We start from the raw sequence: 57,540 nt of genomic DNA, 5'->3' as shown, positions 1-57,540 counted from the left end.
GGACAGCGCGGCGCTCACCGGCCTGGCGTTCGCGCTGGTCGGCGTCAGCCTGTCCGCGCTCACCGGCGAGAGCCTGTACGACGGGCTGGGCACCATCGCCATCGGCCTGCTGCTCGTGGCCGTGGCCGCCGTCCTGGCCATCGAGACCAAGAGCCTGCTGCTCGGTGAGTCGGCGACCCCGGACGCCCAGCGGCAGATCGCGGCCGCGCTGGTCGACGGGGACTCGGTGCAGTCGGTGATCCACATGCGCACCCAGCACCTCGGCCCCGAGGAGCTGCTGGTGGCCGCCAAGATCGCCGTCCGGCACGACGACACCGCCGAGGCGGTGGCCCACGCCATCGACGCGGCCGAGCGCCGGGTGCGGGCCGCGGTGCCGATCGCCCGGGTCATCTACCTCGAGCCGGACATCCGGTGGTCGGAGACCCCCGCCGTGCGGTGAGCGTCACCCGGTCGGGCGTACCCCGGTCGATCACGGGGGTCACGAGGGGGGTGTGCGCCGGTATCGTCCCGGCTGATGTGGCAGATGACGAACGCCGTCCGGCACTACCCGTGGGGCTCCCGCACGGTGATCCCCGAGCTGCTCGGCGAGCCCTCGCCCGCTGAGCAGCCGTACGCGGAGCTGTGGATGGGGGCCCACCCCGGCCAGCCCAGCGTGCTCTCCGACGGCCGTCCGCTGGACGCCGCGATCGCCGCCGACCCCCAGGGGATGCTCGGCGACTCCGTGCGGCACCGCTTCGGCGACCGGCTGCCCTTCCTCATGAAGGTGCTCGCCGCCGACCTGCCGTTGTCGCTGCAGGCGCACCCGACCACCGCCCAGGCGCAGGTCGGCTTCGCCGCCGAGCAGGCCGCCGGCATCCCGCTGGACGACCCGACGCGCACCTTCAAGGACCCGTACCACAAGCCGGAGATCCTGCTGGCGATCACGCCGGTCGAGGCGCTGTGCGGCTTCCGGCCGATCGCGGAGTCCCTGCACTGCCTGGCGAAGCTCCAGCTGGCCGAGCTGATGCCCACCATCGCCGCGCTGGCCAACGGCGGGCTGCGGGCCGCGATCCCGCAGCTGCTGGCGCTGTCGGAGCGGCGGCGCGAGTCCCTGGTGACCGCCGTGGCGGCCAAGGCGGCCAGCTTCGTCGCCGCGCACGACCCGGAGTTCATCAACACCTACCGGTGGGCGGCCTCGCTGGCCGAGACCTACCCCGGTGACCCCGGCGTCGTCATCTCGCTGATGTGCAACCACCTCCGCCTCGCCCCGGGCGAGGCGGTGTTCCTGCCCGCCGGCAACCTGCACGCGTACCTCAGCGGTGCCGGGGTCGAGGTCATGGCCAGCTCGGACAACGTGCTGCGCGGTGGGCTCACCAACAAGCACGTCGACCTCGCGGCGCTGATCGAGGTGCTGGACTTCACCGACGGCCGGGTCCCGGTCATCCACCCGGTGCTCGGCCCCGGCGGGCTGCGCTACCCGACGCCGGTCCGCGACTTCGACCTCACCCGCGTGCAGATCGCCTTCGAGCCGGGCGTGCTGACCACCTCGGGGCCGCAGGTCCTGCTGTGCACCGAGGGCGCCGCCGTCCTCGAGGGGCCCGACGGCGAGGTCGTCCTGCAGAAGGGCGAGTCGGCCTTCGTGCCGGCCGGGCAGCTGGTGACCGCCTGCGGTCCGGCGATCCTCTACCGGGCGACCACCGCCACCACCTGGACGCCGGCCCAGCGGGACCAGCTGACCTGACCGACGGCCCTCCTGCAGCGCCCCACCACGGGCGAGCTCGCGGCGGGGCGCTGCAGGAGGGCCGGGACGGGCGGGACCGCCGGTCGCCCCACCCGGTCGGACGGGGCCGGCCGGGTGCCTCGCCTGGCTGGGAGAGGTCGGTCCCCGCCGGGCAGCGGTAGCCTGGGGGACGGCACGAGCCCCGCCGAAGCCTCGGCATGCTCGCTCAGCACCCGACTGCGCCCGCCCACCCGGGGCCGGGCCGGACACTGGAGCGACATGACCGCCAGCACTGGCACCCGCGTACTGACCTCCGACGACTTCAAGGTCGCCGACCTCTCCCTCGCCGGCTTCGGCCGCAAGGAGATCTCCCTCGCCGAGCACGAGATGCCCGGCCTGATGGCACTGCGCGCCGAGTACGGCGACGCCCAGCCCCTCGCCGGCGCCCGCATCGCCGGCTCGCTGCACATGACCATCCAGACCGCCGTGCTCATCGAGACGCTGACCGCCCTCGGCGCCGACGTCCGCTGGGTGAGCTGCAACATCTTCTCCACCCAGGACCACGCCGCCGCGGCGATCGTCGTCGGCGACGGCACCGCCGAGGAGCCCACCGGCGTCCCGGTCTTCGCCTGGAAGGGCGAGACGCTGCCGGAGTACTGGTGGTGCACCCAGCGGATGTTCGAGTTCCGCGACTCCGCCGGTGACGTCGTCGGCCCGAACATGATCCTGGACGACGGCGGCGACGCCACCCTGCTCGTGCACCTGGGCACCCGCTTCGAGGCCGACGGCGTCGTCCCCGACACCACCGAGGCCGACTCCGAGGAGTACGGCGTCATCCTCGACACGCTGCGCAGCACCATCGCCGAGGACGACTCGTACTGGACCCGCATCGGCCAGGGCATCAAGGGCGTCACCGAGGAGACCACCACCGGTGTCATGCGGCTCTACGAGCTCGCCCGCGACAACCGGCTGCTCTTCCCGGCGATCAACGTCAACGACTCGGTCACCAAGAGCAAGTTCGACAACCTCTACGGCGTCCGGCACTCCCTCATCGACGGGATCAACCGTGGCACCGACGTCATGATCGGCGGCAAGGTCGCCGTCGTCTGCGGCTACGGCGACGTCGGCAAGGGGTCCGCGGACTCCCTCCGCGGTCAGGGTGCCCGGGTCATCGTCACCGAGATCGACCCGATCAACGCCCTCCAGGCCGCGATGCACGGCTACGAGGTCACCACGCTGGACGAGGTGATCGGCAAGGCCGACATCATCATCACCACGACCGGCAACAAGGACATCATCACCGCCGAGCAGCTCGGTCAGACCAAGCACCAGGCGATCATCGGCAACATCGGCCACTTCGACAACGAGATCGACATGGCCGGTCTCGCCCGCACCCCGGGCATCACGAAGACCAACATCAAGCCGCAGGTCGACGAGTGGCGCTTCGCCGACGGCCACACGATCATCGTGCTGTCCGAGGGCCGGCTGCTGAACCTGGGCAACGCCACCGGGCACCCCAGCTTCGTGATGAGCGCGTCGTTCTCCAACCAGACGCTGGCCCAGATCGAGCTGTGGACCAACCGCGCCGCCTACGAGGGCAAGACCCCCGGCGTCACCGTGCTGCCCAAGAAGCTCGACGAGCACGTGGCCCGGCTCCACCTCGACGCGCTCGGCGTGAAGCTGACCGAGCTCACCAAGGTGCAGGCCGACTACATCGGCGTCCCGGTCGAGGGCCCCTACAAGAGCGAGCACTACCGCTACTGATGAAGGGCCCCCTTGCCCCCCACCACGAGCGAGCTCGCGGCGGGACCCTGCAAGGGGGCCGACGGGTCGGCCGGACGAGGGTGTGGTCGACGCTCGTGAGCTGACCTGGAGCCGTGCCACGGCGCGGCGCCAGGTCGGTCCGAGCGGCTCGACCCGCTCTGTCGCCGGCCGGCCGATCGGCCGCTGACCAGCAGTTCCCGCCCCGTCCGGTGAAGTCGCCGGGCGGGGCGGGGCGTTTCCCGGCGTGCGTCGCGCAGAATGGGCGCGTGCCCCCCTCTGCGCCGTCGTCCGGCACCAGCCGCGGCCGTGTCCTCGTCGTCGACGACGACGCCGCCCTCGCCGAGATGCTCGGCATCGTGCTGCGCCGGGAGGGCTACGACCCCGCGTTCGTCTCCGACGGTGCCCGGGCCGTCGCGACCTTCCAGCAGCTGCGCCCCGACCTGGTGCTGCTGGACCTGATGCTGCCCGGCCGCAACGGCCTGCAGATCTGCGCCGACATCCGCACCCAGTCGACGGTGCCGATCGTGATGCTCACCGCGAAGACCGACACGATCGACATCGTGCAGGGGCTCGAGGCCGGCGCCGACGACTACGTCACCAAGCCCTTCAAGCCCGTCGAGCTCGTGGCCCGGGTGCGCGCCCAGCTGCGCCGCGGCGACAACGGCCAGGCCGAGAGCCTGTCGATCGGCGACGTCTCGATCGACGTCCCCGCGCACCAGGTGACCCGCGACGGCGCCCCCATCGCGCTGACCCCGCTGGAGTTCGACCTGCTCGTCGCCCTGGCCCGCAAGCCCCGGCAGGTGTTCACCCGCGAGCTGCTGCTCGAGCAGGTGTGGGGCTACCGGCACGCCGCCGACACCCGGCTCGTCAACGTGCACGTGCAGCGGCTGCGCGCCAAGGTCGAGCGCGACCCGGAGAAGCCCGAGGTCGTCCTGACCGTCCGCGGCGTCGGCTACAAGGCCGGCCCGCCGTGAGCCGCGCCCGTCCCGGGGCTCCCGCGGTCCGGTGAGCACCACGACCGGGCCGCCGCTCGTCGACCGGAGCCCTCAGCCGGACGACGGGCGCAGCTCCAGACCGCCACGCCGTCGCCCCGCGCAGCTGGGCCGCGGGGTGCGCCGCCGCCTGCGTCGGGCCCGCCGTCGGGCCTACGTCCGCACCGGCCGCGGCGTCCGGCGGGTCGTGCACGCCTGGCGTTCCTCGCTGCAACTGCGGGTCGGTGCTATCACCATGCTGGTCGCCGCCGTCGTCGTGGTGATCGTCAGCATGGTGCTGTTCACCCAGATCCGTGGCCAGCTCCTCGACGTGAAGCAGCAGGCCGCCGTCGACCAGTCGCTGGCCGGGGTCGTCTACGCCCAGACCGAGGTCAGCGGCATCGCCACCGGTGACTCGGCGAGCGTGCGGTCGACCCTGTCGCGCACCGTCGAGGGACTGCAGCGCCTGGGCGGGGCGGCCGGGGACTTCGACGTGGTGATGGTCTACCGGTCCGGGGAGGACGAGCGCCCGGCGGTCAGCCGCCGGGGCGTCGAGCCCGCGCTCCCGGCCGACCTGCGCGCCCAGGTGGCTGCGGGTTCGCAGGCCTACCGCTACGCCCGGGTGCCCGACCTGGGCGGTGACCCGGTGCCCACGCTGATCGTCGGGGCACCCGTGCCCACCGACCCCGGCGGCGGCGACAGCGTGGAGGTCTACTTCGCCTTCCCGCTGGACCAGGAGCAGGCCAACCTGTCCGGCATCCGCAGCACGGTGGCCATCACCAGCGCCGTCCTCGTGCTCTTCGTCGCCGGCATCGGCGTGCTGGTGACCCGGCTGGTCGTCGACCCGGTCCGGCGCGTCGCCGGCAGCGCGCAGCGGCTGGCCGACGGGCACCTGGAGGAGCGGCTGGCGGTGCGCGGCGAGGACGACCTGGCCCGGCTGGCCACCAGCTTCAACGCCATGGCCGAGGGGCTGCAGCAGCAGATCACCCAGCTGGAGGCGCTGTCGCAGCTGCAGCAGCGGTTCACCTCCGACGTCTCCCACGAGCTGCGCACCCCGCTGACCACCGTGCAGATGGCCGCGGCGGTGCTGCACGACGCCCGCGGGGAGTTCGACCCGGCGGTCGCCCGCTCCGCCGAGCTGCTGCAGGCCGAGCTCAACCGCTTCGAGGCGCTGCTCACCGACCTGCTGGAGATCAGCCGCTACGACGCCGGCGCCGCCACGCTGGAGCCCGAGGCGCAGGAGCTGGGCCCACTGGTGCAGCGGGTGGTGACCGGGATGGCGTCGCTGGCCGAGCGGCACGACTGCGCCCTGCTGGTGAGCCTCCCGCCGCGCTCGGTCATCGCCGAGGTCGACGGCCGCCGGGTCGAGCGCGTGCTGCGCAACCTGGTCGGCAACGCCATCGAGCACGGCCGCGGGAAGCCGGTGGAGATCACCCTGGCCGCCTCGCGCTCGGCGGCGGCGATCACCGTGCGCGACCACGGCGTCGGGTTGACCGCCGAGGACGCCCAGCACGTGTTCGACCGGTTCTGGCGCGCCGACCCCTCGCGGGTGCGCACCGTCGGCGGCAGCGGCCTGGGCCTGTCGATCAGCCTGGAGGACGCCCGGCTGCACGGTGGCTGGCTGCAGGTGTGGGGCCTGCCCGGTGAGGGCGCGCAGTTCCGGCTCACCCTGCCGCTGGCCGTCGGCGCCGAGCTCACCAGCTCGCCGCTGCCGCTGCGCCCGCCGATGCTGAGCCGGGGGCAGGCGTGAGCGGCCACGGCGTCCGCGCGGCGCTGGCCGGGCTGGCCGCGGTCCTCCTGGCCGGCTGCAGCACCGTGCCCAGCAGCTCGCCGGTCACCCAGATCACCCAGGTGGCCGAGCCGCCCGCCGACGCCGTCGGCATCGAGCCGCAGGCACCCGAGCCCGGCGCGACGCCGGAGGAGGTCGTGCGCGGCTTCATCGACGCCAACGCAAGCACCGCGCGCAACCACCCGGTGGCCCGCCAGTACCTCAGCGAGTCGGCGGCGGCCAGCTGGTCCGACAGCGACGGGGTGACCGTGATCAGCGGTGACTACGCCCCGGTCCAGGCGCAGGCGGGCACGGTGCAGGTGACGGCCCAGGAGGTCGGCACCATCGACGAGCGCGGCATCCTCGCCGTCGGCTCCGAGCAGGTCTACGCCCGCACCTTCAGCCTCACCGACGAGTCGGGGGAGTGGCGGATCACCGACCCGCCGGACGGGCTGCTGCTGCTCGAGCCGGACTTCACCCGCACCTACGAGCAGATCGACGTCTACTTCCTCGACCCGACCGGCTCCCGCGTCGTCCCCGACCCGCGCTACCTGGTGGACGGCGAGGCGCAGCCCAACGCGGTGGTCGAGCGGCTGCTGTCCGGCCCGTCGCCGGCGGTCGGGGCGGGGGTGGCGAACCCGCTCAACGGCGCCGGCCTGCGCAGCACGGTGTCCGTCGCCGGGCAGACCGCGACCGTGGACCTGACCTTCCCGGCCGGCACCGGGGACGAGACGGTGTCCGCCGCCGTCGGGCAGCTGGTGTGGTCGCTGCAGCAGGACCAGCTGGGCCTGCAGACCGTGGAGGTGCTGCGCGACGGCCAGTCGCTGGGCCTGTCCGGCGTCCCCGACCGGCAGACCCGGGCCGACTGGCCGGCGCTGGACCCCGACGCCGCCCCGCCGAACGCGGTCGGGCACTACCTCGCCGACGGCGGGCTGCGCCGGGCCTCCGACGGCACGCCCTCGCCGGGGCCCGCGGGCACCCCCGGGTACGGGCTGTCGTCGGCGGCCGTCTCGGTCGACCCGCGCACCGGCCAGCTCGGGCTGACCGCCGGGGTGTCGACCATCAACTCGCCCACCGGGGCGCCGGCGGCGCTGTTCGCCGGCCCCTACGGCGGTGACCTGGCGTGGGTGCTCGACGGGGCCAGCTTCACCGCCCCGACGACGCCGGGCACCCGGTCGGAGGTCTGGACGGTGCGCAACGGCACCGAGGTCGTGCGGCTGCCCGCCGGCGGTCAGCCGCAGGCGGTGAGCGCCCCGACGCTGGCCGGGCTGGGCCGGGCGACGACCTTCCAGCTGTCCCCGGACGGCGTCCGGGCCGCGGTGGTGATCGAGGGCCCCGACGGCGGGCGGCTCTACGTCGGCACGGTGGTCCGCGCAGCCGACGCCGTCAGCGTCCGCGACCTGCGCTCGATCGCCCCGTCGGTGCGGCAGGTCGTCGACGTGGCGTGGCGCAACGCGGGCCTGCTGATGGTGCTGGCCGGTGACCCGGGCGCGCAGCGCACGGTGCCGTTCACGGTCGGGGTCGACGGCTTCGGCCTCACGCGGGTGGTCACCAACGGACTGCCCGAGCAGGCCACCGCGCTGGCCGCGGCCCCCGGCCGGCAGCCGCTGGCGGTCTCCGAGGGCGCGGTCTGGCAGCTCGCCGGCGGCACCTGGGTGACCCTTGTCCGCGGCGCCCCGCCGCTGGCCGGACAGGCGCCCTTCTACCCGATGTGAGCCCGCCGGGCCGGTCGCCGTCCCCAGCGGCCGGTCCCGTCCCCGGACCGGCCGGGGGACGCAGCGGGGCGCCCGTCCCCGGGCAGGGTGGCGGCCGTGCGACCGGCCGGGACGACGCAGGACGGCGCCCCGCCGTGGGCCGGGGTGCTGCAGGCCGGCGGGCGGGCGCTGGCGGACCTCGTGCTGCCCCGCGTCTGCGCCGGGTGCGCGCTGCCCGGGGCGGTGCTGTGCCCACCGTGCCGCGCCCGGCTGGCCCGGCCCCGGCTGGCCGAGCCGCGCCGCCACCCGCCGGGCTTTCCGCCGACGGTCGCGGCGGGGGCGTACGCAGGGCCGGTGCGCCCGGCGGTGGTGGCCTTCAAGGAGCACGGCCGGGCCGAGCTCGCGGCACCCCTCGGCGCCGCGCTGGCCCTGGCGGTGGCCACCGTGCTCACCGGGCTGCCGCCGTCCGCCGGGTCGTCCGTGGCCGCACCTGTCGTGCTGGTGCCGATGCCCAGCGCCCCCGCCGCCGTGCGGCGGCGCGGCCGCGACCACGTGCAGGAACTGGCCGACCGTGCCGTCGCCGAGCTCACCGCCGCGGGCCTCACCGTGACCACGGTGCCGCTGCTGGGCCGCGCCGGGCGCACCCGGGACTCCGCGGGCCTGGACGCCGCTGCCCGGCGGGCGAACCTCACCGGCCGGTTCCGCCGGCTGCCGGTCCCGCTGCCGCCGGGTCACCGGCTCGTGCTGGTCGACGACGTGGCCACCAGCGGCGCCACCCTCACCGAGGCGGCCCGCGCCCTGACCGCCGGGGGGCCCGAGGGCGGGGCGCCGGTGCTGGCCGCGGTCGTGGCGGCGACACCGCGGCGGGTCCGGCGACCGGACCCGCCGCGCGGCGCAGCCACTCTCACCCTGCGGAGGTGAACCGGACGACTTCGGTCACTGCCTCCGGTGTCGGGACCGGGGGAGGGGGGCTAGCGTTGGTTCGATCACACCCGCCCGATCGGGAGGTCTCATGGAGATCGTGGTCCGAGGTCGCAACGTCGAGGTGCCCGAGCACTTCCGCCAGAAGGTGGAGGACAAGGTCGGCCAGCTCGAACGATTCGACAGCAAGGTCATCCGCATCGACGTCGAGTTGCTGCACGAGAAGAACCCACGTCAGGCGGCCAACTGCCAGCGCGTGGAGATCACCCTCCGGGGCAAGGGCCCGGTGGCCCGCGCCGAGGCGTGCGCGCCGGACTTCTACGCCGCACTGGAGCTGGCGGCCGGCAAGCTGGAGAACCGGATGCGGCGGGCCAACGACCGCCGCAGGGTCCACCACGGCCGGCACACCCCACCCAGCGTGCGGGTCGGCGGAGCCCCCGTCGACGTCGTCGCGGTGGGTGCCGAGGACACCGCCGCCCCGCTCGGCGACCTCGCCGGCGCCGCTGCCGCCCCCGAGCCGTCCGCGGACATCGAGGCCGCCCTGGTCGACGGGCCGCTGGTCACCGACCTCGACGAGCACCTGCCCGGGCAGATCGTCCGCGAGAAGGTCCACCAGGCAAAGCCGATGCACGTGGACCAGGCGCTCTACGAGATGGAGCTCGTCGGGCACGACTTCTTCCTGTTCCTGTGCGCCGACACCGGCCAGCCCTCGGTCGTCTACCGGCGGCACGCCTTCGACTACGGGCTGATCCGGCTCGGTGCCTCCGTGGCGTCGCCCGACGGCGCCGCGGCCCCGGCCGCGGCCGAGCGCGAACCCGCGCACGCCTGACCGACCAGGCCCACCCGGCGAGCCGTCCTCCGTACCCGCGGAGGGCGGCTCGCCGCACGTCCGGGGCCCGTGCCGCCGGGCGCGCGAGATCCGCGTCCTCGTGGTCTCCCGGGCCGGGGTTGCCACGAGTCCGCAGATCTCGCCCGCACGGCGCCCCTGGCGGAGGTCGACTGGGGCACGGCGGCGTCCCGGCGAGACGGCGGAGCTGCGGCGAGATCTGCGTCGTCGCGGTCTCTCGGGCCGGGATGCCCCGAGTCCGCAGATCTCGCGCCCGGCTGCGGTGGGGGCGTCAGTCGCCGGGGAGGCGGGAGAACAGCGCGGCGTCGGCGCGGCGGCCGTCGCGGTAGTGCAGGTAGGAGCGCAGCACGCCCTCGCGGTGGAAGCCGGCCCGGACGGCGACGGTCTGGGAGCCCGCGTTGGCCACGTCGGCGACCAGGTAGACCCGGGGCGCGCCGAGCCCGATCGCCCAGTCGGCCAGCGCGTGCGCGGCCTCGGCGGCGTACCCGCGCCCGCGGGCCTGCGGGGTGATCCAGTAGCCGACCTCCGGGCCGATCGGGTGCTGGCCGATCCGCTGGACGCCGCTCGCGCCGACCAGCTCGCCGTCGGCCTCGATGGCCACGGTCAGCCCGGTGCCCTCCCGCCGCTGGCCCGGCGCCTCGCCGAGCACGAACGCGGCGGCGTCCTCGCGGGTGTAGGGCACGCCGACGGCGGCGATCCAGCGGGGGATCTCCGGGTCCTGGCAGGCGGCGAACACCGCGTCGACGTCGTCCGGGCGGAACGGGCGCAGCACCAGCCGGTCGGTGCGGACCGTCTCGGTGGTCAGGTCGATGCCGCTCAGGTCCATGCCGCCGGTCACGCCGTCGCCTGCGGGCCGCGGTGGCGCTCGGCGTTGCCGAGCACCCGGTCCACGGTGATCTCCAGGACCACCCGGGCCGGGTTCTCCCGCGGCTGCCGGTACCGGCTCGCGTAGCGGGCCACGGCGTCGGCGACCGCAGCGGCGTCGTCCCGCACCACCGCCGTCCCCTCCAGCGTCGTCCAGCAGGCGCCGTCGACCTGGCAGACCGCCACCCGGGCCTGCCCGTCGCGCACGTGCCGGGCCTTCATCGAGCTGCCCGAGGTGATCACCCGGGCGGTGCCGGTCGCGGCGTCCAAGGTGACCCCGACCGGGACGACGTGCGGGGTGCCGTCGGGGCGCAGCGTGGTGAGCGTGGCCAGGTGCCGTTCGGTGAAGAAGGCCACCAGCCCGGGCCCGAGGAGCGGGGTGGCGGGAGAGTCTGGGTCGGAGGACACGCCTGCCGACGGTACGGACGAGGCGCGCCCGGGTACACGCAGTGGTCGGGTGTGGACCAGGCCAGGGGTTCGCCGCCTACGCTGGTGCCGTGGTGTTCAACAAGCTCCTGCGTGCCGGTGAGGGCAAGATCCTCCGACGGTTGTCCAAGATCGCCGACGCGGTCGACGCCCACGAGGCCGACACCGCCGGCCTGACCGACGCCGAGCTGCGCGCGAAGACCGACGAGTTCAAGGCCCGGTACGCCGACGGTGAGAGCCTGGACCTGCTGCTGCCGGAGGCGTTCTCCGTCGTCCGCGAGGCGGCCGGCCGCACGCTGGGCCAGCGGCACTACCCCGTGCAGATGATGGGCGGCGCCGCGCTGCACCTGGGCAACATCGCCGAGATGAAGACCGGTGAGGGCAAGACGCTCACCGGTGTGCTGGCCGCCTACCTCAACGCGCTGCCCGGCGAGGGCGTGCACATCGTCACCACCAACGACTACCTGGCCGCCCGTGACGCCGAGACCATGGGCCGCATCCACCGCTTCCTGGGCCTCACCGTGGGCACGATCGTCTCCGGGCAGCAGCCGGCCGAGCGCCGCGAGCAGTACGCCTGCGACATCACCTACGGCACGAACAACGAGTTCGGCTTCGACTACCTGCGCGACAACATGGCCTGGGCCAAGGCCGACCTGGTGCAGCGCGGGCACGCCTACGCGATCGTCGACGAGGTCGACTCGATCCTCATCGACGAGGCCCGCACCCCGCTGATCATCAGCGGCCCGGCCGAGACCAGCGCCAAGTGGTACGGCGAGTTCGCCCGCATCGCCCCGCTGATGCGCCGCGACCGGCACTACGAGGTGGAGGAGGCCAAGCGCACGGTCGCCGTCACCGAGGAGGGCGTGGAGTTCGTCGAGGACCAGCTGGGCATCGACAACCTCTACGAGGCGGTCAACACCCCGCTGATCGGCTACCTGAACAACGCCCTGAAGGCCAAGGAGCTGTTCAAGAAGGACCAGCAGTACATCGTCACCAACGGCGAGGTCCTCATCGTCGACGAGTTCACCGGCCGCGTGCTGTCCGGGCGCCGTTACAACGAGGGCATGCACCAGGCGATCGAGGCCAAGGAGCGCGTCCAGATCAAGGACGAGAACCAGACCCTCGCCACGATCACGCTGCAGAACTACTTCCGGCTCTACGACAAGCTCTCCGGCATGACCGGCACGGCCCAGACCGAGGCCGCCGAGCTCAACCAGACCTACAAGCTGGGCGTCGTGCCGATCCCGACGAACCGGCCGATGGTCCGCGAGGACCGCGCCGACGTCATCTACAAGACGGAGAAGGCGAAGTTCACCGCCGTCGTCGACGACATCGCCGAGCGCCACGAGGCCGGTCAGCCGGTCCTCGTGGGCACCGCGAGCGTCGAGAAGTCCGAGGAGCTGGCGAAGTACCTGCTCCGGCGTGGGATCCCGCACGAGGTCCTCAACGCCAAGAACCACGCCCGTGAGGCCTCGATCATCGCCATGGCCGGCCGGCTGGGCGCGGTCACCGTGGCCACCAACATGGCCGGCCGCGGCACCGACATCCAGCTCGGCGGCAACGCCGAGTTCATCGCCGACGAGCAGCTGCGCGCCAAGGGACTGTCCCCGGCGGACACGCCGGAGGAGTACGAGGCAGCCTGGGACGACGCGGTCGCCGCGGCCAAGGCGCAGGTCAAGGCCGAGCACGACCAGGTGGCCGAGGCCGGTGGCCTGTACGTGCTGGGCACCGAGCGGCACGAGAGCCGGCGCATCGACAACCAGCTGCGCGGTCGCTCCGGCCGTCAGGGCGACCCGGGTGAGTCCCGGTTCTACCTGTCGCTGGGCGACGACCTGATGCGGCGCTTCAACGGCCCGATGCTCGAGTCGATGATGAACACCCTCCGCGTGCCGGAGGACCAGCCGATCGAGTCCAAGATGGTCAGCCGGGCGATCCGGTCGGCCCAGACCCAGGTCGAGCAGCAGAACTTCGAGGTCCGCAAGGACGTCCTGAAGTACGACGAGGTGCTCAACCGCCAGCGCACCGTCATCTACGACGAGCGCCGCAAGGTCCTGGACGGCGAGGACCTGCACGTGCAGGTGCAGACGATGGTCGACGACGTCGTGGCCGCCTACGTCAACGGCGCGACCGAGACCGGGTACGCCGAGGACTGGGACCTCGACCAGCTGTGGGCCGGCCTCAAGGCGCTGTACCCGGTGGGCCTGGACCAGCAGGAGATGCTCGACCGCGTCGCCGAGGGCGACCAGTCGGCGCTGTCGGCCGAGGACCTGAAGACCGAGTTGCTCGCCGACGTCCACCGGGCGTACGAGGCGCGCGAGGAGGCCCTGGGCTCGGAGGTCATGCGCGAGCTCGAGCGGCGGGTGCTGCTGAGCGTGCTGGACCGCAAGTGGCGCGAGCACCTCTACGAGATGGACTACCTGCGGGCCGGCATCCACCTGCGTGCGATGGCCAACCGCGACCCGGTCGTGGAGTACCAGCGCGAGGGCTTCGACATGTTCAACGCGATGCTCGACGGCATCAAGGAGGAGTCCCTCGGCTTCCTGTTCAACCTGGAGGTCAAGAGCCAGGAGCAGCAGCAGGCCGAGGCCGCGCAGCAGCAGGCAGCCGCCGAGGCCGAGGCGCTCGCCCGCGCCCAGGCCGGCACCCAGGCCGTGCTCGCCCGTCAGGCCGCGGCGCAGGCGGCTGCTGCCCAGGCCGCCGCCGTGCGGGCCGCGATGACCGCCGCGCCGACCGAGGCCCCTGCGCCGTCCCCGACCGGCAACGGGGCGGCGCCGGTGGCCCCCTCGTCCAACGGCAACGGGTCGGCCCCGGCCGTCACCGAGGTGCCTGCCGCTCCGGCGGCCGGCAACGGCGGGACGACGACGAGCTCGGCCCGGCGCACCCGCAGGCCGGCCGAGGCGGCCGCCGCCCCGGCGCCGGTCGATCCCGCCCCGGTCGCCCCAGCGCCGGCCGACTCCGCTCCGGTCGAGTCCGCCCCCGCGCCGGTCGCGGCTGCCCCGACGGCCTCGGTGACCGCCGAGCCGGGGACCTCGGGCACCGGCACGGGTCCGGACCTGGACGTCAAGGGCCTGGAGCCGCCGAAGCGGGAGCAGCTGAGCTACAGCGCGCCGAACCTCGAGGCCTCGCCCAAGGAGTCGGGTCCGGCCAAGGCCGCCAAGTCGGTGACCGTGACCGGCACCAAGGAGACCCCGCGCAACGCCCCGTGCCCGTGCGGGTCGGGGAAGAAGTTCAAGCAGTGCCACGGCGCCGCGGGCGCCTGAGGCCCTGACGCACGCCGGACGCCCCGTCGACCACCTGGTCGACGGGGCGTCCGGCTGTCCGGCCCCGTCCAGGGGCTCGCCCCGAGCTCGCGAGGGGTGAGGGGGACGGGGTCCCTCGTCAGCCGATCTGCAGGGCGGTGCAGCGCCAGCGCCCGTCGATGCCCTCGAGCCGGGCGGCGACCGCGTGGGCCCGACCGCCCCGCCGGGCGACCGCGCTGACCTCGGCCACGCCGTCGACCGGCTCGCACACCCGCACCGAGCTGATCAGCAGCGGCGCCGTCCCCTCGGTGCACCAGCGCGGGCGGCGGCCGGTGGCCAGCGAGCCGAACAGCGGCGGGCTGACCAGGCTCTGCAGCTGAGCGATCGGACGCCGGCCGGCGAAGGCCTCCAGGGTGAGCGTCACCAGCCGCCGTCCGGCCGCCTGGGCGTCGGGCAGCTCCGCGCGCTGCGACCACACCGGGCCGAAGTCCGCGGTGTCCCCGACGCGCGGCGCCGGCTGGTCGATCCGGGGTCGCGGTCCCGGGACGGGCGCCGGGCGAGCGGTGCGCCGACCGGGCACCAGCAGGCGCACCGGCGCCGCCTCGTCCTCCAGCGCGGGCCCGGGGGAGGGGACGACGACCAGTCGCAGGCGGCGGTGTGCTGGCGCGGCGGCGGGGTCCGGGGACGACGGGGCGAGGTACGGGGAAGCGGTCACGGCGGCTCTCCTCGGGGACGGTGCGGGCAGTCGACGGGGGCGGTCGGGGTCAGCCGGGCGGCCGGAGGACCTGACCGGGCAGCAGCAGGTCGGGATCGGGGCCCAGGACGGCGGCGTTGACCTGCCACCAGGCGTGCACGGCCCGCGCGACGTCGGCGTCGGTGACCGGGGCGCCGGGGTGCTGGCGGAGCAGCCACGCCTCGGCGACGTCCCAGAGGCAGTCGCCGCGCACGACGACGTGCTCGCCGGGCGCGGGCGCCGGCCAGTCGAGGTCGGGTGCGGCGGGAGGCGCTGCGGGCCAGTCCAGGCCGACGGCGGGGCTGGTCGGGCCGGCGGCGGCGACGGCGGTCGAGGGCGCCAGCACGGCCGGGAGCACCGCCGGGCCCACGGTGCTCAGGCCCACGCCGATGGCCATTGCGGCCGCCCGGCGGGCGCCGGCGGGCAGCACCCCGACGAGCAGGACGGCGGAGAGCCGGCCGGCCCATCCCGGTGCGGTGGAGGCGGCGGTGAGCAGCAGCCCCAGCGCGCCCCAGGCCCAGCACAGCCAGGCGAGCGCGCCCACTGCCACCACCACGAGTGCGTCGGCCCCGGTGCTGTCCACCAGGCCCTGCGGGTCCCCGAGGGCGCTGCGCAGCTCGGCCGGGGCGGGCCCCAGCACCGCCAGCGCCCAGGCCACCAGGCCCATGACCGCGCTCGTCGCGGCCCACCGTCGTGTCGACACGGCACCTCCTCGTCCTGCCGATGACCAAACACCATCAAAGCAAGCAAACGCAACCAAATGCACGTATCTGTGGACGAGCTAGCCTGCCGTCATGCGCTGGGAGCAGCTGTTCACCGACCTCGAGGCCCAGTTCGCCGCCCAGGAGGCCGCGGACGAGCGCCTCGGCGAGCCGTCGCGGGCGCGTGCCGAGCAGGGGAGGGTCCGGCTGGTCGACCGGCTGCGGGGTGCGGTGGGCAGCCCGGTCTCCCTGCGCTGCCCCGGGGTGGGCGAGCTCGCCGGGCGGCTGGTCGACGTGGGCGTCGACTGGGTGCTGCTGGCCGAGACCGGCGACCGCGAGCTGCTGGTGGCGACCCGGGCCGTGGCGGCCGTCGCCGGGCTCACCGCCGCGACGGCGGCAGCGGGGGAGGAGTCGGCGGTCGACCGGCACCTGGACCTGCGCCGGGCGCTGCGCGGGCTGGCCCGGGACCGGGCGGCGGTGCAGTGCCTGCTGGGTGACGGCGGCGTGCTCACCGGCACGATCGACCGGGTGGGGGCCGACTTCGTCGAGCTGGCCGAGCACCCGCTGGACTCACCGCGCCGGCGGGGTGCGGTGACCGGGGTGCGGGCGGTCGCGCTGGCGGCGGTCGTCGCCGTCCGGACCGGCTGACCCGGAGCTGCCGGGTCGGGGGTGGGTCAGCGTGCGGAGTCGGCGTCCACGCCGTCGGCGACCTGCTCCTCGGCGGCCAGGGTGCCCCCGGCCTCGGCGTACTTCTGCTGGATGAAGCGCTCCAGCTCGTCCTTCTCCACCCGCCACTGGCCGCGGCCACCGACCTGGATCGCCCGCAGCTCGCGGCGGCGCACCATCGCGTAGGCCTGCGACCACGACACGTTGAGGATCTCCGCGACGTCGTCGAGGGTGAGGAAGCGCTGCGTGGCCATGGGGTCGTCTTCTCCCGTCGAAGGTGCCCCGCCAGTGTGGCAGCCGGGTGAGTTCACCCCCCGGCGTGCACCCGAAGGTGTGGACAGCCGCTGCGCCGGGCCGCCGGACCAGGTCATGATCGCCGTCCGCGAGCCACCGCGGGTCCGTGCGACAGGCGAGGAAGACCGATCGATGAGCGTGCCCACCGCGGCGGCAGGCGCCGTCCGCACCGATGCCGTCCCGGCCGGCCCGGCGCCGCGGCGGGTCCGCCCGCCCCGGTGGCTGGACCTGCGGCTGGTGCTCGGCGTCCTGCTCGTGCTGGGCTCGGTGCTGATCGGCGCCCGGGTGGTCAGCGCCGCGGACGCGACCGTGCCGGTCTGGTCCGCGGCCGGCGACCTGGCGGCGGGCACCGTGCTGGCGGAGGACGACCTCGTCGCGGTCCCCGTCCGGCTGGACGACGCCGCGGACGCCTACCTGGCCACCAGCACCCGGCCCGGTGGGCGCGTCCTCGCCCGCGCCGTGCGCGCCGGTGAGCTGCTGCCCCGGTCGGTGCTCGAGGAGGCGACCGGTGGGGTCCAGCTGGCCCTGCCCGTGCAGGCCGGGTACGTGCCCCCCTCGCTGGCCCACGGTCAGCTGGTCGACGTCTACGCCGTCGCCGACCCCGCCGTGGGCGCCGACGCCGCCACCGGCGGGGACGTCGACCTGGTCCTGTCCGCGGCACCCGTGCAGGCGGTGACCGGCCGCGGGGAGGGCGTGCTGTCCACGTCGTCCACGACGCTGCAGGTGGTGGTGGCCGTCGAGGCCGAGGAGGTCCCGGAGGTGCTCACCGCCATCGGTGGCCGTGGGCTGGTCGTCGTCGTCCGCGGCTCCGTCGACAGCGCGACCACCGCACCGGAGGCCGCCGCCGAGGGTGCGGCGACGACGGGTCCGACCGGCTGATGGCGCTGCAGGTCTTCACCGCCGTCACCGGGGCGGCCTGGGAGTCCGAGCTGGTCGGCGCCCTCGACCGCGAGGACCACGGGGTCACCGTGGTCCGGCGCTGCGTCGACGTCGGCGACCTGCTGGCCGCCGCGACCACGGGCACCGGTCAGGCGGTGCTGCTCTCGGCCGAGCTGCGCCGGCTCGACGGCGCCGCGGTCGCCCGGCTCACCGCCGCCGGGGTCGCGGTCGTCGGGCTGGTCGAGCCCGGTGACACCCGCGCCACCGAACGACTGCGGCAGTGGGGCGTCGGCCGGGTGCTGTCGGCCGACGCGGACCCCGAGACGATCGCCCGGGCGCTGCGCGAGGCGGTCACCGGCGAGCTCCCCACCGGTCACGAGATCGGTGACCCGCGCGCCGCGCTGCCGGTGCTGGGGCTCCCGCCGGAGGAGTCCGACCGTCCGGCGGGCCGCGGCCGGGTGGTCGCGGTGTGGGGCCCGACCGGGGCGCCCGGCCGGACGACGGTCGCGGTCGGGCTCGCCGACGAGGCCGCCCGGCTGGGGGTCCCGACGCTGCTGGTCGACGCCGACGTCTACGGCGGCGTGGTCGCCCAGCTGCTCGGCCTGCTCGACGAGTCCCCGGGTGTCGTCGCCGCGGCGCGCCAGGCCTCGGCCGGCACCCTGGACCTCGCCGCGCTGGCCCGGCTGGCCTGGGCGGTGGGACCGCAGCTGCGGGTGCTCACCGGGCTCGCCCGCGCCGACCGGTGGCCGGAGCTGCGGCCGCAGGGCGTGCAGGTCGTGCTCGAGGAGGCCCGCCGCCTCGCCGCGCTCACCGTCGTCGACTGCGGCTTCGCCGTCGAGGAGGACGAGGAGCTGTCCTTCGACACCGCGGCCCCCCGCCGCAACGGCGCCACCCTCGCCGTCCTGGCCGCCGCCGACGAGGTCCTGTGCGTCAGCGGCGCCGACCCGGTCGCCCTGCAGCGCACCGTGCGGGCACTGGGCGAGCTCCGCGACGTGCTCCCCGACGTCGAGCCGGCCGTGGTGGTCAACCAGGTGCGCCGCGGGCCGGTCCCCGGTGACCCGCAGCGGGAGGTCGCCGCGGCGCTGGAGCGCTTCGCGGGCCGTCAGGTGCGGGCCTTCCTCCCGGCCGACCGCCGGGCCACCGACGCCGCCCTGGCCGGCGGGCGCACGCTGGCCGAGGTCGCGCCCGGCTCGCCGCTGCGCGCCGGGCTGCGCGCCCTGGCCGCCGAGCTCGCCGGGGTGCCGGCGTCCCCCGGTCGCCGGGGACGGCGCCGGGCCTGACCCCCGGGCGGGGACCGGTGGTCACCGCCCGTAGCGTGGGGGTCCCGACGGTGAGGAGGGTCACGGTGGTCGAGCGGCTGACCGCGCTGGATGCGTCCTTCCTGTACCTGGAGGAGCCCGGCACCCCGATGCACGTCGGCGCTGTCCTGGTGCTGGACCGGCCCGCGGAGGCGTTCGACCACGAGGCGCTCGTGGAGCTCGTACGCGCCCGGCTGCCGCTGGTGCCGCGCTACCGGCAGAAGGTGGTCGAGGTGCCCGGGCACCTGGCCAACCCGGCGTGGGTCGACGACCCGGACTTCGACCTCGGCTACCACGTGCGCCGTTCCGCGCTGCCCCGTCCGGGCACCGAGGAGCAGCTGCTGGACCTGGTCGCCCGGCTGACCGCCCGGCCGCTGGACCGCAGCCGCCCCCTGTGGGAGATGTACCTCGTCGAGGGTCTGGAGGGTGGCCGCACGGCCGTGGTCACCAAGACCCACCCGGCGCTGGTCGACGGCCTGGGCGCCATCGACATCGGCCAGGTCATCCTCGACCCCGACCCCATCGCGGGCACCGCGCCGCTTCCGGCGGCCGACCCCTGGCTGCCCCGCCGTCCACCCGGCCCGGCGGCATTGGTGTGGGAGGCGGTCGAGGACTACCTGCGGCGCCCCTCGGACGTGCTGGAGACCGCCCGCACCGCCGTGGGCGACGTCCGTGCCACGGCCTTCCGCTGGGCCGGGGTGGCCGGTGGACTGGCCGCCGCTCTCGCCCGGACCGCGGTCTCCCCGGCGCCGGCCAGCTCGCTGAACGCCCCGATCGGCCGCCAGCGCCGGGTCGCGGTCGCCCGGGCCACCCTCGACGACCTCCGGGTGGTGCGTGCCGCGCACGGCGGGACGGTCAACGACGTGCTGCTCAGCGTGGTGACCGGGGCGCTGCGGGAGTGGCTGCTGTCCCGGGGCGAGCCGGTGGTCAGCAGCACCTCGGTGCGCGCGCTGGTGCCGGTCTCGGTGCGCGGGGAGGACGACGCCGCGGCCGGGGAGGTGCGCTCGTTCCTGGTCGACCTCCCCGTCGGCGAGCCCAACCCGCGGGTGCGGCTGACCCGGATCAGCTACGCCATGCGCGGCGTCGCGCCCAGCGGGCAGTCGGTCGGGGCCGACACGCTCAGCGCGCTGTCGGGCTTCGCGCCGCCGACCCTGCACGCCCTGGGCGCCCGGGCGGCCAGCGGGCTGTCCCGCCGGCTGTTCAACCTCGTGGTGATCAACGTGCCCGGGCCGCAGGTGCCGCTGTACGCCGGCGGTGCCCGGATGGCCGAGGTCTTCCCGGTGGTCCCGCTGGTGCGCGGCCAGGGCCTGGCGATCGGGCTGACCAGCTACGACGGGACCGTCTACGTCGGCCTCAACGGCGACCGGGACACCGTCAGCGACGTCGACGTGCTCGCCGACCTCATCGAGCAGGAGGTCGCCTACCTCGTGGAGACGGCGGGCTGAGCCCCCGGCGGTCTCACAGCAGGGACAGGTCCAGTCGTTCGCTGAGCAGGTGCAGCGCCACCCGGCCGGCCCGGGAGTTGCCCGCGGTGTCCAGCGGGGGTGACCAGGCGCAGACGCCGAACCGGCCGGGCACGTCGCCCATGACCGCGCCGGCCACGCCGCTCTTGCACGGGAAGCCCACGTCGTAGGCGAACTGACCCGCGGCGTCGTAGGTGCCACAGGTCATCATCACCGCGTTGACCCGCCGGGCCAGGGGCTCGTCCAGGACGCGGTCGCCGGTGCGCGGGTCGACCCCGTCGTTGGCCAGGAAGCGAGCGGCGCGGGCCAGCTGCCGGGCCGTGACGGTGAGCGCGCACAGGTGCCCGTAGGCGTCCACCACCTCGTCCACCGGGTGGGTGAAGTTGTCGAAGGACCGCATCAGGTGGCCCATCGCCGTGTTCAACGCGGCACCCGCGCGCTCCTCGGCGACCACCTCGGGGTCGGGCTCGAGCCGCTCACCGACCAGGTCCGACAGCAGGTCGGTGACCGCGGCCCGGGCCGCCGCCGGTGAGCCGGTGGCCTCCACCAGCACGTCGGTGACGACCACCGCGCCGGCGTTGATGAACGGGTTGCGGGGCACGCCGTGCTCCCGCTCGAGCTGGACGAGGGAGTCGAAGGGGTCACCGGAGGGCTCCCGGCCCACCCGCTGGAACACGTCCTCGCCGACCAGGCGGAGCGCCGCGGTCAGCGTGAACACCTTGACCACGCTCTGGACGGGGAAGCCGACGTCGGCGTCGCCGGCGACGTGCTCGGTCCCGTCGAGCTCGCACAGCGCGAGGCCGAAGCGCTCCGGCCCGGCGCCGGGCTGGGCGACCTCGTCGTCCGCGGCGAGCGGGTGGGCCTCGGCGGCGACCCGCTCGAGGACGTCGGTGAGGTCGGCGGTCGCGTCGGGGGAGGTGGCGGGCACCCCCGCACGTTGCCACGGACTGCCGGGCGGGGCCCGGTGGACGGCGTCGCCCGCGGTGCCCGGCGCAGCGACTGGGAAGATCGCCGGGTCGGTGACGTTGGAGTCGCTGTCCCACGACTGAGGAGGCGAACCGGGGTGCGCGTGTACCTGCCGGCCACGACGACCGTGCTGCAGCGGTTGCTCGACGAGGGCCGCCTGACCGGCCCGCTCACCGTCTTCACGGTCACCCCGCAGCTGCGGGGGGCCTACGAGCTCAGCGAGGACGAGGAGGAGCTGGAGTACGCGGCCCTCATCGCCGCGGCGCGGGCCAGCCTGCGGCTGCTCGACGTCGACCCGGTCGCCGTACGCCGCCGCGTCGTGCTCGCCGCCGACGTCCCGGAGTCGACGATCACCCCGATCGTCGACGAGGGCGCGGACGCCGGGGCGGCGCGCACCACCGCCGACGTGACCACCGCCGACGTCGCCAGCGCGCACATCGACGTCGCCGAGGCCGAGGCCGACGTGCGGGCCGCGGTGGACCTGGTGCTGGAGGCCGACCTGGGCAGCACCGACGCCCAGTTCGTCGTCGACCAGGCCGAGGGTCATGAGCTGGCCTGGTACGCGACCCAGGAGATCGGCCCGGCGCTCGAGCTCCTCTGAGGTCTCACCGGGCGGGCCCGGTGCGGTGCCGGGCCACCTGCACCCGGGTGGCGCCGCGGGCGTCCACCAGCCAGCCGGAGCCGGGCCGGGACGGCAGCGGGGTGCGCGGCACCCGCAGCCCGAGCAGCTCGGCATCGCCGGGGGCCGGGCGCAGCAGCAGGGCGGTGCGGCTGCGACGCAGGCCGGCCACCGGGCCCCGGAACGAGGCGGCGAGCTCCGCGGCCGTGCCGGTGGCCAGCACCAGCAGCCGGTTCCCTGCGGCGCCCAGGACGTCGGCGACCTCGTCGGGCAGCCCGGTCAGGTCGTCGGCGAGCACGACCGCCCGCCGGCCGTCCTGCGCGGCCACCCAGGCCCGCAGCCCGGCTGCGTCGGTACGGGACAGCTCGTCCTGCGAGGACGCCGGCGGGTGGACCAGTTCGGCCACCGGGACGCCGAGCGCGCGTAAGTGCCGGCCGAGGGCGCGCAGCGTCGCGGACCGGCCGCTGCCCGGTGGCCCGACGACCAGCAGACCGCCGGTGCGGGAGACGTCGAGCTCCACGGGTGTGCCGTCGTCACCGCCGGGCCCCAGCAGCAGCGTCAGCCCGGCCGGGTCGTCGGCGGTGGCCGCCGGCAGCGGCAGCTCGGGGTCGGCGGGCAGCTGCACGACCCGCACGGCCGGGACCGGCGCGGCCGGTCCGCTGCGCGGCTGCAGCGGCAGCCGGGGCAGGGCCAGCTGGCACTCGACCGCGTCCTCGCCCAGCAGCGCCCGGCCCGGTGGACGGTGCCCGGGGACGGCCCGCGCGGCGACGCCGGCCACGGCGTAGTCGGCGCGGTCGGGCAGTGGCAGCACCAGCCGGCTGCGGACCGCCGCGGCCAGCCGGCTGCCCGGGACCGCCCGCTCGGCGGTGAGGACCACGGTCAGCCCGACCGCGGCGCCCTCGCGCACCAGGCGCAGCAGCCCGCCGGCGCCGGCCGCCGGGTCGGCCTCCTCCAACTGGGCGGTCAGGCTCTCCCAGCCGTCGACGACCAGCAGCAGGAGCGGGTCGCCGTCGCCGGTGCCGGCCCGGCGGCGGTCGACCTCGGCGACCAGCCGGGACACCAGTCGGAGGCTGCGGTGCGCGTCGTCCCGGCCGACCGTCGTGCCCGCGTGCGGCAGGCCGGCGACCAGGGCCGCCACGGCGCCACCGCCGTGGTCGAGGGCGTGCACCTGCAGGCGAGCCGGGGGCAGTTGGCGCACGCCCTCGCCGACGACGGTCCGCAGCGCGGTGCTCCGTCCGCTGCGCGGGCCGCCGACGAGCAGCCAGCCGCCCCCGGCGCCCAGGTCGAGCTCCAGCGGCGGCTGCGACTGTGCGTCGGGGGAGTCCTGCAGCCCGATGCGCAGCACGGTGGCCGAGGCCCCGGCGGTCGCGGGGTCCAGCGCGACCGCCGGCAGGTGGTCGGGCAGTGGTGGCAGCCACGGCCGGTCGGGGGAGCCGATCCCCGCCGCCCGCGCCCGGTCCCCGACCGCGCGGACCAGCCGCTGCAGGTCGGTCCGGCCGGTCACCGCGTCGGGTGACCGGTGCGGGAGGGGAGCGGCGGGCCACGGGCGCCGGGTGACCGAGACCGCGGGGGCGTCGGCGTCCGGTCCGGTCGACACCCGGGCCACCTGGAGGAGGACCGGTGCGGCGCTGCCGGTGCGCAGGTACGCCCGGCCGGGTCGGTCAGGGGACAGCGTGGCGGGCAGCGTGCTGCCCAGCACGTCGCGGGCATCGGCCTCGTCGGTGGTGCGCAGGCAGATCCGCAGCGAGCAGTTGGCCCGGATCTCCGGGCTGACCACGCCGGCCGGGCGCTGGGTGGCCAGCACCAGGTGGACGCCGAGCGAGCGGCCCCGCTGGGCGATGCTGACGAGCCCGGTGACGAAGCCGGGCAGCTCCTCGGCCAGCGTGGCGAACTCGTCGACGACGATGACCAGCCGGCCGGCGGGCACCTCGGCCGGCAGCTGGGCGAGGTCGCGGGTGCCGTGCTCGGCCAGCAGCCGCTCCCGCCGGGTCAGCTCGGCCGCCAGGGAGCGCAGTGCCCGCGCGGTCGACTGGGGGTCCAGGTCGGTCAGCACGCCGACCGTGTGCGGCAGCGCCGCTGCCTCGCCGAAGGCCGCGCCGCCCTTGTAGTCGACCAGCAGGAGGCTGCAGCGGTCGGGCGGGTGGTGCAGGGCCAGACCGGCCACCAGCGTCTGCAGCAGCTCGGACTTCCCCGACCCGGTGGTGCCGGCGACCAGGGCGTGCGGGCCGTCGGAGACCAGGTCGACGGCCAGGGGGCCCTGGTCGGTGGCGCCCAGCACCGCGGTGAGCCGGTCGCGTGCGCGGGACCAGGCACCGGTCGCGAGGTCGGTCGCCGGGTCGACCGTCAGCCCACCCGAGGGCAGGTCCAGCAGCCGGGCGGTGTCGGGCAGCCCGCCCGTCCGGGCCGGCCCGGTCAGCGTGGCGAGGTCGCGGGCGAGCCGGTCGGCGGTGTCCTCACCGAGGCCGTCCAGCGTCAGCGACCGCTCCCCGTCCGCGCCAGGGACGCGCAGCCGCCCGCTGGTGCCGGTCTCCCCGGCCACCTGCAGCCGGGCGAGGGCGGGCAGGGCGAGGCCGGCCTCGGCGTCGGCCAGGTCGACGCGCAGCACGTCGGGGGCGGCGGCCAGCGCCGACACGGTCCGCTGGTCGACCGGCCCGTCGAGGACCACGAGGGTGCGCGGCCCGCCGTCGCCCCCCGGGGTCAGCAGCTCGGCCGGCAGCGGGGCGCCGTCCGTCCCGACCGAGGCCAGGTGTGGCAACCAGCGGGCCCAGCGCCAGTCCGGGAGCTGTCGCGGTCCGCAGGCCAGCACGATCCGCAGGTCGGCGGGTGGGTACAGGACGGTGAGCTGGCAGACCAGCGCGCGGGCGGCGGCGAGGACGACCGGACGCGGCCCGACGACGCCCAGCCCGCCGGTGGTGCCCAGCGGCACGGTGACCGGCAGGTGCTCGGCGCGGGCGGGGGTGCGGGTCCCGTCGGGCTCGACCCGGGTGACGCCGGTCGGCCCGGGACCGGTGCCCAACCGGGCGGGCAGCGTCTCCGCGCCCGCCCGGGACCACAGGGGACTGGAGCGCCGACGAGCCGCGGCGGCCAGCCGGGCCGGGTCGGGTGCGGCCTCGTTCCGCGCGGCGAGGTCGGCGGCGACCGCCGCGTCCAGCTCGGCGTCGGCGCGGGCGAGCGCGGCCGCGTGCCCGGCGACGTCCCGACGGCGGGACCGGCGTCCGGACAGCCGGTCCGAGGACCAGGTGGCCACCGCGACCACCGGGCTGAGCAGGGCGAAGAAGAGGAAGTGCGGCGCCGACAGCAGCCAGGCCATGAGGACGCCGCCCACCGCGGGCAGCAGCACCGCCACCCACCCCAGCCGGCGACGCGGCGCCTCCGCTGGCGGAGCCGGCCGCCGCACCGAGCCGGTGCCGGGCGCGACGGGGGTCGCCCGCAGCGGGCGGACCAGGACCCGGCCGCCGGTCGCGGGCGCGCACTGCAGCGTCGCGCCCCGCGGGCCGGTCAGCCGCAGCGTGCTGGCGCCGATCCGCACGGTCGCCCCGACCGGCCACTCGTGGGGCTCGGCGCCCAGCCGCACCGGCGCACCGGGGCCGGCGGTCAGCCACGACCCGTTGGAGGATCCGAGGTCAGCCACGCCCACCCGGCCCTCCGCCACCGAGATGACCGCGTGTCGGCGGGACACGTCGGGGTCGGCCAGCGGCAGCGCGCAGCCGGCGCCCCGCCCCAGGACCAGGTCGCCCTGTCCGAGCGGGACCGCGCGGCCGGCGTCCGGGCCGCCCACCACGTGCAGCTCCAGCGCGCCGGACCCGGCCGTCGGGCCGGGGCGCGGCCCGGGCCGGCCCAGCCCCAGCACCGCCCCGTGACGTAGGGAGGCCGCCGTGAGCAGGGTGTCGGCCGACAGCGCGCCCGAACCTGACCAGAGCGCGGTCCCCGGGGTGCCCAGCTGCGCACCGAGCGGCCCGAGCACGTCGCCGAGGACGGCGTCGTCCGGTGCGCGGACGTCGACGTCGACGGCGCCCTCGAGGGTGTGCAGGGTCCAGGTGCGGACGGCGGGGTCCCGGTCGCCCGGCGTCACGGCCGGCGCCGGAGGCAGGAGGAGCGCACGCAGGGATGGTGCCGACGCGGAGGCGTCCGTGGGGCCCGGCGGCGCGGACCTGTGGACGGCGGTCCGCCCTGTGGACGGCGCCGGCCGCGGGAACGCCGCCCGCCCTACGTTCTGAGCTCACCGGGACGGGCCCGGGCCGAGGAGGAACCATGAAGGTCGACATCGCGACGCTCACCACGATGGCCGGGCAGTGCCAGGCGGAGGCCGCCGACACCACCGCCCGGCACGCCACGCTGTCCGCGGGCATCAACAGCTCGGTGCTGGAGGGCTGGACCGACAGCCAGGCCGCGGTGCAGTTCAGCGAGCTCTACGAGAAGTGGCGGCTGTCCAGTCAGGGCGTGAGCGACGCGCTCACCGGCATGGGCCAGCTGCTGAACAGCGTGGCCGCGGCCTACCAGCAGCACGAGACCGAGATGGCCGCGCGGATCGGCGCCCTGCTCTGACCCGCCCGGGCCGGGCAGGGCCCGGTCAGCCCGGGAGCGGGCTCGTCGCAGGTGCTGCGTCGGCCGCACGGCGCCGTGCCCCGACGAGCCGCTCCCACGGCAGGATCGAGGCGATCGCGATGCAGTGCGGCAGGAAGATGATCGTCACGCCGGCGAAGACCATCAGGTGGAAGCCGATCAGGAACGCCACGAGCGCGATCCGGGCGCGGTCGCGGCGCACCAGCAGCATCAGCGGGGTGAGCGCCTCGAACACCAGCATCAGCCACTGCGCCGCGGGCAGCAGCCACGGCACGTCCAGCGTCCAGTTGGACAACGGCGTCCCGCGGCGGATGACCGCCCAGGTCAGCGTGGCACCGGTGGCCCAGTTCCAGCCGCCGAAGCGCATCTTGGCCCAGAAGGCGAGGAAGTAGGTGAGCACCACTGCGACCAGCACCAGGGCCATCGCCCAGCCGGCGGCCTCCGAGGAGCGCCGGTCCCGGAGGTGCGCCCGCCCGATGGTGGGCAGCACGGCCAGGGCCACCAGGAAGGCGAACCGGTCGTGGTCCACCTTCCCGTAGCTCATCGCGATGACCATCCACTCGAAGTAGAGGACGAAGACGGTCAGCCCCAGCGCCCGCGGCGCACGGCCGGTCGTGGCGGCCAGGGCGGTGAGCACGAGCGCCCACTGCACGACCAGCACCACCGTGGTGGTCGGGGTGGGCAGGTGCAGCAGCCGGCCGACCGCCAGCGGCTGGTACCAGGCGGTCGGGACGTCGGCGTGCGCGCGCACGAAGGTGGTGGTGAGGAAGACGTCGATCGGGATGAACAGGTAGGCGATCACCCGGAAGACCGCGATCCGGGCCAGCGGGACCGGCCGGAACCACCAGCGGTCGCGCACAGGGGCGGCCGGCGGGCTCGCCACGGCGGTGCTCACTCGGCCGCCTCGACCGGGGAGCTGACCACGACCCGGTCGGTGAACGCGCCGGTCTGCACGCCGTCGCGCAGCTCGAAGTCGCGCTGGACCACGTCGACCCGCACCAGCGGCTCCGCCGACGGGTTGCGCCGCACGTACGCCTCGCCCAGCGCACCGAGGAGCGCGGGCTGCTCGATCACCCGGCCCAGCTGCCCCTCGAACTCCGCCCGGCGCAGTCCCACCTCACCGCCGGACATCCCCACCTCGGTGCCGTCGGCCGTCACCCCCACCACCCGGGTGGAGCCGACGGGGGCGTCGTTGCCGGCCCGGCCGGCGTACATGAGGAACGGGCCGAACGGGAAGTCGTCGTCGGTGCCCCAGGCGGTGCCGGCCAGCGTCAGGGTCAGCACGACCCCGGCGACGGCCAGCCGCCAGGCGCGGGCGGCCCGGGGCAGCCGGACGACCTCGGCCTCCGCGGTGGGGGAGGGAGGGAGCTGCAGCTGCACGCGGGCATCGTAGGTTCGCCGCCCGCCCCGGCGGGGTGACCGGCGCCGCCACACCGGCCCACCGGCCCCACCCGCCGCACCCGCCGCACCGGCCCACGCGCCGGTCCACCGGCCGCACCGGTCCGCCCGCCGCACCGGCCCACCGGCCGCACCGGCCCACCGGCCCACCGGCCGCACCGGCCCGCCCGCCGCACCGGCCCACCGGCCGCACCGGCCCGCCGGCCGCGCCAGCCCGCCCGCCGCGCCAGCCCAGCCGCCGCGCCACCGGTCGCACCTGCCCACCCGCCACGCCGGTGCGGGTCAGCAGCGCGGCAGCACGCCCCAGCCGGACAGCGCGGCCACCACGCCGGGCGCCATGTCCAGCGCGGCGAGCCCGGCCGCGTCCACGAAGACCGCGTCGTCGGCGTCGTCCCCGGCGACCGGGTGCTGCCCGGCCCCGACGCTGCACAGCCAGTCGGTGACCAGGTAGACCACGCCAGGCCCCGCGACCCGCACCGAGCCGATCGGCCGCAGCGGGTGCACCACCAGACCGGTCTCCTCGGCGAGCTCGCGGACCACGGCCTGCTCCTGGGTCTCCCCGGCCTCCATCCGCCCGCCGGGCACCGACCACAGGCCGGCGCTGGGCTCGTGCCCGCGCCGGATCAGCAGCAGCCGGCCCTGCTCGTCGTGCACGACGGCGCCCACGCACGGCACCTCGGGCAGCGGCTCTCCGGGCGGGGTCTGGTCCACGCCCGCAGGCTACGGCCGGCGGCCACGTCACCCCGTGACGCGGACGGGCGCCCGGTGCCCGATGCTTGACGGAGCTCCGGCAGAACAGGACGGTGAGCGGCCATGAGCGTGTCCCCGGTGTGCCCGCGGTGCGGGGAGGTCCTCCAGGTCCGCCCGGGATCGACCGGGGAGGGCTGGTGCCACGTGCACGCCGCCGTCACCCCGTTGCACCACACCGCCGTCATCGCCCACGACGAGATCCGCGCGATCTGCGCCGACGCCCGCGTCCCGGCCTGGGTGCCCGACCCGATGCCCGGCGGCTGGGCGGTCACCGGGCTGGCCTGGGGCGGGGAGCCCGGTGCCCGGGCGATCGTCGTGGCCTGCGCCGGCCCCGCTCCGCTGGGCGGCCCGGCCGAACTGGTGCTGGTCGCCGAGGAGCCGGGCACCGGCCTGGGCTGCGGCTACGCCGGCCTGCCCGGCGTCGACCCCGGTGACCTCGTCTCCGGGCCCTCGCACGCGGAGGTGCAGGCCGCCGGCCAGCGGGCGCCGCTGTGGATGGTGCCCACCGTCGACGACCGGGCCGCCTACGTGGGGGAGGCCCACGGGGTGTGGCTGTGGCTGGTCACGTGGCCGGCGTCGGCGGCCTGGCTGCTGGCCGAGGACCTCGACCTGCTCGACCTGCGCGACCGCGTGCACCCCGACCTGCCGCTGGGCCCGCCGACCGGACGGCTGCTCCCCGGCCGCTGAGCTGCCCGACGGCGCCTCGTCCATTCGTCGTCCGTCCCCGGCGTGGCGGCTGGTGCTCCGGGTGGGGCGGCTGTTACTCATGGGCCGCGGTCCCGTGGACCGTCGTGGTGCCGCGCCGTCGTCGCGTCCGCCTGGCCGCCTGAGGAAGGAAGCGCGCACGTGCTGAAGAAGGTGCTCACCTGGCTGGCCGTCGCCTTCGTGGTCTTCTACGTCATCCAGCGACCGGAGGACGCCGCCGGCATCGTGCGCAGCGCGGGCTCCGCCCTCGGTGACGCGGCCGCCTCGCTGTCGGCCTTCGTGGGCTCGCTCGTCTAGCCCGGTCGTGTCCGGCCCGCGCACGCGCAGGCCCCGCTGGGGCAAGGACGCCGAGAAGTACCTGCTGGCCGACGAGCCACCGGTCATCGCCACCCGCCGTCACCCGGCGGTCCTCGCCCGTCCCGTGGTCCGCGGGGTCCCGGCGCTGGTAGTCGGCATCTGGGTGCTGCAGCTGGACCCGACCAACCGGGTCTCGACCGTCGTCGGGCTGGTGGTCGTGCTCGGTGCGCTGGGCTACCTGGCGCTGTACGTCGCCGAGTGGTGGGTGCGGCACTTCCTGGTCACCCGGCGCCGCGTGCTGCTGACGTCCGGGGTGCTCATCCGCACCGTGGCCGTCATGCCGCTGCGCCGGATCACCGACCTGACCTGGAAGGAGACCTTCTGGGGGCAGGTCCTGGGCTACGGCACCTTCCGGTTCGAGTCCGCCGGGCAGTCCCAGGGCCTGGACGTCATCGACTACATGCCGCACGCCGACGCCCTCTACAAGCGGCTGTCCGAGCTCATGTTCGGCACCGACTCCTCCTCCAACCCGGTCAGCTCCGACGAGGACGCCGAGGGCTCGCTGGCCGCCGACGACCGGGGTGAGCCCGACGCCCCCGAGCAGCGGATGCCCCGCCCGCTGACCAACGGACGCCGCCACGACACCGCGCCCATCCCGCGGCTGCGGCCCACCACGGTCCGCGACCCGCTCGAGGAGGACTGACCCGGCGGCGGACGGTGGAGGGTGTGCGGCAGGCTGGGGGTGTGCGCATCGACCTGCACACCCACTCCTCGGTCTCCGACGGCACCGAGAGCCCCGCCCAGCTCGTCGCCACCGCGGCCGCTGCGGGGCTCGACGTCGTCGCCCTCACCGACCACGACACCACCGCCGGCTGGGCCGCCGCGGCCGCCGCCCGGCCGGCCGGGCTCACCGTCGTCCCGGGCATGGAGCTGTCCTGCAGCTGGTCCGCGGGCGAGGGGGCGCCGGTCTCCCTGCACCTGCTCGCCTACCTCTTCGACCCCGTCCACCCCGCCTTCTCGACCGAGCAGGCCCGGCTGCGCGCCGAGCGGTTGTCCCGCGCGGAGCTGATCGTGCGCGCGCTGGCCGCCGACGGGTACCCGGTGGTCTGGGCCGACGTGCTCGCCCGCAGCGAGGGCGGCGTGGTCGGCCGCCCGCACGTGGCCCGGGCGCTGGTGGACGCCGGCGTCGTCGCCTCGGTCGACGCGGCCTTCGCCAGCCTGCTGCACCACGGCAGCCCCTACTACGCGGCCAAGGTCGACACCGACGTGCTCGAGGGCATCGCCCTGGTGCGCGCCGCCGGCGGGGTGCCGGTGTTCGCCCACGGGCTGGCGACCTCCCGCGGCCGGGTCGTCGACGACGCCGCGATCGAGTCGATGGCCGACGCCGGGCTGCTCGGCCTGGAGGTCGACCACCCGGACCACACCCCCGAGCAGCGGGAGCACCTGCGCGCCCTGGCCGGCCGGCTCGGCCTGCTGTGCACCGGGTCCAGCGACTACCACGGCACCAACAAGCGGACGCCGATCGCGGCCTGCACCACCGAGCCCGACCAGTACGCCGCGCTGCTGGCCGCCGGCACCGGCACCACCGTGCTGGCCGACTGAGACCGTCGTACCCGCGGGCTACCGTGGCGGCGTGGGGACAGGCAGCGACCAGCTCGAGATGCCGGGCATGCCCAAGCGGCTGTTCTCCTGCACCCCGAGCAAGCTGGCCACCTTCGCCGACTGCCCGCGCCGCTACCGGTTCGCCTACCTGACCCAGCCCCGCCCGCCCCGCGGCCCGGCGTGGGCGCACAACACGGTGGGTGCGGCGGTGCACGCGGCCCTGCGGTCGTGGTGGGACCTCCCGCTGGAGAAGCGCACGCCGTCCTCGGCGCGGCAGCTGCTGTACAGCGGCTGGTCGCGGGCCGGCTTCCGCGACGACGAGCAGGCGCAGACCTGGCGGGCGAAGGCGGCCGGGTGGCTGACCGACTACGTCGCCGAGCTGGACCCCACCGACGAGCCGGCCGGCACCGAGCGCACCGTCGGGGCCACCACCGAGGCGCTGGCGCTGTCCGGTCGCGTCGACCGGATCGACCGCCGCGGTGACGAACTGGTGGTCGTCGACTACAAGACCGGCCGCACCCCCAGCACGGAGGACGACGCCCGCAGCTCCCCGGCGCTGGCGCTGTACGTGCTCGGCGTCCGGCGCACGCTGCGCCGCGCCTGCAGCCGGGTCGAGCTGCACCACCTGCCCTCGGGCACGGTCGCGGCGTTCGAGCACACCGAGCGGTCGCTGGCCAACCACGTGCGCCGGGCCGAGGACATCGCCCTCGACATCACCGCCGCCACCGAGGCCCTCGACGGCGGGGCCGACGTCGACGCCGCGTTCCCGCCGGTGCCCGGGCAGCAGTGCAGCTGGTGCGACTTCCGGTCCAGCTGCCCGACCGGACAGGCCGCCGCGCCGGCCCGGGAGACGTGGAGCTTCCTCCCGACCGAGGCCGTCCCGACCGACTGAGCCGGTCAAGGCGCCGAGGCCACCGGGACGTCGGTGTAGCGGGCGGTCACCACCTCCAGCAGGTGGCCGTCAGGCCCGCGGAAGTACAGTCGCCGGCCGCTGCCGTCGGCGTTGACGGCGCCGACCTCCTGCGGCCGGCGGCCGGGCGGGTCGGCAGCGTACGGCGTCCCGTCGGCGTCGAAGCGCGCCTGGACCCGGTCGAAGTGCGCGTCGTCGACGAGGAAGGCGAGGTGGAGCGGCTCGGGCACCGGTGCAGTCGCGAAGTTGAGCACGAGGTGGTCGTCGAGCTGCACGCTGAGGAAGAAGGCGTTGGGCCACGGCTCGCGCAGCTCCAGCAGGTCGACGAACCAGGCGACGGCGGCGTCGCGGTCGGACACCGGGACGATCATGTGGTGGAGGGCGGTGGGCATGAGGGTGGGCTCCTGGACGAGAGAGGGCCCGGCGGCGGGGTCGCGGCCGGAGCGTCTGGTGCTCTCTCGTCGGGCGGGCCACGGGCCCGCCGCGGGGTCACCCGGCGGCCGGGTGCCCTGTCCGTGCACGGCGCGGAGCCGACCCGGCAGTCATGGCCGGGGACCGTAGCGCCGGACGGCCCGCCGGCGCCAGGGGGTCAGCCGCCGGTCGCGCCGCGGACGGCGAGGGACGCCGCCAGCGCCAGCATGATCACGGCGATCAGCGCGTCGAGCACCCGCCAGGCGGCCGGGCGGGCGAACACCGGCCGCAGCAGCCGGGCACCGAAGCCCAGGCCGATGAACCACAGCGCGCTGGCCACCGCCGCGCCGCCGCCGAAGGCCCACCGCCGGTCGCCGTAGGTGCTCGACAGCGACCCGAGGAGCACCACGGTGTCCAGGTAGACGTGCGGGTTGAGCCAGGTGAGCGCCAGCGCGGTGGTGACGGCGACCGTGCCCCGGGTGCGGCCCCCGGCGGCGTCGGTCAGCAGCGCGCCGGGCCGCAGGGCCCGGCGGGCGGCCATCAGCCCGTAGACCAGCAGGAACGCCGCGCCGGCGAAGCAGACGACGGTCACCACGTCCGGTGCCCGGGTGACCAGCGCGCCGGCACCGCCCACCCCGGCAGCGATCAGGACGACGTCGGACAGCAGGCAGACGGCCACCACCGCGGCGACGTGCTCCCCGCGCAGCCCCTGGCGGAGCACGAAGGCGTTCTGCGCCCCGATCGCGACGATCAGCGACAGGCCCAGCCCGAGTCCGGCGGCGGCAGCGGTGAGCAGGGCGGGTGACATGCCGATGACGGTAGGGCGGCGTCAGTCGTGACTCCAGCTGTCTTTCCTGATGTAGCTGAAGCGCGTCTAATGAGAAGGTGGACCTCGACCTCGCCCAGCTCCGCGCGCTCGACGCCACGGTCACCGCCGGCACGCTCGACGGGGCGGCCCGCGCGCTGCACGTCACGCCGAGTGCGATCAGCCAGCGGCTCAAGGCGCTGGAGGCCGCGACCGGCCGGGTGCTGCTGGTGCGCAGCAAGCCGGTGCAGGTGACCGAGTCCGGACAGCCGGTGCTGCGGCTGGCCCGGCAGGTGGCGCTGCTGGCCGCCGACGCGAGCCGGGAGCTGGCGCCCGGGGACGGCGACCGCCCGGTGACCCTGCCCATCGCGCTGAACGCCGACTCGATGGCCACCTGGGTGCTGCCCGCGCTCGCCCCGCTGGCCGGCGACATCGCCTTCGACCTGCACCTGCAGGACCAGGAGCACACCGCGGCGCTGCTGCGCGAGGGTCGGGTGATGGCCGCGGTGACCGCGGCGGCCGACCCGGTGCCCGGCTGCACGGTCACCCGGCTCGGCGGCATGCGCTACCGGCCGATGGCCACTCCCGACTTCGTCCGCCGCTGGTTCCCCGACGGCGTCACCGCCCAGTCGCTGGCCCGGGCGCCGGTGGTGGTGTTCGACCGCACCGACGACCTCCAGCACGGCTACCTGCGTGCGCGCGGCGTCGACCCGGCGGTCCCGCCGCTGCACCACGTGCCGGCCTCGGTCGACTACGTCAGCGCCGTCACCCTGGGCTTCGGCTGGGGGATGGTGCCGCGCCAGCAGGAGCCACCCGGCGGCCTGGCCGAGCTCGACCGGGACGGCGGCGTGGACGTCGTGCTGCACTGGCAGCAGTGGCGGCTGCGCTCGCCGTCCCTGGACCGGGTGGCCGAGGCCGTCCGCACCGCCGCCCGCCACCACCTCGACCAGCCCTGACGTCCCTGCGGCCCCCTCGCAGGGCCCCGGACCGCGCGGAGCGTGGTGTGGGGGGCGAGGGGGTCCTTCGACTTCCTCAGGCGACGAGCGGCTCGGCGTCCGCGACGCGCTCGCGGGCGGCCCGCACGATCGGGGACTCCCGCACCCGCGAGGGGATGGCCAGGGTGGTCTGCCGGAAGGCTCGCAGGGCCGCCGTCGCCGCGGCGTCGGTCAGGCCGAAGCCGGGCAGGCCGTACAGCTTCCGCGCCCACTGCGGCAGCGTGGCCGCACCGAGGGAGGCCAGGGTCGCCCACGCCGGGCGCGCCGGGGTGAGCAGCTGCACCCAGTTGGGCATCGGCGGCACCACGATGAAGCGGGAGGCGGTGCGGGCGGCCGGGGTGACCGCCAGCTGGGCGCGGATCCCGTCGAAGTACGCGGCCAGCGCGGCCTCGGTGCGCGGCACGTCGGCCTCCTCGCAGCCGACCAGCACCGCGGCCACGACCTGCTCCTCGACGTAGCGGTCGGCCTCGGCGTCGGTGAGCGGCACCCCGGCCCGGCGGGCGGTGGACAGCAGCGAGTCGACCTCGCAGTTGTGCACCCACAGCAGCAGGTCGGCGTCGTCGACGTTGAAGTGCCGGCCGGTGGTCTCCTCGACCGCCGACTTGCCGCGGTGCAGCCCGCGGACCCGGCGCACCTGGCGCAGCGCGTCCCGGCGGGTGCCGAAGGTCAGCGTGGCCACGTACTCGGCGGTGCGGGTCAGCCGCGCCCACGGCTCGGTCTCGAAGGCGACGGAGAACTGGTGCACGCCGTCCATGGCCACCGGGTGCAGCGCCTGCAGCAGCAGGGCGCGGATGCCGCCGACGGAGAACGCCGGGTCGCTGTGGATCCGCCAGCTGATGCTGTCGGGCCCGAAGAACCCCAGCAGGTCCTCCTCGGGCGTGAAGTCCTTGATGGAGGGGGTCGGCCTCATGACTGTGCTCCCACGGTCTGCTCGTCGTGCTGTGCCGGAGCCGGCGTGCCCGTCCAGAAGGACAGCAGCACGTCGACGGTGGAGTCGGGGTTCTCGACGGCGGGGGAGTGCCGCGCCCGGGCGATCACCGCGTGCCGGGCGCCCAGCCGGGCGGCCATGTCCGCCTGCGCGGCCGGGGTCCAGGCGTCGTCGGCGACGCCGTGCGCCACCAGCACCGGGACGCCGGTCGCGGCGAGCTCGGCCACCCGGTCGGGCTCGGTGACCAGCGCCTGGGACATGCCGCGCAGGCCGGCCGCGCTGCTGCGGCGCACCACCTCCAGCCGGAAGGCGGTGGTCTCCGCCGGGGTGACGGCGCGCACCGGGTCGGTGGCCCACAGCTCGCCCAGCGTGGAGGCCAGCAGGTCGGTGCCGCCGACGTCGAGCAGCGGCGCCAGGTGGGCGATGAGCTCGGTCGAGGAGCCGGTGATCTCGGCCGGGCCGCTGTCGAGCAGGGTCAGGGTGTCGAACAACCCCGGCTCGGCCAGCACGGCCGCCCGGGCGACGAGGCCACCGAAGCTGTGACCGAGCAGGTGCAGCGGGCCGCTGCCCTGGGCCCGCAGCGCCTGCCCGACGGCGACGAGGTCGGTGGCCAGCTCGTCGACGGAGTAGCGCGTCTCGTCCTCGGGACCGGCGGACTCGTGCTGCCCGCGCTGGTCGACCGCCACCGCCCGCAGCCCGGCGCCGGCCAGCGGGTCCAGCAGCGGGGCGAAGTCCTCCTTGCTGCCGGTGAACCCGGGCACCAGCAGGGCGGTCGGGCCGGCGCCGCCGGTGTCCAGCCCGGCCAGCTCACCCTCCGCGCCGGGGAGCGTCACCCGGGTGGCCGCGTGCCCGGTCAGCTGGCCCGGTGCACCGGCGGCGGCGATGTCCGGATCGTCGGAGGGGGCTGGGGCTGAGCCGCCGGGGGAGACCATGCCCCGAGTGTGCCCCGCCGTCCGGTCGTGCGCCGCCGACCGGCCACCCTCCAGGGTCCCGCGCCGAGCCTGCGAGGCGTGGGGGGAAGGGTGGTCCTTCTTCAGCGCAGGGCGTGGACCTCGCCGGCCGTCGCCTGGACGACGACCGGTCCCACGAGCGAGGTGCGGCCACCGGCCGGCACGGACCCGACCTGGGAGCGGGCGCGCTCGGTGCCGTCGCGGGCCGAGCGCTGCACGACCGCGCCGTCCTCGGCGACGGTGAGCGTGGTCTCGTCCGTGGAGACGGCGGGCAGCCCGAGGGCCGGCACCTGCCAGCGGGGCTGGCCGCTGGTGCGGTCGAGGGCGTACAGGGTGCCGCGGGCCCACAGCAGGGCGACGTCGCTCGTGCCGGTCTGCAGCAGCGGCTCGCCGAGGGGGTCGCTGCCGGCCGGCAGCTGCAGCTGGGTCAGCGTGGTGCCGTCGGCGGGGGAGAGCACCAGCACCCGGTCGCCGAGGACGACGGTGACGAGCTGGTCGGCGCCGGCGATCCGCGCGGTGTCGGCGCCGGTGTCGACGTCCCGGGTCCAGACCACCTCGCCGCTGAAGCCGTCGAGCAGCCGCACCTGCAGCGAGCCGCCGCAGCGCTGCAGCACCGTGACCCCGACGGTGCCGACCGTCGAGCCCACGACCTGGCAGTCCGCGGCCGGGTCGTGGTGCCAGCGCAGGGTGGTGCCGGTCGGGTCGAGGGTGTCCAGGCCGGTGGAGCTGCTGGCCAGCACGATCCGCCCGGTGCTGGTCAGCTCGAGCTCCGGGCCGAACGGCACGTTGCGGTACCAGTCGCGCACGCCGGTGTCGGCGACCAGGCCCACCGCCTCGTCGCAGCGCCCGGTGCCGCGGAACACCGCGACCACGTTGCCGTCGACGGCGGTGGCATCGCACAGGGTGGCGTCGGCGCGGCGGTAGTGCCAGGCCTCCTGGCCGGTGGCCGGGTCGACCATGGCCAGCCCGTGCTCGTCGGTGACCAGCACCCGGCCGCTCTGCACCACCCGGTCGGCCGGCGGGGTGACCGCCGTCGACCAGGCCGTCGTCAGCGCGGCGGCCGGCGCCGACGCCGGGACGTCGGGCGCGGCAGCGGCGGTGGTGCTCGACGTCGCCGCGACGTCCGAGGTGCGCCACAGCAGCACGGCGACGGCGGCCACCACGAGGGTGACCGCCGTCCAGACCCAGATCCGCAGCGGCGGGATCCGCCGCGTCCGGGCGCCGTCCATCAAGCGGTGGGCTGCTCGCCGCCGGTGCTGGCGCCGGTGCTGCCGCCCTTGCCGCCACGACCGCCGCGACGACGGCGCCGGGGACGACCCGAGCCCTCAGCAGTCGCGGCCTCGCCGGAGGTCGCCGGAGCGGCGCCCGAGGGGGCGTCGCCGCCGGCCGTCGCGGTGCCGGGCTCGGCCGCCGCGGCGGCACCGGCGGCAGCGGCGCCGCTGCCGCGGGTGCGCTGGCGCGGACGGCTCTTGCGCGGGCCGGGAGCGGTCTCCTCCTCGCCGAGGGCGCCGTCCCGGCTGCCGGGGCCGCTGTCGCGGCCCGGGCCGGAGTGGTCACCGGAGGGGCGGCCGGCGGTCTTCTGCCGCTTGCCGGTCTCGCCGAGGTCCTCGAGGGTCTCGGCACCCAGGCCCTCGCGGGTGCGCTGGGCGCGGGGGAGCCGGCCGGTCGCCGTCGTCGGCACGTCGAGGTCGGTGTAGACCCACGGCGAGGTCGAGTAGGTCTCCGGCGGGTCGGCGAAGGGCAGGTCCAGCGCCTTGTTGATCAGCTGCCAGCGCGGGATGTCGTCCCAGTCGACGAGGGTGACGGCGACGCCGGTGCTCCCCGCGCGGCCGGTGCGGCCGATCCGGTGCACGTAGGTCTTCTCGTCCTCGGGGCACTGGTAGTTCACGACGTGGCTGACGCCGGTGACGTCGATGCCGCGGGCGGCGACGTCGGTGGCGACCAGGACGTCGACCTTGCCGGCGCGGAAGGCGCGCAGCGCCTGCTCACGGGCGCCCTGGCCGAGGTCGCCGTGCACGGCCGCGGCGGCGAAACCGCGCTCGACCAGGTCGTCGGCGACCTTCTGCGCGGTGCGCTTGGTGCGGCAGAAGACCATCACCAGACCGCGGTCGCGGGACTGCAGCACCCGCGACAGCAGCTCGGGCTTGTCCAGGTTGTGCGCCCGGTAGATGAACTGCGTGGTCTGCGGGACCGTCGAGCCCTCGTCGTTGCCGTGCGCCCGGATGTGGGTGGGCTGGGTCATGAACGACCGGGACAGCGTGACGATCGGGCCGGGCATCGTGGCGGAGAACAGCATCGTCTGCCGCTTGTCCGGGACCATCGTCAGCACGCGCTCGATGTCGGGCAGGAAGCCCAGGTCCAGCATCTCGTCGGCCTCGTCGAGGACCAGGACGCGGACCTTGCCCAGGATCAGGTCGCCGCGCTGGGCCAGGTCCAGCAGCCGGCCGGGGGTGCCGACGACGACCTCGACGCCGGCCTGCAGGGAGGCGATCTGCGGCTCGAAGGCGCGGCCACCGTAGATGGCCTGCACCCGGATGCCGCGCTTGGCGCCGGCGGCGCCGAGGTCGCGGGAGACCTGGACGCACAGCTCGCGGGTGGGGACGACGACCAGCGCCTGCGGGACGCCGTCGCCGCCCTCGGCCGGGGGCACCACGCGCTGCAGCATCGGGATGCCGAAGCCCAGGGTCTTACCGGTGCCGGTGCGGGCCTGACCGATGAGGTCGTTGCCGGCCAGCGCCAGCGGGAGGGTGAGCTCCTGGATGGCGAAGGTCCGGGTAATCCCGACCTCGGCCAGGGCAGCCACGATGTCGGGGTGGACGTCGAAGTCGCTGAACAGCGGGCTGTCGGGGGCCACGGGGGCGCCGCCGAGCTCACCGACCTGCTCGACGAGCTCCTCGGGGGCGGGGGCGCCGGTCTCGGCGTGCTCCAGCTCGGGTGCCGGCAGCTCGGTGGCCGGGGTGTTGTCGACGGGTGCGTTCTCGGTGGAGGTCAGTTCTCTCGCCTCGGTCTGGTGGGGGACCAGGAGCGCTCGGCGGTGCCTGGGAGCAGGCGTTGCCCGGCGGCGCTCGCCGGTCCCGGGGTCGGTTCCGGGATGTTCGATCCAAGCGCCGACGCGGCCAGCAGACCGGGCGTCAGGTGCGGACTGCCCGGGAGACGGCCCTCGTCGGGCCGGTCTCGAGATGGGATCCAGCGGTCATCAGCGCACAGGGGGTTGCACGTACGGGTGCGGGCCCGGGGGCCTGCACGACCCATCGTAGCCTGGGACCGCTGCTGACCTCCGGGAACGCGGTGTGGACGGCCGGGCGGGACCCGGGCGCACGACGAGGGGGAGCGCATGGCCGACGACGAGGTGCACCCCGGGCAGCGGGCCGTCGTGGAGCTGCTGGGCGTGCTCGCCTACGCCGAGCTGACCGCCTTCGACCGGCTCGCCGAGGACGCCCGGCTGGCCCCGACCCTGCACGGGCGCGCGGCGCTGGCCCGGATGGCCGCCGCCGAGATCACCCACCACCAGCGGCTGGCGGCGCGGCTGGACGAGCTGGGCGTGGACGTCGTCGCGGCGATGACGCCGTTCGTGGCCGCGCTCGACGCCTTCCACGACGGCACCCGCGCCAGCACCTGGCTGGAGGGGCTGGTCAAGGCCTACGTCGGCGACGGCCTGGCCACCGACTTCTACCGCGAGGTCGCGGTCTTCCTCCCCGGACCCGACCGGGCGCTGGTCGAGGAGGTGCTCGCCGACAGCGGGCACGCCGACTTCGCCCTCCGGGAGGTGCGGGCCGCGATCGCCGCCGACCCGACGGTGAGCGGGCGGCTGGCGCTGTGGGCCCGCCGGCTGGTGGGGGAGGCCCTCACCCAGTCCCAGGCGGTGATGGCCGAGCACGACGACCTCGCCGACCTGATCATCTCCGGCACCGGCGACCTCACGGGGGTGGGCGCGCTGCTGCAGCGGATCACCCGGGCGCACATGGTGCGGATGGACGCGCTCGGCCTCCTGTCCTGAGCCGGGACGCAGCACGGGGCGTCACCTGGTCGGTGACGCCCCGTGCTGCGTGAGGCTCCGGTGCAGGGGCCCGCGGTGCGCGGAGCGCGCCGTGGGGAGCACCGGAGCCTCTGTCAGCCGGCGATGAAGCCGACCCGGCGGGAGTCCGCCTCGGCGATCTCCACGTAGGCGATCCGGTCGGTCGGGACGACGACCCGGCGGCCGCGCTCGTCGACCAGCGTGAGCAGGCCGTCCTTGGCGGTCATCGCCGCGGACACCTCTGCCGCGATCTCGTCCGGCGTCTTGGGGCTGTCGATGACCAGCTCGCGCGGGGAGTGTTGGACACCGATCTTCACTTCCACTGCTGGATGCCTCCTCTGGTCGGACTGCTGGTTCCCCACGCTAGTCCAGCCCGTCACGGGCAGCCGGTCCGGTGGATGCGCCGACAGCGAACGGCCGACCGGTCAGTCGGCGTCGTCGCGGCGAGGGAAGCCGGAGATGCCCCGCCAGGCCAGCGCCGACATCAGCGACACCGCCTCGTCGCGGGACACCGTGCCCTTGCCGGCCAGCCACCACCGGGCGCTGGTCTCGGCCAGCCCGGTCAGCCCCGCGGACAGCAGCAGCGCCCGCTCCCGGTCGGTGCCGGTGTCCTCGGCGATGACCTCCGCGATCGCCTCGGTGCAGGCGCGGGAGCCACGGTCGGCGATCCGGCGCACCTCCGCGTCGTTGCGCAGGTCGGACTCGAAGACCAGCCGGAACGCCTCGCCGTCGGCGTCGATGAAGTCGAAGTAGGCGCCCACCGCGGCGTCGACCCGGGCCCGGTTGTCCTCGGTCGCGGCCATCGCCTGGCGCACCCGCTCGGTGAGCTCGTCGACCTGCTGCTCCAGCAGCGCCAGGTACAGCTCGCGCTTGCCGGGGAAGTGCTGGTAGAGGACCGGCTTGCTCACCCCGGCGCGGTCGGCGATGTCGTCCATCGCCGCGGCGTGGAAGCCCTGGGCGACGAAGACGTCCTGCGCCGCACGCAGCAGCTGCAGCCGCCGGGCGTCCCGCGGGAGGCGGGTGGCGCGGCGCGGAGCCGGTGGTGCGGTCACGTCGGGGCTCGGCTGCATGGCGAGCGAGATGCTACCGGCGGGCCGTCGGTCCCGAGGCCGCGCGGCGGTCAGGTGTTCTACCGTCGGCGGGGTGACCGACGCCCGGCTCTCCGACGTCCCGCTGCCCCGGCCCGGCGGCCACCTCCCGCCCTGGCCCGGCGCGATGGTGCCGGTCACCGACGGCGAGGTCTTCGTCCGGCACACGCCGTGGTGCGGCCCCGTCCCGGCCGAGGGGACGCCGGACGACGCCCCGCCGGCCGACGCCCCCCGCGAGCGGGCGCTGTACGTGCACGGACTGGGCGGCGCGGCCACCAACTGGACCGACTTCGCCGGCCTGCTCGCCGTCCGCTTCGACGGCTGGGCGCTGGACCTGCCCGGCTTCGGCCAGTCCGCACCGCCGCGCCGCTACTCGGTGCAGGGGCACGTGCAGGCCGTCGTCGACGTCCTCGAGTGGATCGTCGCCCGCCCCGGACCCGGCCAGGGCGAGCCGGTCCACCTGGCGGGCAACTCCCTCGGCGGCCTGGTGACCGTCCTCGTGGCCGCCCGCCGTCCCGACCTGGTCGCCACCCTCACCCTCATCTCCGCGGCGATGCCGGTCTACCGGGTGCCGGCCGCGCTGGACCGGGCGGTGGCGCTGGTCCTGCTGCCCGGCATCCCGGCGCTGGCTTCGCGCCGGCTGGCCACGATCAGCCCCGAGCAGCGTGTCCGGGGGCTGCTGCAGACGTGCTTCGGCGACCCCAGCCGGGTGCCGCCCGAGCGCATCGCCGAGGCGGTCGAGGAGACCCGCCGCCGGGACGCCCAGCCCTGGTCCGGGCAGGCGCTGACCCGCAGCCTGCGCGGGCTGATGACCTCCTACCTGCGCGTGGGCCGGGCCAACGCGTGGCGGACGGCGGCGTCGGTGCAGGCGCCCACCCTGGTCGTCTGGGGCGACCGCGACCGGCTGGTCGACCCCCGGCTGGCCCCGCGGCTGGCCGGCGTCCTGCCCGACTCACGGCTGCAGGTGCAGGCCGGCGTCGGGCACCTGGCGATGCTGGAGGCCCCCGAGCCCACCGCGCGGGCGGTCCTGGCGCTCGCCGAGGACGTCGCCGCGCGCCGGGCACCGGAGGGTGCCGTCCGCTCGGCCGCCGGGCAGGCCTGAGCGCAGGGCAGGCTCCACCGCGGGTCTGCCGCGCGGGCGGTCACCCGTGAGAGCCTTGCGGCCGTGACCAGCTCCGGGCCGCGCGCCGACCGGGGAACCGGGCAGCAGCCCGGGCCCGGTCGCCGTCCGGCCGACGGTGCCGGCCAGCACCCGTGGGCCCCGTCGCCTGCCGACCGCCGTCCCCGCCGGGACGACCCGGCGCTGCGCGGGCCGCTCGTCGCCCGCCGCGACCCCGTCCGTCCGGCGCCCGCCCCGGTGCGCCGCGGGCCCGCCGGGAGCCGGCTGCGCCGCTTCGTCCGCCGTCACGGCTGGCGCGCCTACGCCCTCCCGTTCCTGGTCGTGGCCACGGTCATCGCCCTGGTCGACGTGGTCGGCACCCGCGGTGGGGACCCCGGCGCCGCAGCACCGGCGGCCGCCCCCACGGCCGTGGAGGTGGCGCCGTCGGCCGTACCCGGGACCAGCGCCGAGGCCCCGGTGCCCGACGCGGAGGGGGAGGGGTCGCCGTCCGCGCTGCCGCCCCCGGCGCCGGCCACCTACGTCGAGCAGGGCGCCGGCACGGTCAGCGTCGTCGACGGCAGCTCGACGGTCTACGGCACCGGCCCGCTGCAGCGCTTCGTCGTGGAGGTCGAGGACGGCATCGGCGTCGACGGCGGTCAGTTCGCCGAGGCGGTCACCGCCACGCTGGGCGACCCCCGGTCGTGGGGCGCGGGTGGGCGGCTGTCCGTCCAGCGGGTCGGTGCCGCCGAGGCGGCGTCCGGCGACTACGACTTCCGGGTCAGCCTGGTCAGCCCCGGCAGCATGGAGGTCTACTGCCCGGGCGTGGGCACCGGCGGTTACACGTCCTGCCGGTACGGCGAGCGGGCGGTCATCAACCTGGCCCGGTGGGAGACCGCCGTCCCGGACTACGACGGCGACATCGCCACCTACCGGCAGTACGTGGTCAACCACGAGGTCGGGCACGCGCTGGGCAACGGCCACGAGCGGTGCCCCGGTCCTGGCCAGCTCGCGCCGGTGATGCAGCAGCAGACCCTCGGGCTGCAGGGGTGCGCGAAGAACGCCTGGCCGTACCCGCAGGGCTGACCGCGCCCAGCGGATCGAGGACGTCGGTGGGCCGTTCGTCGTTGACCGTCGACGCTCGGGGAATCACGGCCACGTGTCACGCTGTTGCGCAGTCCAGGACCCCGGCCTTTGGAGCCGGTCAGCCCTGTCACCGCAGCACTGTGAGGAGCGCGCCGTGCAGTTGCCACCCCTGGTGGAGCCCGCCGCGGACCTGTCGATCGACGAGGTCCGCCGTTACAGCCGTCACCTGATCATCCCCGACGTCGGGATGGACGGGCAGAAGCGCCTGAAGAACGCCAAGGTGCTCGCCGTCGGCGCCGGCGGACTCGGTTCGCCCGTGCTCATGTACCTGGCCGCGGCCGGTGTGGGCACCCTGGGCATCGTCGAGTTCGACACCGTCGACGAGTCCAACCTGCAGCGCCAGATCATCCACGGCCAGTCCGACGTGGGCCGGTCCAAGGCCGAGAGCGCGCGGGACTCGATCAAGGAGATCAACCCCAACGTCGACGTCCGGCTGCACGAGACCCGGCTCGACAGCGAGAACGTGCTGGACATCTTCCGCGAGTACGACCTGATCGTGGACGGCACCGACAACTTCGCCACCCGCTACCTGGTCAACGACGCCGCCGTGCTGCTGAACAAGCCGTACGTGTGGGGCTCGATCTACCGGTTCGACGGCCAGGTGTCGGTCTTCTGGAACGAGCACGGGCCGAACTACCGCGATCTCTACCCGGTCCCGCCGCCGCCCGGCATGGTCCCCTCTTGCGCCGAAGGAGGTGTCCTGGGCGTGCTCTGCGCGACCGTCGGCGCCATCCAGGCCACCGAGGCGATCAAGCTGATCACCGGCATCGGCGAGACGCTGCTGGGCCGGCTGATGGTCTACGACGCCCTCGAGATGACCTTCCGCGAGATCAAGGTCCGCAAGGACCCCGAGGGTGAGCCGATCACCGGTCTCATCGACTACGAGGCGTTCTGCGGTGTCGTGTCCGAGGAGGCCCAGCAGGCCGCCGCGGGCTCCACGATCACCGTCGACGAGCTCAAGGACATGATGGACGCCGGCAAGGACTTCGAGCTGATCGACGTCCGCGAGCCCAACGAGTACGAGATCGTCTCGATCCCGGGCGCGAAGCTCATCCCCAAGGACGAGATCCTCTCCGGCCGGGCACTGGCGCAGCTGCCCAACGACCGCCCGATCGTGCTGCACTGCAAGACCGGTGTGCGCTCGGCCGAGGCGCTGGCCGCGGTCAAGGCCGCCGGGTTCAAGGACGCCGTGCACGTGCAGGGCGGCGTCACCGCGTGGGCCACGCGCATCGACAAGGCGCTCCCCACCTACTGAGGAAGGACCCCCTCGCCCCCCGACCCCCGCTCCGCGCGGGCCGGGACCCTGCGAGGGGGCCGCACAGAGGCCCCCGCTCCGTTCCGGAGCGGGGGCCTCTGCTGTCTACTGGGCGCATGCCCGAGCCCTCCCGGACTGACCTGTTGATGAGCTACCAGCGGGCGCAGGCACAGTTCACCGACCGGGTGGACGCGGTCGAGGCGGCCGAGTGGGACCTCCTGGCGCTGCCGGAGTGGAGCGTCGCCGACCTGGTCGCCCACCTGACCGGCGAGCAGCTGTGGGTGCCGCCGCTGCTGGCCGGTGAGCCGCTGGAGGATGCCGCCGCGCGCATCCCCACCGACACCGAGGAGCTGCTGGCCGGCGACCCGCTGGGCTCCTGGGAGGCGGCCGCGGACGCCGCGCTCACCGCCTGGGCCCAGCCCGGCGCGCTGGACCGCACCGTGCAGCTGTCCTCCGGCCCGGCCGAGGCCACGGAGTACCTGGCGGAGATGACCGCGGACCTGACCGTGCACGCGTGGGACCTCGCGCAGGCCCTCGGCCGCGACACCCAGCTCGACCCGGAGCTGGTGGCCGCCGCCTTCCGGTACGCCGAGCGCAACCTCGGTGAGGACGGCGTCCCCGGCGTCTTCGCGCCCCCGGTCGACGTGCCCCAGGGCGCGGACCTGCAGACCCGGCTGCTCGCCCGGTTCGGCCGCCGGGGGTGAACGGCGCGCCCGGGCCCCCGACGGCGGGACGCGACGCCGCCGACGTCGACGAGGCCGTCTACGACGTGGTCGAGGCGATCCCACCGGGCCGGGTGAGCACCTACGGCGCGATCGGCCGGCTGGTCGGGGTGGGGCCGCGCCGGGTCGCCCGCGCGCTGTCCGTCGGCGGCGGCGCCGTGCCCTGGCACCGGGTGGTGCGGGCCGACGGGACGGCGGCCGAGCCGGTGCGCGTGCGGCAGCTGGAGCTGCTGGCCGGTGAGGGCGTGCCGCTGCGGGGACAGCGGGTCGACCTGGCCGCGGTCGGCTGGCCCGACTGAGCGGAACTGTCGGCCCCGCGTGGTCTCATCGACCCGTGCGTGGGGGAGCAGGGACGGCGGAGCAGGCGCCGGTGTACCGGTTGGTGCAGCCGGAGGTCGCGCCGGTCGTGCGACCGCGGCTCGACCCGACCCAGCAGGCCGTCGTCGACCACCGCGGCGGGCCGCTGCTGGTGCTCGCCGGGCCCGGCACCGGCAAGACCACGACCATCGTCGAGGCGGTCGCGGCACGGATCGACGCCGGCATCGACCCCGAGAAGCTGCTGGTGCTCACCTTCAGCCGCAAGGCCGCCGCCGAGCTGCGCACCCGGATCACCGCCCGGGTCGGCCGCACGATCCGCGAGCCGGTCGCCCGCACCTTCCACTCCTACGCCTTCGGCGTGCTGCGCCGGGCCGCCGTGCTGCGCGGTGAGCCCGCGCCCCGGCTGCTCACCTCGGCCGAGCAGGACGCCGTCGTGGCCGACCTGCTCCGCGGGGACGCCGACGCCGAGGGCGTGGTCCGCTGGCCGGCCGAGCTGGCCGAGGCGCTGGCGATGCCCGGCTTCCGCGAGGAGCTGCGCGACCTGCTGCTGCGCGCCACAGAGCGCGGCATCGACAGCGACCGCCTCGCCGCCTGGGGCCGTGAGCGCGGGCTGCCGCACTGGGAGGCCGCTGCGGACTTCCTGCGCCAGTACCAGGACGTCTCGTACTTCACGACCATCGCCCGCGGCGGTGCCTCGGGCTACGACCCGGCTGAGCTGGTGCGCACCGCGATCGACGAGCTGCGCGCCGACCCGGAGCTGCTGCGCGTGGAGCGCGAGCGGGCCAGCTGGCTGTTCGTCGACGAGTACCAGGACACCGACCCGGCGCAGGTCGAGCTGGTCGAGCTGCTGGCCGGCGGGGGCGGCGACCTGGTCGTCGTCGGCGACCCCGACCAGGCGATCTACGCCTTCCGGGGTGCCGAGCCTCGCGGGATCATCGACTTCCCCACCCGCTTCCGGCACCGCGACGGCCGTCCGGCCGGCCGGCTCTCCCTCGGGGTCTGCCGCCGCTCGGGGGCCGAGCTGCTGGCGGTCAGCCGCCGGGTCGCCGAGGGGCTGCCCGGCCCGTGGGAGCACCGCCGGCTGGAACCGGGTGCGGGCACCGACCCCGGCTCGGCCGAGGTGCACGTCTTCGACTCCCCGTCGATGGAGGCCGCCTTCCTCGCCGACACGATGCGCCGCGCCCACCTGCTCGACGGCGTCCCGTGGTCGGAGATGGCGGTCGTGGTCCGGTCGGCGTCGGCCTCGCTGGCCCCGGTCCGGCGCGCGCTGACCCAGGCCGGGGTGCCGGTCGCGGTCTCCGCCGACGACGTCGCCCTGGCCGGGCAGCCCGCCGTCCAGCCGCTGCTGGCCGCGCTGTCGGCGCTGCTGCCGCGAACCGGTGCCGCCGTCCCGGTCGAGGACGGCTTCGCCGCCGACCACCCGGCCGAAGCCGGGCTGGACGAGGCGGGGGCGGAGGCGCTGCTGGCCTCCCCGCTGGGCGGGGCCACCGTGCTGGACCTGCGGCGGCTGCGCCGGGCGGTGCGGCGGGCGATGGCCGTGCGCGGTGAGGACTCCGCGGTCCGCGGCGCCCCGCTGGCCGCGGTGCTCGACGACGCCACGCTGCTCGACGCGCTGCCGGAGCACCTGGCCCGCCCGGCGCTGCGGGTGGCCCGGGTGCTCACCGCCGGCCGGCTGTCGCTGCTGGCCGACGGCAGCGCCGAGGACGTGCTCTGGGCGATGTGGCAGGCCAGCGGCCTGGCCAACCGCTGGGCGCGGGCCAGCGCGGCCGGCGGGTCCACCGGCGCCGTCGCCGACCGCGACCTCGACGCCGTCGTCTCGCTGTTCGACGCTGCGGCCGGCTTCGTCGACCGGCTCCCGCACGCCACGGTGGCCGCCTTCGTCGAGCACCTCTCGGCCCAGGAGCTGCCCGGGGACAGCGGCGCGGCCCGCGGCCAGGGCGAGCAGACCGTCCGGCTGCTGACCGCGCACGCGGCCAAGGGCCTGGAGTGGGACCTGGTCTGCGTCGCCGGGGTGCAGGAGGGCGTCTGGCCCGACCTGCGCAGCCGGGCCAGCCTGCTGGGCGCCGAGGACCTGGTCGACGCGGCCAACGGCACCGACCCGGCCACCCTCGACCACCGCACGCTGGCGCTGGCCGAGGAGCGGCGGCTGTTCTACGTCGCCTGCACCCGCGCCCGACGGCGGATGCTGGTCACCGCCGTCGACGGCTCGCTGGAGGGCGGCGACGCGGGCGCGACCGCCTCCCGTTTCCTCGACCTCATCGCCCCGCCGCCGGCCGACGCCGACGGCATCCGGCCGCACACCCCGCTGCCCCGGCAGCTGACCCTGCCCGCGCTGGTGGCCGAGCTGCGCCGCCACCTCACCGACCCGCACACCGACCCGGCCCGCCGGTCCAGTGCCGCCGCGGTGCTGCGCCGGCTGGGGGAGGAGCGGGTGCCCGGCGCCGCCCCGTCGAGCTGGTGGGGGCTGGCGCCGCTGTCCGACGACGCGCCGCTGGTCGACCCGGCCGAGGTCGTGCCGGTGCGCCCGTCGGCGATCGACACGTTCCAGCGCTGCCCGCTGCGGTGGGTGCTCGGCGCGGTCGGTGCGGAGGCCGCCCCCGAGGCCACCCGCACGGTCGGCTCGGCGGTGCACGACGTGGCCCAGCAGGTCGCCGAGGGCCTGGCGCCCGCCGACGCCCCCGCCGTCCTCGACGTCGAGCTCGACGGGCTCGACCTGGGGCCGGGCTGGTTCGACCAGCGCCAGCGCGACCGCGCGCAGGAGATGCTGACCAAGTTCCTCGCCTGGCACGCCCGGGGCGACCGCGAGCTGGTCGCCGCCGAGGAGGACTTCGACGTCACCGTCGGCCGGGCCCGGCTGCGCGGCCAGGTCGACCGGCTGGAGCGCGACGGCGACGGACGGCTGGTGGTGGTCGACCTCAAGACCGGCAAGACCGCGCCGCGGGACGTCGAGGAGCACGGGCAGCTGGCCGCGTACCAGGTCGCCGTCGCCGAGGGTGCCTTCGCCGACCACGGCAACACCACCGGTGGCGCCTCGCTGCTGCAGGTCGGCGGCTCGCAGAAGGCGGCCAAGGAGCACGCGCAGGCCCCGCTGCCCGCCGACGTCGATGCCCGCGAGACCTGGGCGGGCGAGCTGATCGCCACCGTCGGCGAGGGGATGGGCGGCGCGGAGTTCGCCGCCCGCACCGACACCGACTGCGAGCGCTGCTCCTTCCGCCGCAGCTGCCCGATGCAGGAGTCCGGCCGGCAGGTGACCAGGTGACCGGGCCCGCGAGGTCGCCCAGGTCCCCGGCCTGCTGCGGCGGGACGGCGACGAGCACCAGCGAGGAGTCGGCATGACGCAGTTGTCCTTCGACGTGCCCGGCGTGCAGCCGGTCGCGGTGCCCGAGGTGCCGCGACTCCTCACCCCGGCCGAGGTCGCCGCGCGCTGCGGGCTGAGCTACGCCCCGTCGCCGGAGCAGGCCGGCGTCGTCGAGGCCCCGGTCGACCGGCCGCTGGTGGTCGTGGCCGGCGCGGGCTCGGGCAAGACCGAGACGATGGCCGCCCGGGTCGCCTGGCTGGTCGCCAACCAGCTGGTCGCCCCCGAGGCCGTGCTCGGCCTGACCTTCACCCGCAAGGCCGCCAGCGAGCTCAACGCCCGGGTGCGGCTCCGGCTGGGCGCCCTGGCCGAGCACCCCGACACCGACCCGGCGTTGCGCGAGCGGCTGGCTGTCGCCGCCCCCACGGTGGCGACCTACCACGGCTACGCGGCGTCCATCGTCGCCGAGCACGGACTGCGGATCGGCGTGGAGCCCGGCTCCGGCGTGCTCGGCCCGGCCATGTGCTGGGGGCAGGCCGCCACCGCGGTGGCGAGCCACACCGGCGACATGAGCGACGTCGCGCTCGGCCTGGTCACCACCACCGAGGACGTGCTGCAGCTGGCCGCCGAGCTGGGCGAGCACGACGTCACCCCGGCCGCGCTGCGCGCCTGGACCGCGCGGTTCGAGTCCCAGCTGCGCGGCTACCCCGACGCCGGGCGCAAGAAGGGCCCGTACGCCGACGTCCTCAAGATGGTCCAGCGGCAGCGGGCCCGGGTCGCGCTGCTGCCGATGGTCGAGGCGTTCGCCGCCCGCAAGCGCGCCGCCGGGGCCATCGACTACGCCGACCAGGTGTCGCTGGCCGCCCGGGTCGCGGTCACCTCCGCCGAGGTCGGCCGGCGCGAGCGCGCCCGGTGGCGGGTCGTGCTGCTCGACGAGTACCAGGACACCAGCGTCGGCCAGCTGCGCATGCTCGAGGCGCTGTTCGGCGGCCCGGGCGGGCACCCGGTGCTGGCGGTCGGCGACCCCCGGCAGTCGATCTACGGCTGGCGCGGTGCGTCGGCGGGCACCATCGAGCGGTTCGACCGCACCTTCCCCGGCACGCCCGAGCGCCCGGCCGCGCGGCTGACGCTGTCCACCAGCTGGCGCAACGACCGGGCCGTGCTGACCATGGCCAACGCCGTCGCCGGGATGCTGCCCGAGCCGGTCGTGCCGCTGCCGGACCTGGAGGCCGCGCCGACCGCCGGCCCCGGTGAGGTGCACGTCGGCCTCCACGACACGGTCGCCGAGGAGACCCAGGCGCTCGCCGACCGGCTCGAGCAGGCCTGGAAGGGCACCGGCGACGGGTCGAAGCGCCCGACCATCGCCGTCCTCGTCCGGCGCCGGGCCCAGCTGCCGGGGATCGCCGCGGCGCTGCGCGAGCGCGGCCTGCCCGTCGAGGTCGTCGGCCTGGGCGGGCTGCTCGACGTCCCGGAGGTCTCCGACGTCGTCGCCACGCTGCGGGTGCTGGTCGACCCCAGCGCCGGCGACGCGCTGGGCCGGCTGCTCACCGGCGCCCGCTGGCGGATCGGCCCGCGCGACCTGGCTGCCCTCGAGGCGCGGTCCCGGGCCCTGGTGCGCGAGCGCTCCACCTCGCCCGAGCCCGTGGAGGACGCCACCCCGCCCGAGGCCGGCGCCCCGGCGGCGCCCACCCCGCCCCGCGAGCGCGGCAGCATCATCGAGGCCCTCGACGACCTCGGCCGGGCCGAGGCCTACTCCACCGAGGGGCACCGGCGGCTGCGCCGGCTGGCCAACGAGCTCACCGCGCTGCGCTCCCGGCTGGGGGAGTCGCTGCCCGACCTGGTCGACGAGGTGGTCCGCAGCCTAGGGCTGGAGACCGAGCTGGCCAGCCACCCCGACGTCACCCCGGGCGGGGCGCGCACCCACCTCGACGCCCTGCACGAGGTGGCCGCCGAGTTCAGCGAGCTGGCCGAGCTGCCCTCGCTGCCGGCGTTCCTCGGGTACCTGGCCGACGCCGAGGTCCGCGAGCGCGGGCTGGAACCCGGTGAGGTCGCGGTCAACCCGGAGGCCGTCCAGCTGCTCACCGGTCACTCGGCCAAGGGGCTGGAGTGGGACGTCGTCGCGGTGCCCGGCATGACGGTGGGTCAGTTCCCGGCCAAGGGCGACGCGTCGGACTCCTGGATCCGCGACCCCGGCGCCGTCCCGGTCGACCTGCGCGCCACCGACCGCGCCGAGCTGCCGCAGCTGCGGCTGCCGGTGCCCGGGTCCGGCGACCAGGCCGCGGTGCGCGACGCCTTGGAGGAGTACGTCGAGGAGTGGAAGGACTTCGGCCTGGCCGAGGAGATCCGGCTGGGCTACGTCGCGGTCACCCGCGCCAAGCACCTGCTGCTGTGCTCGGGCAGCTGGTGGCGGGACGGCAAGACGGCGTGCGGCCCGTCCGCGCTGCTGCTCACGCTCAAGGACGCCTGCGACGACGGCGCCGGGGTGGTCGACGCGTGGGCATCCCCGCCCGAGGACGACGCCGAGAACCCCGCGCTGGCCGAGTGGCCAGTCGGGGTCTGGCCGGTCGACCCGCTGTCCTCGGGACGCCGCCGGGCGCTCACCGCCGCCGCCGAGCTGGTCGCGGTCACCGAGCCGCACCCGCTCACCGCCGACACCCTCGGCGCCACCGACGACCCGCTGGTCGCCGACTGGATCCGGGACGCCGACCTGCTGCTGCGGGAGCGCGCCGAGCACAGCCGCGGCACCGTCGACGTCCCGTTGCCCTCGCACCTGTCGGTGTCCTCGCTGGTCGCGCTGCGCCGTGACCCGGCCGAGCTGGCCCGCCGGCTGCGCCGTCCGATGCCCGCGGCACCGGCACCGCTGGCCCGGCGCGGGACGGCGTTCCACGCCTGGCTGGAGGAGCGCTTCGGGACCTCACGGCTCATCGACCTCGACGAGCTGCCCGGCAGCGGCGACGCCGCCGCGGCACCGGACACCGCGCTGACCGCGCTGCAGCAGGCGTTCCTGGCCAGCGAGTGGGCCGACCGTCAGCCCGTCGACGTGGAGGCCCCGTTCGAGACGCCGCTGGGCCCGCTGACCCTGCGCGGTCGGATCGACGCGGTCTACGCCACCCCCGACGGCGGCTTCGAGGTCATCGACTGGAAGACCGGCCCGGTGCCCGGCGCCGCCGAGCTCGCCGCGGCCGGGGTGCAGCTGGCCGCCTACCGGCTGGGCTGGTCCCGGCTCACCGGCGTGCCGGTCGAGCGGGTCAGCGCCGGCTTCCACCACGTCGCCGCCAACCGCACGCTGCGCCCGGTCGACCTCCTCGACGAGGCCGGCCTGCTCGCTCTGATCGACGGCGCGTGAGGCCGGTGCCCGAGTCCTGCGTCCTGGTGGTCTCCCGGCCCCGGACGCCCCGAGAATGCAGGTGTGGGTGGCCCGGTGATCGTGCGGGACGCGCAGGAGAAGGACCTGCCGGCGATCGTCGCGCTGTACGCCGACGACGAGCTGGGCTCGACCCGCGAGCAGCCGGGCGAGCCGCTGGTCCCGGAGTACCTGCGCGCCTTCGCGGCGGTCACCGACGACCCGCGCACCCGGCTGGTCGTCGCAGAGGTGGACGGCGTGGTCGTCGGGACGCTGCAGCTGTCGTTCCTGCCGCACCTGGTCCGCCGCGGTGGTGAGCGTGCGCAGGTCGAGGCGGTGCGGGTGGCGTCGTCCCAGCGGGGGAGCGGGCTGGGCCGCGAGCTGCTGACCTGGGCGGTCGAGCAGGCGCGGGGGCGCGGCTGCGTGCTGGTGCAGCTCACCACCGACGCGACGCGCCCGGACGCCCACCGCTTCTACGAGTCCCTCGGCTTCACCGCCAGCCACGTCGGCATGAAGCTGACGCTGTGACGGCCGGGCCGTGGCCGTCGGAGGTGAGCCCTCACGCCGGTGCCCTGCTGCTCGGTGTGGGCTCAGGCGGGGTGAGGACATCGTCCACCCCGCCCCAGCGCACTTCGTGTCCTGGGGTCAGGCGGAGGCGACCCGGTCGATGATCGCGCGGGCCAACGCCTCGGGGGCCTGCTCCGGCACCCAGTGCGTGATCCCGGGCAGCTCGACGAACCGGTAGTCGGCGGTCACCTGGTCCGCGCAGGCCTCGGCGGCGGTCCGGCCGACCGCGACGTCCTCGTCGCTCCACACGTACGTCGTCGGCACGTCGACCGGGTCGACCCGGGTGCCGTCCATCGCCCGGTACCAGTTCAGCGCCGCGGTCAGCGCGCCCGGCGCGGACAGCTGCGCGACGTAGACGTCGACCGCCTCGGCCGGCACGCCCGGCGCCTCGAGCACGCGGCGCAGCCGGCGGGCGTCGTCGGCGAGCAGTGCGGCCTCGGCCTCGCCCTCCTGGCGGAAGAGCCGCATGTAGGCCGAGCGCTCCCGCTGCTCCGGGTCGGCCTTCATGGCCAGGGTCATCGCGGTCGGGTGCGGCACCGAGACGGCGGTCAGCGTGCGCACCCGGTCGGTGTGCCAGGCGGCCAGGGCCCAGGCGACGTAGGCACCCCAGTCGTGGCCGACGACGTGGGCCACGGGGACGTCGAGGGCGGTCATCAGGTCCGCGGTCACCTGCACCAGCGAGGGCAGGGAGTAGGCGTCGACCTCGTCGGGGCGGGCGCCGGGGGAGTAGCCCAGCTGGTCGGGGGCGAAGGTGCGCAGCCCGGCCTCGGCCAGCAGCGGCGTCACGGCCGACCAGCTCAGCGACGTCTCCGGGAAGCCGTGCAGCAGCAGCACCGGCGGGCCGTCGTCCGGTCCGTCGGTCCGTACGTCGAACGTGAGGTCCCCGACGTCCACCTGCAGCATCCCGACGGCCATGCACGCAACCTAGCTCCCGTCCCGACGGGCGGCCCGGACGGCGGGATAGCGTGCGGGGCGTGAGCAGCTCCGCGGAACGCGACTTCGTCACCGCCCACCTCGACGACCTGCACGCCGACCTCGACGCCTGGCTGCGGATCCCGTCGATCTCCGCCGACCCGGCGCACGCCGGCGACGTGGCCGCGAGCGCGGAGTGGCTGGCCGAGGCGCTGCGCCGCACCGGCTTCCCGACCGTCGAGATCTGGCAGACCGAGGGCGCCCCGGCGGTCTACGCCGAGTGGCCGTCCGCGGACGCCGACGCCCCGGTCGCGCTCGTCTACGGCCACCACGACGTGCAGCCGGTCGACCCGCTGGAGCTGTGGGAGCACCCGCCGTTCGAGCCCACCGTCGTCGAGACCCCCGCCGGCCCGGAGCTGCACGCCCGCGGTGCCATCGACGACAAGGGCAACGTCGCCTTCCACCTGCTCGGCATGCGCGCCCACCTGGCCGCCACCGGCCGCGACACCCCTGCCGTCACCGTCAAGCTGATCGTGGAGGGGGAGGAGGAGTCCGGTTCGCCGTACTTCGCCGACCTGCTGCGCGCGCACGCCGACCGGCTGGCCTGCGACGTCATCGTGGTCAGCGACACCGGCATGGCCGCCGCCGACGTCCCCAGCGCCGTCACCGCGATGCGCGGGCTGGCCGACGCCGAGATCACCCTGCGCGGCCCGGCCGTCGACCTGCACTCGGGCTCCTTCGGCGGCGCCGTCCCGAACCCGCTGCACGCGATGGCCGAGCTGGTCGCGAGCCTGCACGACGAGTCCGGGCGGGTCACGCTGCCCGGCTTCTACGACAAGGTGCGCCCGCTGTCCGAGCGCGAGCGCGAGCTGATGGGCCGGGTGCCCTTCGACGAGGCCGCCTGGCTCGCCGGCCCGGCCGCCTCCCGCGTCGCCACCGGCGAGGCCGGCTTCACCACCCTGGAGCGGGTCGGCGCCCGCCCGACCGCCGAGGTCAACGGCATGTGGGGCGGCTACACCGGCCCCGGGCACAAGACGATCGTCCCGGCCGAGGCGCACGCCAAGATCACCTTCCGGCTCGTCGCCGACCAGGTGCCCGCCGACCTCGCCGACCAGGTGCGCGCCTGGGTGCAGGCCAACGTCCCGGACGGCATCGAGGCCGACGTGCATGTGCCCGCCGGCGGCGTCGCGCCCTGCGCCAGCGACCTGGACCACCCGGCGATGGACGCCCTGCTGCGCTCCATCGGCCAGGCCTTCGACACCGACGCCGACCAGGTGCTGTTCACCCGCGAGGGCGGCAGCGGCCCGGAAGCCGACCTCGCCGGCATCCTCGGCGCACCGCTGCTGTTCCTCGGCGCGGGGCTCCCCACCGACCGCATCCACTCGCCGAACGAGCGGGTGCTGCTGCCGATGCTCTACCGCGGCGCCGAGGCCACCGCGCACCTGTGGCGCGAGCTCGCCGGCGTCCGCTTCTCCGGCTGACCGGCCACCTACAGTGCTCGCATGACCGGACCGGGGCAGCCCAGCCCGCCACCGGGCTGGTACCCGGACCCCGACGGCGGGGCCGGGCTGGTGCGCTGGTGGAGCGGCTCGGACTGGTCCGACGTCACCACCCCGGCCGGGCCCGGGGTGACCGTCGGGCGGTCCTTCGACCCCGCGGTCCCGGCGGCGACGGGACCGGCGCAGACCTGGGACTCGTGGGGGACGCCGGAGCCGACGAGGCCCCGACGGACGCCGTCCACCGGCCTGCTGGTCACCCTCGGCGGCCTCGGGCTCGCCCTGGTGCTGCTGCTGGTCGCGGTGCTCCTCGGCACCTCCAGCGGGAGCGAGGACGACGACCGCGCACCGCAGGCCGCGCCCAGCTCGCCCACCAGCACGTTCCCGCCGGGCACGGTGCGGATCTTCGACCGGGAGGCGGGCATCTCCTACCCGTACCTGGGCAACGGCTGGTTCGAGTGGGACCGCGGCGACGTGGCGGAGACGACGGCCACCGCGGGCCAGTACTTCGTCACCCAGGACGACGTCCCGCCCGCGGTGCCCGGCGGGGAGTCCGAGGACTTCATCGCCCAGTGCACCTCCGGCCCGCTCGCCGCCGGCTTCGGCTGGGGCGGTGGCACCGGCACGCTGCAGGGCACCGGCCAGGCCGTCGCCGACCGCGTGCGCGCCAGCTACTACCCGCGGCCCAACGAGCGGCAGGTGCTGCGCAGCGAGGCCCGCACCGTGGACGGCGCCGACGCCTGGCTCTACGAGTTCGACCTCCGCTGGGACGACCCGGACTACGACGCCAGCGGTGAGCGCGCGGCGCTGCTGGTGATCGACGTCGGCAGGCCCTCGCCGGCCCTGCTGTACCTGTCGATCCCCAACACCCACGCCGAGCTGTACGGCACGATCGACCGGGTCCTCGACGACGTCGACGTGCTCTGAGTCGTCGTCCGGACGGGTGGTCCAGCCGTCCCGACGACCGGCGTGTCGCAGGGCGCGGTTAGGGTCGGGAGCGTGACAGCAGCTGGGGCCGACCTGACCCTGCGGCACCCGGTCGAGCGGTTCACGCTCGACAACGGGCTGCGGGTGGTGCTCGCGCCGGACCGGAGCGTTCCCGTCGTCGCCGTGAGCGTCTACTACGACGTCGGCATGAGGTCCGAGCCCCCGGGTCGCACCGGCTTCGCCCACCTCTTCGAGCACATGATGTTCCAGGGGTCGGCGAACGTGCCGAAGATGGAGCACGCCCGGCTCGTGCAGGCCGCCGGCGGCACCTTCAACGGCTCGACCCACCAGGACTACACGAACTACTTCCAGGCGCTGCCCTCCGAGGCGCTGGAGCGCGCTGTCTTCCTGGAGGCCGACCGGATGGCGGCCCCGGCGATCACCGAGGAGAACCTCCGCAACCAGATCGACGTGGTGAAGGAGGAGATCCGGGTCAACGTGCTCAACCGGCCCTACGGCGCCTTCCCCTGGCTGCAGCTGCCGCCGATCGCGTTCGAGAGCTTCGCCAACACCCACGACGGCTACGGCTCCTTCGTCGACCTGGAGTCCTCCACCGTCGACGACGCGACCGACTTCTTCTCCCGCTACTACGCCCCGGCCAACGCGGTGTTGTGCATCGGCGGCGACCTGGACGTCGCCGAGGCCGAGGTGCTCGTCCGCCGCTGGTTCGACGCCGTGCCGGCCCGGCCGGCCCCGCCCGCGCCGGTGGTGGGGGAGCCCTCGCCGACCACCGCCCGCCGCGGCGTCGTCGAGGACCCGCTGGCCCCGCTGCCCGCGGTGGCCGTCGGCTGGCGGGTGCCCGACCCGGTCGGGGACCTGGACACCTACCTCGGCACCGTGCTGCTCACCGAGCTGCTCAGCGAGGGCGACGCCTCCCGGCTGGAGCGCCGGCTGCTGCACACCGACCGGATCGCGGTCGGCCAGAGCAGCTACCTCGGCCTGTTCGGTGACCCCTTCGACGTCCGCGACGCCACGCTGCTGGTCAGCGAGGTGCACCACTCCGCCGACGTCCCGGTCGAGCGGGTGCTGACCGCGGTGCACGAGGAGGTCGACCGGGTCGCCACCGACGGCGTCGAGCCCGCCGAGCTCGCCCGCGTGCAGGCCCGGATCGAGGCCCAGCTGCTGCAGCAGGCCGACTCCGTGCTCGGCCGCACGCTCGGCTTCGCCTCCGCGG

General features: G+C 75.9%; 52 protein-coding genes (2 of these 52 cut by a window edge). 33 read left to right on the top strand and 19 right to left on the bottom strand.

The genetic code is table 11. The features are described 5' to 3' along the window. From O2W14_RS12765 to hpf, 8 genes are all read left to right on the top strand, one after another. Nucleotides 1–439: the 3' end of a cation diffusion facilitator family transporter gene (locus O2W14_RS12765; protein WP_269176470.1), read on the top strand. Its footprint begins 626 nt before the window's first position; only the last 439 of its 1,065 coding nucleotides appear in the window; the start codon falls outside the window, past its left edge; it ends in the stop codon at nt 437–439. Nucleotides 440–514: 75 nt separating this feature from the next. Further along, nucleotides 515–1,720 carry a mannose-6-phosphate isomerase, class I gene (gene manA / locus O2W14_RS12760; protein ID WP_269176469.1) on the top strand — a complete coding sequence of 402 codons (1,206 nt, stop codon included), beginning with the start codon at nt 515–517 and terminating at the stop codon, nt 1,718–1,720. A gap of 258 nt (nt 1,721–1,978) precedes the next feature. Then, on the top strand, nt 1,979–3,463 hold the full coding sequence (gene ahcY / locus O2W14_RS12755) for an adenosylhomocysteinase (RefSeq protein WP_269176468.1): 1,485 nt from the start codon (nt 1,979–1,981) through the stop codon (nt 3,461–3,463). A 266-nt stretch (nt 3,464–3,729) separates the two neighbouring features. Next, nucleotides 3,730–4,437 carry an MtrAB system response regulator MtrA gene (gene mtrA / locus O2W14_RS12750; RefSeq protein WP_269176467.1) on the top strand — a complete coding sequence of 236 codons (708 nt, stop codon included), beginning with the start codon at nt 3,730–3,732 and terminating at the stop codon, nt 4,435–4,437. Between the two features lie 136 nt (nt 4,438–4,573). Beyond that, nucleotides 4,574–6,184 (top strand): MtrAB system histidine kinase MtrB, encoded by a 1,611-nt coding sequence (mtrB, locus tag O2W14_RS12745; protein ID WP_269176466.1) that lies wholly within the window; start codon nt 4,574–4,576, stop codon nt 6,182–6,184. Further along, entirely contained in the window at nt 6,181–7,917 is a 1,737-nt protein-coding gene (locus O2W14_RS12740) for an LpqB family beta-propeller domain-containing protein (protein WP_269176465.1), read from the top strand. Before mtrB ends, O2W14_RS12740 begins: the two co-directional genes overlap by 4 nt. Before the next feature lie 96 nt (nt 7,918–8,013). Continuing rightward, nucleotides 8,014–8,817, top strand: a complete 804-nt coding sequence (locus O2W14_RS12735) for a ComF family protein (RefSeq protein WP_269176464.1) — start codon at nt 8,014–8,016, stop codon at nt 8,815–8,817. A gap of 91 nt (nt 8,818–8,908) precedes the next feature. Then, nucleotides 8,909–9,646 carry a ribosome hibernation-promoting factor, HPF/YfiA family gene (gene hpf, locus O2W14_RS12730; RefSeq protein ID WP_269176463.1) on the top strand — a complete coding sequence of 246 codons (738 nt, stop codon included), beginning with the start codon at nt 8,909–8,911 and terminating at the stop codon, nt 9,644–9,646. A gap of 289 nt (nt 9,647–9,935) precedes the next feature. Here the strand turns inward: hpf and O2W14_RS12725 are convergent, their stop codons facing one another. Both O2W14_RS12725 and O2W14_RS12720 read right to left on the bottom strand, forming a co-directional pair. Further along, nucleotides 9,936–10,502, bottom strand: a complete 567-nt coding sequence (locus O2W14_RS12725) for a GNAT family N-acetyltransferase (protein WP_269176462.1) — start codon at nt 10,500–10,502, stop codon at nt 9,936–9,938. Then, complete coding sequence (locus tag O2W14_RS12720; RefSeq protein ID WP_269176461.1) at nt 10,499–10,936, bottom strand: TIGR03618 family F420-dependent PPOX class oxidoreductase; 438 nt, start codon at nt 10,934–10,936, stop codon at nt 10,499–10,501. The genes O2W14_RS12725 and O2W14_RS12720 overlap by 4 nt, the downstream gene beginning before the upstream one ends. An 89-nt stretch (nt 10,937–11,025) precedes the next feature. Here O2W14_RS12720 and secA point away from each other — a divergent pair, with 89 nt between their 5' ends. Beyond that, nucleotides 11,026–14,214 (top strand): preprotein translocase subunit SecA, encoded by a 3,189-nt coding sequence (secA, locus tag O2W14_RS12715; RefSeq protein ID WP_269176460.1) that lies wholly within the window; start codon nt 11,026–11,028, stop codon nt 14,212–14,214. Nucleotides 14,215–14,332: 118 nt separating this feature from the next. On the opposite strand, the gene O2W14_RS12710 is transcribed toward secA, so the two are convergent. Both O2W14_RS12710 and O2W14_RS12705 read right to left on the bottom strand, forming a co-directional pair. Then, the gene (locus O2W14_RS12710; protein ID WP_269176459.1) at nt 14,333–14,908 is read right to left on the bottom strand and encodes an Rv3235 family protein; all 576 of its coding nucleotides are present in this window, start codon (nt 14,906–14,908) and stop codon (nt 14,333–14,335) included. A gap of 49 nt (nt 14,909–14,957) precedes the next feature. Beyond that, complete coding sequence (locus tag O2W14_RS12705; protein WP_269176458.1) at nt 14,958–15,629, bottom strand: LysM peptidoglycan-binding domain-containing protein; 672 nt, start codon at nt 15,627–15,629, stop codon at nt 14,958–14,960. A 91-nt stretch (nt 15,630–15,720) separates the two neighbouring features. Here O2W14_RS12705 and O2W14_RS12700 point away from each other — a divergent pair, with 91 nt between their 5' ends. Then, nucleotides 15,721–16,275: a hypothetical protein gene (locus O2W14_RS12700; RefSeq protein WP_269176457.1), complete on the top strand. Its 555-nt coding sequence runs from the start codon at nt 15,721–15,723 to the stop codon at nt 16,273–16,275. Between the two features lie 26 nt (nt 16,276–16,301). Here the strand turns inward: O2W14_RS12700 and O2W14_RS12695 are convergent, their stop codons facing one another. After that, a complete protein-coding gene (locus O2W14_RS12695) occupies nt 16,302–16,547 on the bottom strand; it encodes a helix-turn-helix domain-containing protein (protein WP_163612396.1) in 246 nt (81 codons plus the stop codon). A 172-nt stretch (nt 16,548–16,719) separates the two neighbouring features. Between O2W14_RS12695 and O2W14_RS12690 the strand changes: the two genes are divergently transcribed. From O2W14_RS12690 to O2W14_RS12680, 3 genes are read left to right on the top strand one after another with little or no spacing between them, the layout of a single operon-like run. Continuing rightward, the gene (locus tag O2W14_RS12690) at nt 16,720–17,466 is read left to right on the top strand and encodes an SAF domain-containing protein (protein ID WP_269176456.1); all 747 of its coding nucleotides are present in this window, start codon (nt 16,720–16,722) and stop codon (nt 17,464–17,466) included. Continuing rightward, nucleotides 17,466–18,746 (top strand): AAA family ATPase, encoded by a 1,281-nt coding sequence (locus tag O2W14_RS12685; protein ID WP_269176455.1) that lies wholly within the window; start codon nt 17,466–17,468, stop codon nt 18,744–18,746. The genes O2W14_RS12690 and O2W14_RS12685 overlap by 1 nt, the downstream gene beginning before the upstream one ends. A 50-nt stretch (nt 18,747–18,796) precedes the next feature. Continuing rightward, entirely contained in the window at nt 18,797–20,209 is a 1,413-nt protein-coding gene (locus tag O2W14_RS12680) for a WS/DGAT/MGAT family O-acyltransferase (protein ID WP_269176454.1), read from the top strand. A gap of 13 nt (nt 20,210–20,222) precedes the next feature. On the opposite strand, the gene glsA is transcribed toward O2W14_RS12680, so the two are convergent. After that, complete coding sequence (glsA, locus tag O2W14_RS12675) at nt 20,223–21,155, bottom strand: glutaminase A (RefSeq protein ID WP_269176453.1); 933 nt, start codon at nt 21,153–21,155, stop codon at nt 20,223–20,225. A gap of 135 nt (nt 21,156–21,290) precedes the next feature. On the opposite strand from glsA, the gene O2W14_RS12670 reads away from it, so the two are divergent. Further along, nucleotides 21,291–21,794: a DUF6912 family protein gene (locus O2W14_RS12670; RefSeq protein WP_269176452.1), complete on the top strand. Its 504-nt coding sequence runs from the start codon at nt 21,291–21,293 to the stop codon at nt 21,792–21,794. Nucleotides 21,795–21,798: 4 nt separating this feature from the next. On the opposite strand, the gene O2W14_RS12665 is transcribed toward O2W14_RS12670, so the two are convergent. Beyond that, entirely contained in the window at nt 21,799–25,884 is a 4,086-nt protein-coding gene (locus O2W14_RS12665; RefSeq protein ID WP_269176451.1) for an FtsK/SpoIIIE domain-containing protein, read from the bottom strand. A 179-nt stretch (nt 25,885–26,063) separates the two neighbouring features. On the opposite strand from O2W14_RS12665, the gene O2W14_RS12660 reads away from it, so the two are divergent. Further along, nucleotides 26,064–26,357: a WXG100 family type VII secretion target gene (locus tag O2W14_RS12660; RefSeq protein ID WP_269176450.1), complete on the top strand. Its 294-nt coding sequence runs from the start codon at nt 26,064–26,066 to the stop codon at nt 26,355–26,357. 25 nt (nt 26,358–26,382) lie between these two features. Here the strand turns inward: O2W14_RS12660 and O2W14_RS12655 are convergent, their stop codons facing one another. The 3 genes from O2W14_RS12655 to O2W14_RS12645 form a co-directional block, all read right to left on the bottom strand. Beyond that, nucleotides 26,383–27,270 (bottom strand): MFS transporter permease, encoded by an 888-nt coding sequence (locus tag O2W14_RS12655; RefSeq protein ID WP_269176449.1) that lies wholly within the window; start codon nt 27,268–27,270, stop codon nt 26,383–26,385. Then, nucleotides 27,267–27,755: a hypothetical protein gene (locus O2W14_RS12650; protein ID WP_269176448.1), complete on the bottom strand. Its 489-nt coding sequence runs from the start codon at nt 27,753–27,755 to the stop codon at nt 27,267–27,269. Before O2W14_RS12650 ends, O2W14_RS12655 begins: the two co-directional genes overlap by 4 nt. Nucleotides 27,756–28,055: 300 nt before the next feature. Beyond that, on the bottom strand, nt 28,056–28,484 hold the full coding sequence (locus tag O2W14_RS12645) for an NUDIX domain-containing protein (RefSeq protein ID WP_269176447.1): 429 nt from the start codon (nt 28,482–28,484) through the stop codon (nt 28,056–28,058). Nucleotides 28,485–28,586: 102 nt separating this feature from the next. Between O2W14_RS12645 and O2W14_RS12640 the strand changes: the two genes are divergently transcribed. From O2W14_RS12640 to O2W14_RS12620, 5 genes are all read left to right on the top strand, one after another. After that, complete coding sequence (locus tag O2W14_RS12640) at nt 28,587–29,210, top strand: DUF6758 family protein (protein ID WP_269176446.1); 624 nt, start codon at nt 28,587–28,589, stop codon at nt 29,208–29,210. A gap of 159 nt (nt 29,211–29,369) precedes the next feature. Further along, complete coding sequence (locus O2W14_RS12635; protein WP_170311073.1) at nt 29,370–29,525, top strand: hypothetical protein; 156 nt, start codon at nt 29,370–29,372, stop codon at nt 29,523–29,525. 7 nt (nt 29,526–29,532) lie between these two features. After that, the gene (locus tag O2W14_RS12630) at nt 29,533–30,228 is read left to right on the top strand and encodes a PH domain-containing protein (RefSeq protein WP_269176445.1); all 696 of its coding nucleotides are present in this window, start codon (nt 29,533–29,535) and stop codon (nt 30,226–30,228) included. Nucleotides 30,229–30,269: 41 nt separating this feature from the next. Beyond that, nucleotides 30,270–31,127, top strand: a complete 858-nt coding sequence (locus O2W14_RS12625; RefSeq protein WP_269176444.1) for a PHP domain-containing protein — start codon at nt 30,270–30,272, stop codon at nt 31,125–31,127. Nucleotides 31,128–31,158: 31 nt separating this feature from the next. Further along, nucleotides 31,159–32,019, top strand: a complete 861-nt coding sequence (locus O2W14_RS12620) for a RecB family exonuclease (protein ID WP_269176443.1) — start codon at nt 31,159–31,161, stop codon at nt 32,017–32,019. Nucleotides 32,020–32,024: 5 nt separating this feature from the next. Here the strand turns inward: O2W14_RS12620 and O2W14_RS12615 are convergent, their stop codons facing one another. Together O2W14_RS12615 and O2W14_RS12610 are read right to left on the bottom strand one after the other, a co-directional pair. Further along, on the bottom strand, nt 32,025–32,429 hold the full coding sequence (locus tag O2W14_RS12615) for a VOC family protein (protein WP_269176442.1): 405 nt from the start codon (nt 32,427–32,429) through the stop codon (nt 32,025–32,027). Between the two features lie 197 nt (nt 32,430–32,626). Further along, a complete protein-coding gene (locus tag O2W14_RS12610; RefSeq protein ID WP_269176441.1) occupies nt 32,627–33,256 on the bottom strand; it encodes a LysE/ArgO family amino acid transporter in 630 nt (209 codons plus the stop codon). Between the two features lie 77 nt (nt 33,257–33,333). Between O2W14_RS12610 and O2W14_RS12605 the strand changes: the two genes are divergently transcribed. Further along, nucleotides 33,334–34,209 (top strand): LysR family transcriptional regulator ArgP, encoded by an 876-nt coding sequence (locus O2W14_RS12605; protein WP_269176440.1) that lies wholly within the window; start codon nt 33,334–33,336, stop codon nt 34,207–34,209. Nucleotides 34,210–34,285: 76 nt separating this feature from the next. On the opposite strand, the gene O2W14_RS12600 is transcribed toward O2W14_RS12605, so the two are convergent. The 4 genes from O2W14_RS12600 to O2W14_RS12585 all read right to left on the bottom strand — a co-directional run bounded on the left by O2W14_RS12600 (nt 34,286) and on the right by O2W14_RS12585 (nt 38,980). Further along, on the bottom strand, nt 34,286–35,158 hold the full coding sequence (locus tag O2W14_RS12600; protein WP_269176439.1) for an oxygenase MpaB family protein: 873 nt from the start codon (nt 35,156–35,158) through the stop codon (nt 34,286–34,288). Beyond that, nucleotides 35,155–36,108, bottom strand: a complete 954-nt coding sequence (locus tag O2W14_RS12595) for an alpha/beta fold hydrolase (RefSeq protein ID WP_269176438.1) — start codon at nt 36,106–36,108, stop codon at nt 35,155–35,157. Before O2W14_RS12595 ends, O2W14_RS12600 begins: the two co-directional genes overlap by 4 nt. Before the next feature lie 101 nt (nt 36,109–36,209). Further along, the gene (locus O2W14_RS12590; RefSeq protein ID WP_269176437.1) at nt 36,210–37,355 is read right to left on the bottom strand and encodes an outer membrane protein assembly factor BamB family protein; all 1,146 of its coding nucleotides are present in this window, start codon (nt 37,353–37,355) and stop codon (nt 36,210–36,212) included. Then, the gene (locus O2W14_RS12585) at nt 37,355–38,980 is read right to left on the bottom strand and encodes a DEAD/DEAH box helicase (protein ID WP_269176436.1); all 1,626 of its coding nucleotides are present in this window, start codon (nt 38,978–38,980) and stop codon (nt 37,355–37,357) included. The genes O2W14_RS12590 and O2W14_RS12585 overlap by 1 nt, the downstream gene beginning before the upstream one ends. A gap of 480 nt (nt 38,981–39,460) precedes the next feature. Here O2W14_RS12585 and O2W14_RS12580 point away from each other — a divergent pair, with 480 nt between their 5' ends. Next, nucleotides 39,461–40,123 carry a ferritin-like fold-containing protein gene (locus O2W14_RS12580; protein WP_269176435.1) on the top strand — a complete coding sequence of 221 codons (663 nt, stop codon included), beginning with the start codon at nt 39,461–39,463 and terminating at the stop codon, nt 40,121–40,123. 113 nt (nt 40,124–40,236) lie between these two features. Here O2W14_RS12580 and O2W14_RS12575 read toward each other — a convergent pair whose 3' ends face one another. Beyond that, a complete protein-coding gene (locus O2W14_RS12575) occupies nt 40,237–40,458 on the bottom strand; it encodes a DUF3107 domain-containing protein (RefSeq protein WP_237495903.1) in 222 nt (73 codons plus the stop codon). A gap of 108 nt (nt 40,459–40,566) precedes the next feature. Then, the gene (locus O2W14_RS12570; protein ID WP_269176434.1) at nt 40,567–41,211 is read right to left on the bottom strand and encodes a TetR/AcrR family transcriptional regulator; all 645 of its coding nucleotides are present in this window, start codon (nt 41,209–41,211) and stop codon (nt 40,567–40,569) included. Between the two features lie 73 nt (nt 41,212–41,284). Here O2W14_RS12570 and O2W14_RS12565 point away from each other — a divergent pair, with 73 nt between their 5' ends. The 8 genes from O2W14_RS12565 (at nt 41,285) to O2W14_RS12530 (ending at nt 52,932) form a co-directional block, all read left to right on the top strand. Further along, nucleotides 41,285–42,331: an alpha/beta fold hydrolase gene (locus O2W14_RS12565; RefSeq protein WP_269176433.1), complete on the top strand. Its 1,047-nt coding sequence runs from the start codon at nt 41,285–41,287 to the stop codon at nt 42,329–42,331. A 63-nt stretch (nt 42,332–42,394) separates the two neighbouring features. Then, nucleotides 42,395–43,411, top strand: coding sequence for a DUF3152 domain-containing protein (locus O2W14_RS12560; RefSeq protein ID WP_269176432.1), 1,017 nt, complete (start codon nt 42,395–42,397; stop codon nt 43,409–43,411). Nucleotides 43,412–43,565: 154 nt separating this feature from the next. Continuing rightward, entirely contained in the window at nt 43,566–44,726 is a 1,161-nt protein-coding gene (gene moeZ / locus O2W14_RS12555) for an adenylyltransferase/sulfurtransferase MoeZ (RefSeq protein ID WP_269176431.1), read from the top strand. Nucleotides 44,727–44,842: 116 nt separating this feature from the next. Then, on the top strand, nt 44,843–45,430 hold the full coding sequence (locus O2W14_RS12550; protein ID WP_269176430.1) for a TIGR03086 family metal-binding protein: 588 nt from the start codon (nt 44,843–44,845) through the stop codon (nt 45,428–45,430). Next, complete coding sequence (locus tag O2W14_RS12545; protein ID WP_269176429.1) at nt 45,427–45,747, top strand: MGMT family protein; 321 nt, start codon at nt 45,427–45,429, stop codon at nt 45,745–45,747. The genes O2W14_RS12550 and O2W14_RS12545 overlap by 4 nt, the downstream gene beginning before the upstream one ends. A gap of 71 nt (nt 45,748–45,818) precedes the next feature. Then, a complete protein-coding gene (locus O2W14_RS12540) occupies nt 45,819–49,025 on the top strand; it encodes an ATP-dependent helicase (protein WP_269176428.1) in 3,207 nt (1,068 codons plus the stop codon). 73 nt (nt 49,026–49,098) lie between these two features. Beyond that, a complete protein-coding gene (locus O2W14_RS12535) occupies nt 49,099–52,407 on the top strand; it encodes an ATP-dependent helicase (RefSeq protein WP_269176427.1) in 3,309 nt (1,102 codons plus the stop codon). Between the two features lie 63 nt (nt 52,408–52,470). Beyond that, nucleotides 52,471–52,932: a GNAT family N-acetyltransferase gene (locus O2W14_RS12530; protein ID WP_269176426.1), complete on the top strand. Its 462-nt coding sequence runs from the start codon at nt 52,471–52,473 to the stop codon at nt 52,930–52,932. Between the two features lie 117 nt (nt 52,933–53,049). Here O2W14_RS12530 and O2W14_RS12525 read toward each other — a convergent pair whose 3' ends face one another. Further along, nucleotides 53,050–53,886 carry an alpha/beta fold hydrolase gene (locus O2W14_RS12525; protein ID WP_269176425.1) on the bottom strand — a complete coding sequence of 279 codons (837 nt, stop codon included), beginning with the start codon at nt 53,884–53,886 and terminating at the stop codon, nt 53,050–53,052. A 59-nt stretch (nt 53,887–53,945) separates the two neighbouring features. Between O2W14_RS12525 and O2W14_RS12520 the strand changes: the two genes are divergently transcribed. From O2W14_RS12520 to O2W14_RS12510, 3 genes are all read left to right on the top strand, one after another. Further along, entirely contained in the window at nt 53,946–55,364 is a 1,419-nt protein-coding gene (locus O2W14_RS12520; protein ID WP_269176424.1) for a dipeptidase, read from the top strand. A gap of 21 nt (nt 55,365–55,385) precedes the next feature. After that, a complete protein-coding gene (locus O2W14_RS12515) occupies nt 55,386–56,306 on the top strand; it encodes a DUF2510 domain-containing protein (RefSeq protein ID WP_269176423.1) in 921 nt (306 codons plus the stop codon). Between the two features lie 72 nt (nt 56,307–56,378). Then, nucleotides 56,379–57,540, top strand: partial view of a M16 family metallopeptidase gene (locus O2W14_RS12510; RefSeq protein ID WP_269176422.1) — the 5' portion only. Its footprint extends 149 nt past the window's final position; only the first 1,162 of its 1,311 coding nucleotides appear in the window; its start codon is at nt 56,379–56,381; its stop codon lies off the right edge, out of view.

Source organism: Modestobacter sp. VKM Ac-2986, from assembly GCF_026967795.1.
In the GTDB taxonomy this organism is placed as follows: domain Bacteria; phylum Actinomycetota; class Actinomycetes; order Mycobacteriales; family Geodermatophilaceae; genus Modestobacter.
This window is presented reverse-complemented; position numbering and strand designations above follow the sequence as displayed.

Coding starts and splice junctions, on each gene's coding strand:
- O2W14_RS12660 (WP_269176450.1), top strand. CDS start 26,064: ATGAAGGTCGACATCGCGACGCTCACCACGATGGCCGGGCAGTGCCAG.
- O2W14_RS12550 (WP_269176430.1), top strand. CDS start 44,843: ATGCCCGAGCCCTCCCGGACTGACCTGTTGATGAGCTACCAGCGGGCG.
- O2W14_RS12685 (WP_269176455.1), top strand. CDS start 17,466: ATGGCGCTGCAGGTCTTCACCGCCGTCACCGGGGCGGCCTGGGAGTCC.
- O2W14_RS12700 (WP_269176457.1), top strand. CDS start 15,721: ATGCGCTGGGAGCAGCTGTTCACCGACCTCGAGGCCCAGTTCGCCGCC.
- O2W14_RS12695 (WP_163612396.1), bottom strand. CDS start 16,547: ATGGCCACGCAGCGCTTCCTCACCCTCGACGACGTCGCGGAGATCCTC.
- manA (WP_269176469.1), top strand. CDS start 515: ATGTGGCAGATGACGAACGCCGTCCGGCACTACCCGTGGGGCTCCCGC.
- O2W14_RS12590 (WP_269176437.1), bottom strand. CDS start 37,355: ATGGACGGCGCCCGGACGCGGCGGATCCCGCCGCTGCGGATCTGGGTC.
- ahcY (WP_269176468.1), top strand. CDS start 1,979: ATGACCGCCAGCACTGGCACCCGCGTACTGACCTCCGACGACTTCAAG.
- O2W14_RS12615 (WP_269176442.1), bottom strand. CDS start 32,429: ATGCCCACCGCCCTCCACCACATGATCGTCCCGGTGTCCGACCGCGAC.
- O2W14_RS12535 (WP_269176427.1), top strand. CDS start 49,099: ATGACGCAGTTGTCCTTCGACGTGCCCGGCGTGCAGCCGGTCGCGGTG.
- O2W14_RS12610 (WP_269176441.1), bottom strand. CDS start 33,256: ATGTCACCCGCCCTGCTCACCGCTGCCGCCGCCGGACTCGGGCTGGGC.
- O2W14_RS12600 (WP_269176439.1), bottom strand. CDS start 35,158: ATGAGGCCGACCCCCTCCATCAAGGACTTCACGCCCGAGGAGGACCTG.
- O2W14_RS12595 (WP_269176438.1), bottom strand. CDS start 36,108: ATGGTCTCCCCCGGCGGCTCAGCCCCAGCCCCCTCCGACGATCCGGAC.
- O2W14_RS12515 (WP_269176423.1), top strand. CDS start 55,386: ATGACCGGACCGGGGCAGCCCAGCCCGCCACCGGGCTGGTACCCGGAC.
- O2W14_RS12640 (WP_269176446.1), top strand. CDS start 28,587: ATGAGCGTGTCCCCGGTGTGCCCGCGGTGCGGGGAGGTCCTCCAGGTC.
- O2W14_RS12570 (WP_269176434.1), bottom strand. CDS start 41,211: ATGCAGCCGAGCCCCGACGTGACCGCACCACCGGCTCCGCGCCGCGCC.
- O2W14_RS12580 (WP_269176435.1), top strand. CDS start 39,461: ATGGCCGACGACGAGGTGCACCCCGGGCAGCGGGCCGTCGTGGAGCTG.
- O2W14_RS12690 (WP_269176456.1), top strand. CDS start 16,720: ATGAGCGTGCCCACCGCGGCGGCAGGCGCCGTCCGCACCGATGCCGTC.
- O2W14_RS12525 (WP_269176425.1), bottom strand. CDS start 53,886: ATGGCCGTCGGGATGCTGCAGGTGGACGTCGGGGACCTCACGTTCGAC.
- hpf (WP_269176463.1), top strand. CDS start 8,909: ATGGAGATCGTGGTCCGAGGTCGCAACGTCGAGGTGCCCGAGCACTTC.